The organism is Litchfieldia stipae (genome assembly GCF_014837155.1).
GTDB lineage: Bacteria > Bacillota > Bacilli > Bacillales > Bacillaceae_L > Litchfieldia.
The window spans coordinates 1-57,671 of sequence record NZ_JACYHA010000013.1; the positions used below are offsets into that span (position 1 = coordinate 1).

Here is a 57,671-nt window from a genome sequence, read left to right on the forward strand (position 1 = left end):
CATTAACTAAGGTAATAGTAGAATTTAAACGACAAAATAGAGAAAGGTGAATTTGAGCGTACTCAAATTCACCTTTCTCTTTATTTGAAGCTAGTTATGTCCCAGCCTCTTTTCTTTGTTTATAATTGATAAAGCTTTTTGTATTTGTTTTGTAGGTAGGCAATTAGATGCTCCGCATTTAATCCCTCTCCTGTTGCATCCTTTATGATTTCTAATGGCTTTTTTGATTTTCCAAAACGATGCACTCTTTCTGTCAACCACTCTTTAACTGGAAGTAGCTCACCTTTTTCCAATAACTCATCAAATTGAGGAATATCCTTTACCATTGCATCTTTTAATTGAGCTGCATAAATATAGCCTAATGCATATGACGGGAAGTATCCAAAGGCTCCACCTGCCCAGTGAACATCCTGAAGGACACCGTTCGCATCACTATCTGGCGTAATTCCGAGATATTCTTCATACTTTTGGTTCCAGATAGCTGGGAGGTCTTTCACTTCAATCTCTCCATTGAAAAGTCCTTTTTCAATTTCATAACGAATCATAATATGTAAAGGATATGTCAGTTCGTCTGCTTCAATACGAATGAGAGATGGTTTTGATTCATTAATGGAACGATAGAATTCTTCAACAGAAACATTGCTAAATGCCTCTGAAGAATAGTTCTTCAATTGGCTATAGTTATGTTGCCAAAAGGAATAGCTTCTACCAACAAAATTCTCATAGAATAATGATTGTGATTCATGAATGCCCATAGACGTGCCTGTACATAGCAACGTACCTACGAAGTCTTCAGATATGTTCTGTTCATAAAGAGCATGTCCACATTCATGGATTGTCCCGAAAACAGCTGTTCGAAAATCTTGTTCATCATATTTTGTTGTAATCCTTACATCTCCGGGATTTAGCCCTGTTGCAAATGGATGTACTGTTTCGTCAAGTCTTCCAGCATCAAAATCATATCCCAATAAGCCAATAATATCTAAACTCAATTGACGTTGTTTCTCTTTTGGGAAGAATTCAAATAAGAAGTCTGTATTTGGCTTGTGATTTGACTTTGCAATTTCTTGAACTAATGGTACGATACTCTTTCTTAATTGAGCAAAGACAGAATCAATGACTTCAACTGTTACACCTGGCTCATACATATCTAATAAAGTATTGTATTTATTCCCTTCATAACCCCAATAGTCGATAAAGCGTTTGTTAAATTCAACAAGCTTTTCTAAATAAGGTTGAAACAAGGCGAAATTATTATCAGCCTTTGCTTCCTCCCAAATCGATTCTGCTTTTGATTGCAAAATAACGTATTCCTTGTACTCCTCCTGAGGAATTTTCTTATTACGATCATACTCTTTTTTGCACTCTTCGAGAGTCTTAATCGTAACTTCTGCCAAATCCCCGTTGTTTGCTGATGGTGTAAGCTTTGAAATATATGCAGCCATTTCTTCTGAGGTTGACATCTTAAATACCTCAGTTGATAGTAAGCCTACAACCTCAGAACGCTGCTCTACCCCTTTTTTAGGTGCGCCAGTTCGTAAATCCCAATATATCAAACCAATCGCTTCGTTATAGCTAGTCATCTTTTTGACATAGTCCATGAATTGTTTTTCCGCTTTTTTTATATCTGCAATCATTTCTAAATCCCTCCTATAGTTTCATCAATACTTTTCGACATGAACATGAATTCTCCTCTATTAAAAGGAGGGCTATTTTGGCATTTTAATTTTATTGAGAAAAGTTGTACTCATTATTCTCCCTGAATGGAGGTTGGTAATACATTTACAATTTTCTCTTCAACGGTTTTGTCCATATTTTTTGTACCAAATATAGTGATAAGTCCTTGATCTTGATGTGTACGGATTAGTCTTCCGATTCCTTGTCTTAATCGTAGGATCATGTAAGGTACATCTACATCAAAAAATGGATCAGCTACAGACTTTCTTTTCGCCTGGAAAACAGGGTCATTTGGCGGAAATGGAATAGACCAAATAATCACATTTGATAGAGATGGACCTGGAATATCTAACCCTTCCCATAAATGTACTGAACAAAGAATACTTTCCTCATTGTTTTGGAAGGTTGAAACAAGCTCACTTATTTCTTTGTCTCCTTCGAAAAGGAATGTGTATTCTGTTTGTCCTTTAACAGTTTCTTTAAAGCGACCTAAATCCTCTTTTGAATTAAATAAGATTAGCCCTCTACCATCTGTTTCCTTAAGCTTATCCAATGTATATGCATATTTCTCATCAAATCCACTCTTATCATCAGACACCTTTGGAAAATAGATTTTCATTTGTTCGTCATAATCAAAAGGTGATTCAACTGAGAATGATTGATAGTCTTTAATACCAAGACTTGAGGAAATATAATCAAATGACTTATCCTCAGATAAAGTTGCAGATGAGAAAATAAAAGGGATCTCTTTTGAGAATACTTTTTCTTTCAAAATGTCTTCAACAGCTCTTGGCATAATCACAAGGGTTTCCTGATTCGTTTCCGCTTCTACCCATGTAATAACATCTGATTCCTTTAAAAGTAGACTGATTGAAAATTCCATTTGATCAATATATTCATCTACGATATTTAACTCATAGTGATCAATCGTATATAACTGACTCTCATAAACAAGACCCTCACCAATCCCACTTAACTGATAATGTAAAGCCTTAGTAGCCTTTAGTAAATCAGGCACAAAACGTACTTCTTTACGATTTGATCCTTCAACAATACTAGAATGTTCTCTTAGCAAATCAAAGAATTGTGTATTCTGTTCTAGTGTATCTTCAATTAATAATGCTAGTTCTTCACGTATATCATTTTCTAGAACTCGAGTTAATAACGTTTCTAGCATTGTTTCATTCAAACGATAAGTTAACGCCTTTTGAGCCGAGTATTCTAACAAATGTCCTTCATCAAAAACGACACAGCTTGCTTCTGGTAATAAAGGAAGCTGACCTTCTCTTTTACGCGAATCTACTGTCCAGATGTGCTCCATATAGAAGTCATGAGAGCAAATAATTAAATCTGTTGCTTTTCGGTAGTAATCTCGTGATAAGGTTTGTCCACAACGATGCCTAACTGGACAAGAAAAGCAATCTTGAAATGTATCCCACCCAACATGCTTCCACTCCTCATCTGTTAAATGAGGATAATCTTTTCTATCACCGTAATGGTAGAAGTTCTGTAATGTGGCTTGATTCCCAACAAATTCTGGTAGCTCTGCATGAATATCAAAATACGCATCTAAATCATGGACTTCAATTGCTTTATCTAATTTCTGTAAGCATAAATATTGATCTTGAGACTTTGCTAATCGAACATCGATATTTAAATCTAATGCCGCAGAAAGCTTCGCAATGTCGCCTTCTTTTTTTACTAATTGTTCTATTAATGATTCATCCGCACATGAAATAATTGCTGGTTTGCCAATATATCTTGCATAACAAATTGCATATAGGAGATACACAAATGTTTTTCCTGTTCCAACTCCAGCTTCCGCAAATACAACATCCTTGTCTTTGAAAGAACGTTCTAGTTGGAAAGCCATAAAAATTTGTTCATCTCGTAGTTCAAAGCCTTTTTCAGGTAGGATGTCATAGAATACATCCCCAATCCATTCATTAAATTTAACATAAAAATTTTCTGTCTTTGAAATTTGAAAAGGTAGTCGCTCACTTATCATTTCTACTTTCCTCCAGCCTATATAAACACTAATTCATTATTATCTGATATATTGTAAGTGTAGTCAATCTATATGATGCATTTATTGCTAGATTTACTTCAAAACAGCATAAATAAAAAAACCTGGCAAAAGCCAAGTTCTCGTTTATTTATTTAAATAAGTAAGGTACTCCTTATCTACTGATGTTGCAATGGATAATGCTTGAAGTAAATCATCCTTTGCTTGATCAATTAATGGAATTTGGCCTTCCTCAATTCCTTCATGCTGTAATGCTAGGGCTGAAGACTGAAGTGCCTTTTTTATGATATCAAAATGCTGAAGATCCATTTCACTCACTCCTGTATAATCATTCTGCTTTTAAAACATATTAGACATTTTATGTGAGTAACGGCTCTCTTATTCCTTCTAATATAAAAAAGCCACAAAGCTGTGGCTAACAAGTTATTTTGTTCTAGGCGGACGCTTTCCCCAATATTGATAGTAATCAGTACGGATAAACCCATTAAATAATTTTCTCTTTTTTGTTGCTGGCTTTCCAAAAAGCTTCTCAAAATCCGGATGTGACGTAAGCATATAAATGGACCATGTGTCAAGAGATGCAAACGCACGTCCCATAGCCTTATACATTTGTTCAACTTCTTTCTTCTCACCTAAACGCTCACCATATGGTGGGTTTCCAACAATTACTCCATACTGCTTATTTGTTGTGAAATCACTTACCTGCATTTGCTTGAATGTAATTAAGTCTGCAAAACCAGCTTCTTCTGCATTCTCTGTTGCAATATTTATCATACGATGATCAATATCAAATCCTTGTATATCCAAAGGTTGATCATAATTTGCTAAATCCTCAACCTCTTGTCTTGCTTGATCCCAATTTGATTTACCGATCCATTCCCAATTTTCCGATGCAAAATCCCGATTAAAGCCTGGTGCGATATTTTGACCAATCATTGCAGCCTCAATGGGAATCGTTCCAGAACCACAAAACGGATCAATAAATGGCTTATCAGGTGTCCAATTCGTCAACTTAATAAGTGTTGCAGCTAATGTTTCCTTTAGTGGTGCCTCACCCTGTCCAGCACGATAACCCCGTTTATGTAAGCCTACTCCACTCGTATCAATTGTCAACGTAACAATATCTTTTAGAATAGCTACTTCAATCCGACACAAAGGACCTGATTCTTCAAACCAACCTTCTTTTCGATAATGTCTTTTTAAATTTTCTACAACTGCTTTTTTAACAATACTTTGACAATCTGATACACTATATAATGTTGATTTGACCGATTTCCCAATAACCGGAAACTCAGCATTTTCGGGGATAAATTGCCCCCAATTTAATGCTTTCGTTTTTTCAAATAATTCATCAAAGGTTGTAGCCTTGAACTCTCCTATTTTTAGCTTAATACGATCTGCAGTTCTTAACCAAAGATTAGCTCTACAAATTGCTTTTTCATCAGCAACAAATGTCACCTTGCCATTTTCAACCGTACAATCATATCCTAAATCCTGAACCTCTTTTGCTACAACCGCCTCAATTCCCATCGCAGCAGTAGCAATCAGTGTAACTTGTCCCATCTTATCCACCTAACCTAAATTTATTTTCTATTTACAATAAATACTCGTGTAAGCTTATGTACTATTATATTAATAAAAGCCCTCCATTAAACTGGAGAGCTTAAATTTGTTCATGATCTATCCATCAATAACGTTCTGTAAGCCATGTTTTGTTCCATTGTACTGCAATCGGTATTGAACCTCGTACTTTGGTGGTAATCATCTATCTACAGATATAAATCTGTCCCTCTCATCGTTCATTTCCTTAGAGAAGGTGCCCCTACCATTATTTGGGTTTCTCGCTCGAGGGGTTTACCTCGTTCCACCCTTGTAATTTCTTACAAGACTACGTCACTGTGGCACTTTCAAAGTATTCAAGCCATATCCTTACAGACTTAGGCTTTTTCCCTGCCGTTAACACATGAATGTGCTACCCTAGCTTATGGTTTCGCTAGGCACGAACACTACAATCATCTCAGATTGTGCGAGCATGGACTTTCCTCTACAGTTAAACAACTGTAGCGATTACCCGAACGTTATTAATGTTAGCATGTCATATTATAGTAAAAAATCAAAGTTTAATCAAGTTCTTTCGATTGGAAATATTTAAGTTCATGCTAATCAATCAAATAGCTTACTTCCAAAGACATGTTTTTCAAGATTAGATAATCTTTTCAAAATATCAAAATTAGTTGTTCCTGTTTGTTGGACTGGTTGTTTTTTACTTGTATCTTCTAATTGCTTCCTAAGACGTTGATTCTCTTGACGTAAATCTTCTATCACCTGTTGAAATGCTTCATAGTCTTTAATAATTACATCCAGGTATTTATCAACATCTGCCTGCTTGTACCCTTTTAATCCTGACTTGAATTCTTTTTCTAAAATATCTTTAGCCGTTAATTTAATGTTATCTGATAGCATATTATTCACCTCGATACACTTTCCCCATTCTTCTTAGTCTATTTTTTCAAAGATTTCTTGTATTGTCAATTTTATCTTTATGATGAATGATTAAAAATCATGCTCACGAAATTGTTCCTCTTCTGCAATTACTTGAAGATCATAGCCATTTATGACAAATAGTTGATAGTCTGATTGCTCTAATTCTTGCTTTGCTAGTTGATAAATATATTTTGGACTTCCTTCATTTTCTTCATCATAAACGATTAACAAAGCATCACTCTTGTCGATAAAAAATCTATTTTTAAGTCGAAATTGCATAGGATTCTCGTATTTTTTGTTTGTGATACTATTCGTATAATCAGCCTGTGAAACAATAAACTCATATAATTCCTTATTTGTTTCATTCCAATTTTCTTCTTGCTCTAAGAAAGGAGTAATGACTGCTAGTTGTAGATGAGGATACTCTAGCTGTAAATCAAATACGACTTCAGCTGCCCATAGCTCTACCCCTAATTGCCCACTAATAATTACCCATTCTAAGCCTTCGTCCAACATAGATATTAACTGATTTTTTATAGCTTTTTTTATGTATGTGATTCCAGGATGTTTGATATCAAAAAGCCCAAGTTCAAATGGCTTATATCCTGTAATGGCAACGACTTTCATCTCCTAAGATCTCCTTAATACAAATTTGATGAAATCTAGCAAGAACCTTCTCCCAAGATTCCTGCTAGATGAGTGTATACATAATTAGCTCTCAAAGTAAGGCGTTGGTGTAGGAGCTATTGGAGCGCTCGGTGGTACTGGAGCTGCTGCTGGTAATAATCCTGCAGGAGGTGTAGCTCCACAATTGAAATGTTGGTTAGACACCTCATTAGCAAATGATTCAGTGTGTGGATAATAGTGTAAATGATCGTACTTATGATGGTTTACGTTTTGTGTGTGTGATGGATGAATATGTGGTACGATTGTCTTTTGGAACGTATTATTAACACAGCACTTTGTTGGATATACAATTGGTTGTAAAACATTAGGTCTAAAATGCATTTTTAATGTTCTCCTTTCGTATTTTCATCTGTCTTTCACTATCAACCTATGAAAAAAGGGAGATACATGTACTAATGCAAACACCTATTTTTTATAAAAAAGCATAAAATCCTTCTTTAACACCAGTCAGAACAAGAAAAATGATTGTTACTACTACAAAATATAATACAAAAATAGCTCTAGACAATGTTCTTCTCTCCATTTATAGCAAATTATTTCTTTACTCATAACAACTTTATATTTTACAAGGTTTTACACGATTCTACAATGTTAAATCAAGGGAAAGAGAAATTTGTTGTTTTCGACATAAAATTTGCGAAATTGCACTATTTTTGCGCTTGCCCGGGTAATAAATTGCTTATTTCCATAGTTTATTTCGTAATCGCTTAATCCTTTTTTGAAGCAACTCTTCTTTCTGGTCATCTTGACATCTCGTTAAACTTTTCTGAGTTTTGTAAATATTCACAGCCTCTTCTGTATAGTCTAATGCTTTTTGATAATCCCTAACTTGATGTTCATACAGTTTGGCAATTTCAATTGCTATATCAAAGAGTGTAAGCTTCTCACCCTCTTTAAATACTTCAAGAAAATAAGTGAGTGCAGTTTTATGTTCTTTTTTCCTCTTATATAAAAATGCCAATTGTGTTTTAGCATGTAAAGCCGTTTTTGTTTCTAACTGACTTACATGTTGATACATTGATTCTGCTGTTTGAACTTCACCTAATGAATTTAACCAACGTGCTACCTCATACTTTTCAGAAGCAGTGCTTTTTGTCGACGTATTTAATAACTTCTTAGATAGATGAATATAAAGACTAATTAATGACAAGACATCTATTTCATTATGGTGTAGAACCCCTTTTATTCCTTCTGGATCTTGACTTTGGATATAGTCAAAATAGAGCATAGGTGCTAAATACCCAGGTACATCGCCCTCTCTTTTGATTGAAAGAATATCTTTCTCAACATTAGCCAAACGCACGGATTCCAGATTATTCTTCCATAATCTCCTTGAAGCATGATATAAATCAAAATGTCCGAATTCTGGTAGCTTTGGTACATGCTCACGTACAAGTGTATGTCTAGTTTTGACTTGTGGCCAATCAAATGATTTTCCATTATAGGTAACAAGCGTTTTGTAATCAATATTCTCCAAAAAGCTTTGGTAAAGTGCTACTTCTGCACCTGGAGTGGGTAAAAAATGTTGGATAACCTCAACATGATCTTCTTTTAAAACAGCTTGTCCTAATAGGAAGATTGTGTTTCCAGTACCTCCTCCTAAACCAGTTGTTTCAGTATCAAAAAAGAATAATTGATTTACTTGAAAACCTTTACTGGACAATGGGTGTTCAAGGTCAGATTGGTTCCATGCGGCAACAATTTCTTTAAGCTCTTCAAATCGGTAGATTCCATGTTGATAGGTTAATGGATATACTACTTTTCTAACAAAACAATATGCTTCATCAAAATAATATGGCTTTGCACCTATTGACTGCCATTTTTCAAGGTGCGGAATCTCAAAGGATAAATCAACACCACGACTGATAGAAGAACTAGGAATCGTATGTTCCTCTCGAACAATATTCTTTTTATGTCGATTTAATTTATCTTTAAGACTCATGAATATAATCCCCTTTTAAACTTTTCTATAGGCCGGTTCCTTACAGATTCTTGTTTTTATAGACGCATCCTGAATACACTCCGCGTCCTGTGGGAGCCAATTAGTCCCACGGGAGTCTTGAGTGTATTCAGACTGCTAGAAATCTATACTCAACTAATTCACCTCAAAAAACAACAATCTTTGAGAAAACGGCCTTTTTAATAAATATTTGTGTATAAGATCAACAAACTCTGAGAAAAAAACTTTCTAATCAGTTAGATAGCTGATTTAAAATTGATAGACTCATATCTTTTGCATGACGAGCTTCTATTTCATTACCTATGCATGAAGGACAGCCATCCTCACATGGGCATTTCTTGATAAGAATAATCGCTGAAGCAATTACTTCATCCACTCGCTTATAGATCTCATCGGCTAATCCAATTCCCCCAGGATAGCGGTCATAGAGATAAATGGTTGGCAAGCCTGAATGAGTTGCTTTGATTTGCGGAACAACATGAACATCGTTACTATCACACATGACTAATACTGGCACTACATGCTTTAACACATTAGATATACCAACTAACAATTGTTCTAAAGTCTTCGTCTCAATTTTTAATTGATCATTAAGATCTAACCAAGTCGCACTTGTATGAAGTTCTTCTTCAGGCAAGTGAATCGGACCAGAACCAATATTTTCAAATGTACTCATTTTAATCTTCTTAAATATTGTCGGCATGGCATTGACTGTTACGTCTCCATAATGAATGGCAGATGTCACTCGGTTCACTTCTTTATCGATCTCTAACACCTTTAAATCAACAGCCAAATTGGCATCTGTAAAGTATTCAACATCTACTTGTCTTACAAATGCCTTTTTCTCCTCCCAATCTAGTAACTCTACCTGGAATTGAACTCCCTCATGAAGATAAATAGCTTCGTCATGTAACAATGTCATTGCACTAAATCGGTCCATTTCACCGATAACCTTGTGGTTTGCTGTTTCTGTTTGATCGATGATGATAACATTCTCCTGTGAAGCAGATCGTAAGCTAATATTATGAGCTGGGAACCCATCACTCATCCAATACCATTTCTCCCCTGATTGATGAAGGACACGCTCCTCAGTTAGAAATTCCAAAATTTCTTCGATTTCAAGATCTCCAAATGTATCACCATTTTTAAAAGGTAACTCATATGCGGCACATTTAATATGATCTACAAGGATGATCAGATTGTTAGGATTAATTCTTGCGGATTCAGGATTTCGATCAAAAAAGTATTCTGGATGTCCAACAATGTATTGATCAATTGGTGTGGAACTTGCAACCATTAATATTAGCGCTTCTCCGTGGCGTCTTCCCGCACGTCCAGCTTGCTGCCACGTACTTGAAACAGATCCAGGATAACCAGTCATCACACATACCTGAAGCTGACCAATATCAACTCCCAATTCAAGTGCATTTGTACTTACAACACCAAGAATATCACCATTTCGCAGACCACGTTCGATCTCTCGACGTTGCTTTGGTAAATAGCCACCACGGTATCCTCTAATCGATTTTGAGCCCAGCTCTTTTTTTACAAGCTCTTGAATATGACTTAAGATAATTTCCACTCTTACACGACTCCGTGCAAACACAATCGTTTGAATATTATTCTTCAAGAACTTCTTAGCAAATTCATTTACTTCTTTCGTTGCACTCTTTCGGATATTAAGAGATTTATTAACAATTGGTGGATTATAAAACACAAAATGCTTTCTCCCGCTTGGTGCACCATTATTATTAATTAATGTCATTTTTGTCCCAGTTAATTCTTCTGCCAATTCTTTTGGATTTGCTATTGTTGCAGATGTACAAATAAACACAGGATTACTCCCATAAAACTGACAGATTCTTTTTAATCGACGAATGACATTTGCGACATGACTTCCAAAAATGCCACGATATGTATGTAATTCATCGATGACAATAAATTTGAGATTTTCAAAAAGCGACACCCATTTTGTATGATGAGGTAAAATCGCAGAGTGTAACATATCAGGATTTGTAATGACGATATGACCCGCTTTACGAACAACTTGTCTAATATTCGGGGCTGTATCCCCATCATATGTATAGCTCTTTATATCAAGGTCCATCTCATCAATCATTTCATTTAACTCACTCTTCTGATCCTGTGCTAATGCTTTTGTGGGGAATAGGTAGAGTGCACGATTAGAAGGGTCCTCAACAATTGATTGCAAAACAGGTAAATTATAGCACAATGTTTTTCCAGATGCCGTTGGTGTAACAGCGACGATATTTTCATGTCTATTCACAGCTTGAAAGGCATCATACTGATGTGTATACAATTGTTCAATGCCTCGCTTTTTAAAAGCATCAGATATTTTCTGGTCAACTTTATCTGGCATAGGCATTGTTTTGGCTTCTCGTGGTTCTATCTCATTCCAATGAATGACATTTTCATTGGCTCTAAGTTCTTCAATCAATTCTTTTAACGACTTTTTCTTAAACATACGTTTCACCTCTATTACTCTCATTTTAGCGAATGTTTGTTTGGATATCTACAAAAAAATAAAAGAGTTGCAGATGTATTTTTTTCCTGCAACTCTCTTACTCATTTTAAAGTGGATGATATCTCTTGTATTTTCTTAGTAACTAATGGATAGAAGTATTTTTTTGCACTTGTTGTTGAATTCCCTCCGAAAAAACCCGTACCAGGACATGTTTTCACATCATAATCCTGTGCGTCGTCTAATACTCTTTCCTTCGTTCTTAAATTCCACCAATGATGATAGGTAATCGTATCAACTGATGGCGTTAAACCATACTTCATACAAAGCAATGCTGTAATATACACAATCGTTTCCTTCTGTTCATTTGTCATTACATCATGTCCAAGATCAAAATTACCAATGTTCTCAATCGCTATACCTTGTGCATTTGCTTTTGGTCCAATCGTCCCTTCAGGAGCAATGTCAAATGGCCTAGAAACAGCTATTTTTCCATCTGGAAATGTTGTTATGTTTTGTGCAATATTCTTCCAGCCCATTTCTGTTACATGGAAATTTTCCATCCCTTTTAACAACGAGAAATGGTTGTTTCCTTTAAACTGCTTATAAGATGGTGCCCATGTATGATGGTGTTGAATTAAGTTGATTTTTCTAGTGAAGTGCTTATGTAATAACCAATTTTTGAATTCTTCTCTTGTCATTAACAGATATTGCCCTTGTGTATTCATTCTATTTGGATCTGTTGCTAGGTCTGTCGCATATACAAACGTGTGACATGATAACGATAAGATAACGATTATACATATATTTACGAACATCTTTTTCATTGGTGTTAGACTCCTCTTTTAGAAATTCACCTATAGATAAAAGCCCTGTTATTTTTAGCAACAGGGCTCTTCTTTATACGAAATCTATAGGAATGCTTTTATCTTTGGGAACACCTTTATTGCTGTATTATAGAATACATCCTCATGATGTGCTTCTGGGATAATATCTTTAATAAATTGAATATATGGCTCGATAGGTGTAAGGGGCCAATCTGTACCAAATAAGAACTTCTCATAATTCCCTGTAAACGTTAGGGCATGTAATAAATGATCAAAAAATCTCGTCTCCTGTAAACTTGCAATTTTACCTGTTGCACCTACTACCAATCCAGAAAGGTCTGCATATACGTTAGAGTTTTTATAGACTACTTCAGCACCATCAAGTACCCAAGGATCACCAAAATGAGCCATCATAATCGTCATTTCTCTATGCTTTACAGCCACTTCATCTATTGCTAGTGGATGTGAATAACGCAATCTACCACGTTCAGAATACGTATCACCAGTATGAAAAACAACTGGAACCTTATTTTTCTTTGCAATTTGATAAACAGGTTCGTAAACCTCGTCATATGCAAAAAATGGATAATACCCTAAATATATTTTAATCCCGACACATTGAGGCTTTTTTACCTCTTCTTCAAGGTGATTTAGTGCTTCCAGATCAAGCATGAACGGATTGATTCCGGTACAATATACAATATTAGACGGAATCTGATCTGTTAAATCAATTCCCATTGGAGTGGGTGCAGCTGAGTCAGGAAATCCTTCACCAGCTGTTTCTGTTACTCCCATCGCAATCCCTAATACTACATTATTTTCTGCAAACTCCTTTTGAATCCCAGTTAATGAATAATCAACGTTTGAAATTGTTGTCGCTGTTTCCTGAAAGCTTCCTATCTTTGAATAATGAATATGGGCATCTATAATCTTCATTTACTGACCTCTTTAAATCTCATTCTTTGTAAATCCTTGGCTTCATCCGCACTCAACATCTTATTTGTCCCTACAATGAAAGATGGTGCTGAAAGACGTTCTGTTCCATCTGCCATTTGAATCTCTCTCCAGGTTGCAAGTGACATAACCTCTTTATTCATATAGGATTCAATTTCAGTTGCTTCACGATCACTGATATATTGAAGTAACTGATTGTCATCTGAAGTACCCATTACAATGTGTTCAGATAGATATGTCATTAGCTCTGATTTTCCTGCAATGAACTTCCTATTCTCCCCTACATTTTGCATCCATCCATGCTTAAAGCAACCTTCGGTAAACCACTTCTTATAATGAAAATAAGTACCGGAGTTTTGTTCAATTTTAGTAACAATCACGACAATAGGTATCCCAGGTAGCATACAAAAATATTGATGTAACCCAAGTCCTTTATACGTCTCATTTTCAGAAAATACAGTAGAAATCTTTAAACCCTTCCAAACTCTCCCTGTATCGTCAATTAGCACACCTTCACTGACACTTGACCGTTCTTTTGTAAATGACTTTTGATTAATTCCTAATAGAGAAGAACGAATCCCACCACTCCAAGGATTCCACCACGACTTTGGGCCTAGGGTTGGAAATGAAGTGTCTAGCCATTCTTTTCCACCAATTTCCAACGAAGTCAATGTCGGGTAAAATTCGTCTGATGCTGTCATCGTTATTTGCTCATTACTTGCAACTAGACATTCCCTACCCAATTTGATGACTTTATTTACCTTCACTAATTCTTTTGTAGGATTTAGTTGTAAATTGATTTTATGATCCTTAATACCGTTTATTTCATACTCTGCTTTTATTGTAGAAACGGGAGTTAATGTGTTTTCTATTTCTACATTAACTTCTCTTTTTTCATCATCTAGTGTTAAATGAATAGGAGTGTTCATGTTGAATGAAACTTCCCCCTGTATATAGCTTATCTTTCGGTCCATTAATTTCACTTGAGAATCATGATGGGTAAGCTGAATATCTTCATATGAAATCGAAGAATCCAATTGTTTTCTCATCGAAAATTCTCTAAAATCATCAAAGCTTTGGTATGCACCGATAGAATAATAGACTGGTTTAGTAGAGTATTCTGAGTTTGCCTGCAAGAGCCCTAGTTCATGTTCTACATAAAAATACCAAGATTCAAAATTCACTTTTGCATCTTTTGGCCATGAAATCCCTTGTGGATAGGCTTCATATCGAGAGAATAACCAATTTTCAGTGAGCTCACGACTATTCCATAATCCATATTCAGAATTGGCCTTATCTTCTACCTTTATCACGTCACCATTTACTACCATTACAGGTTTATAAAGCTCATGATAGACTGGTTGATAAATCGAAATTGGTTCAGCTGTGACTCGATCAGTGAGGTTACGGATTGTATATGATTGTTCCACTAGTCCTTCACTATATAATTTAGAAACACTTACTAATTCAAGCTGTGGAAAAGCAGTTGATTTATAGAACGCATGTAAAATAACGGCGTTGCCCTCTAGCTTGTGTTCAATCTTATAAGGCTTCCTTTTTGAAAATTCACTTGAATAAGGCTTCCCTATCTTTGGAAACATCCCCATAGTTTGTTGCGAGCCTTTGGTTAATCTACCAGGAATGATTTTATTGTCAAATTTACTTAAATATAGGTGATATAAGCCATTATAAATTTGCCAATAATCATCACATTCACCATAAAAACGAGCTCCTAAACCTTTAAATCCAAGTCCAATTTGCTTCGTAAATTGTTGTGTTTGACCATTTTCCCTTTTTACATCCACTTCAATATTTGGAGCATAAAATCCAAATTGATTCAGTCTATACGGAATAGCAATAGACGTTTTTTCTTTTGGCTCTAATGATACATTGAACACCGATTGCTTCAATTCAACTAAATCACAAGAAGGAATTGAAACATTGTACGTTGTTGTCTCATTAAAATTATTTTCTAAATCAAGATAAAATACGGCTTCTTCATTTAGATAGCACTGTGAATTAGGAACGAAAGCTGAAATTTGTGCTGGTAATTTTGGTAAAATTCCCGTTTTAAATATTGCTTTCTTCCCATTAATTAAGACATTTGTTATTACAGAAGGATGCGTACGCCAATTACTCTGCTCTTCTACTAATGTATTAATTTTGAAAGTTGCTTCAATTGAATTCTCAGTCTCTACGGTAAATGAATCCGTAAAGGAATATTCAACAATCTGATGGTCCACTCCTTCAAGTGCTATTTGAAGTGGTTTTCCAGACTTGTTTTTGACATAATAATGAATCTTATATTCTGCATCACTAACAAGCTTGAAATTTTCTACTGAAGCTGACACTATATAGTCATTAGTCTCTATCGTTCTGAGTCCACGACCTGTTCGTTCAAATTCCATCTTTAACTGATTACCGTTAGAATTCCACTTATATTCATAAAATGTGAACTCATTCTCTTTTTTCCCATCAGGAGTTACTTCGATTATTCTAGTGCTAGCGTCATACCAATTTACGATAGCAAAATACTCTTCTGCAGCTTCCGTATTCAATACGGTTGGCATGAAATTCATTAGGTGAGTAGTGTCATCCCGATCTTCCCAAAAAAACCCACACTTTTTATATAAAGGTACAGCCTTTGTATTCCCTGCCCAAGTATATAAATCAAGTCTTGGCCAATTCAGTTCAACTGTACGTTCTAAAGCCTTTAAAACTAGTAATTTCCCTATTTTCTGACCGTGATAATCTGTACGTACGTTTAATAAAGGTATATATAAAGCACCTTCGTCTTCACGATATTCACATAAGCCACAGTAGCCTACAACTTTGTCTCCATCCATCGCTAAATAGAGATTTAGATTCCCAGAATTAGCTTCTTGAACTAACACCTTTTCCTCAGTCGTCACGTGAGAATCTCCGCCCCACCCATCACGACTTAAATTCCACATTTCAGCAACACCTTTAGCTAGTCCTTCATGATATTCAACAATTTCTATTTTGCTTTTTGTTTGTTCCATCTAAATGCCTCCAATTATTTGATGACTACGTCCCGCATATCCTATCTACTAAAAAACCCTTTTTCACATTCATGTCAACCTTTCCCATATAATCTCCTCCATTTCTATTAGAAAATTATGGTTATATAACCACCTTTTAACTATAATTGAGTTCGTAGTACTAAGTAAAGATGTTCTGTGTGTAATATTTAAATTTTTCATTAAAATCAGATTAATTAAAGTAATACAATTCATTTTTCATATAAAAGTAAACTTAGCTCATACTAACATGGGTGATATGAATGTTATGTAGAACAAGTGAAGAGTTACAAGCTCTAGTTGATGAAGCAAAAAGATGTACTGTAAAAGGAAAAGTTGCTGATTATATTCCTGCATTAGGAAAAGCAAATCCTAATGATCTAGCTGTTGCTATCCACTACCCTAATGGAGAGTGCACTTCAGCAGGAGATATTGAAAAGAAATTCACACTTCAAAGTGTATCGAAAGTAATCACATTAGCCCTCGTCCTGATGGATAGAGGACCTAGCTACGTCTTTGAAAAAGTAGGTATGGAACCAACTGGTGATCCTTTCAACTCAATCGTGAAATTAGAAACGATGGCGCTTTCAAAACCATTAAATCCTATGATTAATGCAGGTGCACTTGCAGTAACACACATGATTAAAGGGGATTCTGTTAAACAACGATTAGAAAGACTGTTGGAGTTTGTAAGAGAACTTACAAATGATTCAACAGTTTTTTATTCAGAGGATGTGTCACGTTCTGAGTTTGAAACAGCGTTCTTAAATCGATCATTAAGTTATTTTTTGAAGCAAAATGGAATCATAAATGAAGATGTTGAAGAGCTAATGGATTTATACACAAAACAATGTGCCATTGAAATGAATTCTCTAGATTTAGCAAGAATCGGAGTCGTGTTTGCAATGGATGGAGTGGATCCTATAAGTGGTAAACAAATTATTCCCTCAGACATTGCTCGAATATGTAAAACATTTATGGTCACTTGTGGAATGTATAATGCTTCAGGAGAATTTGCCATCAAAATAGGGATACCAGCAAAAAGTGGAGTTTCAGGTGGAATAATGGCAGCCGTTCCTGGCAAATTTGGAATTGGCATCTTTGGCCCCGCATTAAACGAGCAAGGAAATAGCATAGCTGGTATTAAATTATTAGAGTTACTGTCAAATAATTACCAATTAAGTATGTTTTAATAATTTTCTTTTCTGTCGGACAAACTATGACAGGTGTTTATTCACCTACTAACAACATGTGAGAGGGGTTAACCTGATGAATACTCTTTTACACTTCATTACTTCAATGAGATTTAGCTTAATGTCTTTTAGATTCTCATTACGTAAAATGATTTTTAGTCTTAGTTGGTTGTTAAGAAAACCCGCTTTTGGCTTAAGTTAAAAGAGTTTATTCTTTAGCTGTTGTTAGACAGAGGTAAGCTAATCATGCTTACCTCTTTATTCAATCTTAAGAATGTCACGGATGTCTTCTTCAGTAAGACTTGATGACGATTGATTACTTGACTCAATTAGTTCACTAACCAAATCGCGTTTTTTATCCTGTAACTCATTCATTTTCTCTTCTACAGTTCCAGTAGTAATTAGTTTGATGACCTCGACAACCTTCGTTTGACCCATTCGATGTGCACGAGCAGTGGCTTGTTCTTCTACGGCAGGATTCCACCAAATATCATAAAGGATGACTGTGTCTGCTCCAGTGACATTTAAACCTGTCCCACCTGCCTTTAATGAAATCAGAAACACCTCACGCTCCCCTGCATTAAATCGATTACACAGATCAACTCTTTCCTCCGAAGGTGTTTGTCCATCTAAATAGAAAAACGGTGTCTCTTGTATAGCAAGCTCATTACCAATTAAATCTAGCATTTTCGTGAATTGAGAAAAAATCAATACCCTTCTTCCGGAATGCTTTGCTTCTTTTAATATCTTCATTAATTGCTCAAATTTAGCTGATTTTCCTTTGTAGCCTTCAACAAATAAACTAGGATGACAACAAATTTGCCTTAATCTTGTAATACCAGCTAAGATTTTAATCCGATTTTTTCTTATAGTATCCTTATCTAGATGCTTGAGCGTATCATGACGTAGCTTAGCCAAATATGCAGCATATAGCTTCTTCTGATCGGGCATTAATTCAACTGCTTCTATTCGCTCTAATTTTTGCGGTAATTCTTCTAACACGTCCTCCTTCACCCTACGAAGTAAAAACGGCCTACTTCTTCTTGCCACTGTTTTTCTTGAGAGATGACTATATTCCTTTAAGCCTTGGAATAACTCTGGGAATACCACATGAAATATTGACCATAATTCTTCGATTGAATTCTCTACTGGAGTTCCTGTAAGTGCAAATTTATGCTCTGCTTTAATACGCTTTACAGCTCTTGCTGTTTGTGTAATTGGGTTTTTGAAGGCTTGAGCTTCATCAAAAAACACGGTGTGGAAAAGTTGTTTCTCATACCATGCAACATCTTTTCTAAGTAATGGATAAGATGTAATAATAACATCGATAGCTGATACATCCTGTTGTAAATGAGATCTTTCTTGTTTATTACCATCAATTACAATTGCTTCGACTTCTGGGGCAAATTTAATCAACTCACTTAGCCAGTTATACGTTAAAGACGATGGACAAACGACAAGAATGGCTTTTTCTTTTTCACGGATTTCCTTAAGCTCTGAGACGATGAAAGAAATACTCTGTAAAGTTTTACCCAAGCCCATGTCATCGGCTAATATGCCCCCGAACCCATGTTTGGCAAGCGACTTCATCCACCTGAAGCCATGCTTTTGATAATTTCTAAGGACTGTATCCAGCCTTTGTGGGACTTTATAATCCGCCTTAGGTGGATGACTGATTTCGTCTATAAATTGTTGGAACGAGTCTTCAAATGTAAATATACGATTATCTTCTCCATCATTAAGTAACTGAAAACCTTGAACAAACGGCAAATTTAAGCCAGCCTCTAAATCATCTGACTGTACTGGAAGTGCATGTAGAAAACGATTAATTTCCTCAAACTCTTTTGTTTCTAATGAAAGTAATGCCCCTTCTTTTAAACGATAATATTTTCGTTTTTCCTCAAGTGCTTGGAGTATTTCACGAATATGCTGTTCTGGAATACCGTCCATCTCAAATTTAAATTCTAACCAATTGGTTCTCTCCTTCTGTACCTTTACTCTTATTTTCGGACTAGGATTCCCTCTAAAAACTCGATTTCGAACAGCTGTTGTTGCGTAAATTTGTACCAACTTGTGAAGCTTAGGAACTATATTGTATAAGAATTCATACTCCAACTCCTCATTGTGGATAAAATAACCACCATCTGTTGTTGAAAATAAACTCTTATTCATTAGTTCGAGAATTTCCGCTTCCTTTTCTTTATCTCTAAATAATAACGGACCATTGGTTTGCTTTTCATCCAGAGGATTAATCACGATATTTTCATATTGAAATTCTAAACCTGCAAGCAAGCGGTTTTTTACTCGATCCAAAAATAGCTTTGCTGTTAATGGTGTCTTAACCATTTGAGCAGAAATTTCCTTAGATATTTCAACAACACCCAATTTTCTTAATCCTGGTACTACTTTCTCTAGAAAAAAACCAACTTGCTCCTTTGTAATAGGAAGGTGAGTTGAACCTGCTTGGTCTAGCATTTGCTTTAGTTCGAGTAAACGTCTAAAGTCATCTGCTTCTATATGATAGAATGTATCTTCTAGTAGCACAGAATGATATGCTTGAAAAACCAATAAGTCGTTCAAGCCCAGAATCCATAATTGATAGCCATGTGTTTCTTTTTTACTAAAGGAAAAATGTAGCGGAAGAAGGTTGTTTGTAAATTGTATCTGATCAAATATTTTCCCATCGTACTCAAGCTTTATATGTTGTGCATTACTCAGTAATGGCATAAATCGCAGCCACAGACTTGGTGGAAGCAAGAGTATATTAGACGAACTTCCAGCCTCTGATTGACTGTTTATTGAGTGATCATGAGATACTTGAGCAAGTTGTTGTAAAATGACATCTGACTCTCGATCAAAACAATACAAATTAGGATTAAATATCAAGGTATCAGAAAGCACGATTTCCCTATTTTCATTTAGATTCTCTAGAAAATGGCTAATATTGTTCACAGCAGTGCCTTCAACTCTTAACTCAATTCCGATCATTTGGTTGTTTTTACTTAGAATGATTGGACTGCATTTGAACTCTATATCTAGGATCGTACGATTTTCAAAATAACGTTGCTGTACACTTTTACGAACCTGTTTGTCATCAAATAGAGTTAACCAATCATTAGTTGGTCCTTTCGTTGCTTTTAACTCAGATTTTTTTTCAATTCTATTAACAGATTCTGTTTCCTTTAACTGATGTTCATGTATTGAAAGTAATACTGCAGCGATATGCTGACAATCCTTTTGAAAGGAGCCTAACTTTGGACAGGTACAAGTTGCAATAAATCTACTACTTTCGATTTTTTCAACTTTCACATAAAAATCCTCTATACCCGACACTACTGCCTGACAATAATTAGAATCATGTTCCTCAAATGAAACTTTATTTGAACGATAAAAAGCTTCCCCTCTTTTTAAGGAAACAGAGCCGCACATTTCTTCTATCATTTTCTTGTTCACTCTTATATTCATTTTTCTGCTCCCTTTCCCTAAGGGTTTCATGGTATTAAATCTATTTAACAATTTAACATAATCATCATCTATTATAAAATAAAAAAATCTCGTCCTATTTCATACAAGGACGAGACTGTACAAGTCAATTATTTGTTTCATCTTCAACCATATGTTTGAGCATTGAAATTTTATTATCCCAAAATTGTTCGTAGAAAGATAACCACTGTTTCAGTTCAAGGAGAGCTTCTGGCTGAAGTCGGTATCTTCTTTCTCTCCCTACATTCTCAACACTAACAAGGCTTGATTCTTGTAATATTTTCAAATGTTTTGAAACAGCTGTTCGAGTCATTGGAAAGTGATTACTTATCATTGTCACAGATAATTCCTGATCAGCTAATAATTTTAGCATCTTCCGTCGATTTGGATCTGCAATCGCTTGAAAAACATCATGCTTATGAATCGCAGACATTAGCCCTCTACCACTTCACGAAGTCTTATATTAACGATTGATTCCCATCCATTATTCATCGTATCTCGAATTTCCGCATGAGTTTTTCCAGGTCCTGGTCCAGGGATGATTTCGTTAGGTTCTCCCCAACCAGCGTGGATTAGAGTAAATTCTGTCTTATCACCCAGATCCTTCAATTCAAATGAAACTACCCAACCAGCTACTCCCCAAGAAAAGGTAAGGTGTGTTGGTGGATCGAGTTCGGTTACCTTACATGGGGTTGGACCAAATGGAGATTGAATCGTAAATTCATATCCTAATTCTGGTTTAAAATCATTAGGCATAAACCATGAATTTATCCCCTCTGGTGTAGCAACAGCAGACCAAACCTTCTCAATTTTTGCATTAAATACAACATTTTTACGAATTTCTGGTGTTCCAGTGTGTTTGTTATCCACTAAATAATACCTCCGTTTTATATGTAACCAAATGGTTTCGTGTTTATTTTACGAAACCATTTGGTTTCATGTCAACCCCATTTTTAGTCACATGAAAAAACATAGTATAAAAGCAACTTATACTATGTTTTACATTTTAAAAGGTATTATAAATATTTTCACATTCTTCTGCTGTTGGTTCATAGAAACAGTGAAGCTTATATCTTCCAACAAGTGGTTGATTGTACCATTGTGCTGGACAATCCCCAGATGGTCTGAAATACCAAAGACTAAATTTTGATGGCCATAGCCTCTCACCTTTTATCACTCGACGTGCCAATTCCTTATCACTCTCTCTAGCTCGTTGATAAAAATAGCCTTTCGTCGTCGCTTCAAAAGCATGAGGCTGATAAATCATGTTCTCAATCGTACGAAGACCTTTAAAATCAGAACAATTTGCTCTAATTCTGTTGATACCGACATTTCCGACCATCAACATGCCTTGAACGCCCTCACCTTCAGCTTCAGCTCTTAGTAATCTTGCTAAAAGATCAATATCAGCTTCAGTTGCCTTAACAACTGCCATCCCAACACCCCCCATTAGTCCTATATTCTATATATTAATAAATTTAAAAAATGTGATTAATATGGCTTTTCCTCCTCTAATTTTTCTATTTTTAAACTAAATTTGCATTCCTGTCTATTTCCTGTTATGATGAGATAGAATTATTTTTGTTCGGTGTAAAGGATAGTAAGTTTTGACTTTTCGTCTTGATGATCACTTTGGGCAAGGATAGTAATACATTGTGTGAAACACACTAGGAGGCAACAAAAATGGAACAAGGTACAGTAAAATGGTTTAATGCAGAAAAAGGTTTTGGATTCATCGAGCGTGAAAATGGTGACGATGTATTCGTACATTTCTCAGCTATCCAAAGTGAAGGTTTCAAAACTTTAGACGAAGGTCAAAAAGTTACTTTCGACGTTGAGCAAGGTGCTCGTGGACCTCAAGCTTCTAACGTTCAAAAAGCTTAATTAATTACTGCCATTCAAAACAGGCTCTTTCATTAGAGCCTGTTTTTTTGTTGTTTTATACATTAAAAAAACCTACTTAATCAAAAGTAGGTCAATGGTATTCAAGAATTAATCATTCTTGGCAAGTTCTTCTTCAAAATAAAAAGTCGAAGGATGCTCATTTACAGTATAAGAGTACTTTTTCATGTTATTAATATACTGCCATTTATTAATTGTAACCAATTCATTCGTTAATTGTATCTTTACTGCTTCTCCACTATGGAACTTATTCTTGTTTTTCAAAAAATCCACCCTTTAAATTTTATCTTATACTATATATTATACCACACTCTTTGATATTATGTTTTATCAATCAATAATAGTGTATAATTAACACGAAACGGACAACATAAAGAGACAAACAATTGCACGAAAAGGAATGAAAATCATGATAACAATTACAAGTCATACAGTAGAAAAACTAATTGACCCTACAGGCATCCTAATCGGAGATCGCTTTGAATACATATTAAATATTGATGTACCAGAAGATGATGAATTGTACTCTGATCACGGATTGAAGATCAAAGCCATCTATGCTGTCAATCAGTCAGATGCACGCCTTGTGCAGTACTACATCATAGAAAAAGTGACTGAAGCAGTACAGGACTTTGAACTAGAGGAAGAAGAAGAACAAATAATCGCTGAATATTGTAAGCTTCATCTACCAATTGAAGATTAAAAAATGGAGGGTCCCCATTGATACTTACCTTATCAATCGGAGCCCTCCTTTGCATTAACTATATAGCCTTTACTCGGAGTATAATGGTTCTAATCAAATAGCCTATTGTTATCCCTGGTATGACAAACAGAATCGGTAACCATACTGGTCCTAAGAGAATCCCAAACAACTTCAGCTTAAATGAGTACATCAGTCCAATCGTCACAAAATAGGCAGCAAAAGCTAAAGGGAGAAAAATATATGGTTTCGTTTCTTCCCTCTTCTTAGAATACTTATATGCATCCCAAATCGCATACATATACAAACATGGATAGAACATCAACCACTGATAATTAGTGATCTCTATTGCACCTTGAATATCCCCAATAAAGCTTAGCAAAATCGCTGTATTAAACTTACTGAAAACATTAATGACTACTTCAAAAAAGATAAAGGCAAGCCCTTTTATGACCTGCTTATTAAGCAACTGACCAAATCCCGGAAAAGCAATACTCCATAATACAACTTCTAATGTTTTGTCTCTGTCATTATTCATTTTTAATTTCCTTTAAATATGAAATTTTTGATTCTTAAATAATCACCCATATTTAAAAAATAAATCACTATGTTTTATCCAATGAAATCACCTTCGTAACATTCTTGTACACTTATGATGATGAAAAACGAACGAATATATGTATAATAAAACGTTTTATTTTCCGAAATATCTCCTATTACCTTTTTCTAAAATTGATGAGTTTGCCTAGACCTCATTTTTGTGGCTGGAATACACTACTTATAAAACGAGATTGCCCAAAAGGAGTGAACATACATGAGCGAAAATCAAAAAAAGCAACCTTCTAAAAAGCATCAACCTATTTCAACAAATCCACTAATGAAATCCATGAATGATTTCTTTAATCAAATACCAGTGAAGCGTTTAATGGAATCGATTGATGAATTTTTCGAACAACCTTTTCCAATCCCCACTTTTGCAATTAGTATGAAAGAAACAGACCAAGCGTTGGTGATTACTGCTGATTTACCTGGAATCAAAAAAGAACAAATCAATCTAGATTATTCACCTCGTGCGATTACAATCTCTATAAAACATGAAGAAGATGTTCAAGAAAAGAATGAAAAAAATAACTACTATTTTAGGAAACAATCTTTTAATCAATCATCAAGGACAATCCCACTCCCTTTTAGTGTTGATGAACGCCAAATTAATGCTTCCTATAAAAATGGACAATTGATTATAAATATACCTCGCCCGCCTCGACGACAAATTAAAATTACAGATTAATGAAAATACCTCAATTCATACATGTCTAGCACCACAGGAGCAAGTGGTGCTTATTTGACTTATGAAACTTTCCTTACATACTTTCAATTTTTTTTAGCACCCTATTTTTAGGAGGTGTTATTATGAAAGACAAACAAGATAAACAAGACATACCTGATTTTAATCAATTAAACGACAGAATCATTGCAAATCCAAGTCCAGAACCCACACTTGTCATAAAAACCAATCTTGATCCAAAGGACCCAACAGATGAAAATCCATATTTTATTAACGGAAAATCTGATTTGAAGAAGTAGGAGTGATATGGTCATGGTATGAAAACGAGACCTCGTTTATAAGGGATTTAACTGAAGATGAGGTGTCATTTCTTAACAAGATTCTCCCAGATGAAATTAGTTATGCGATGGATGAGAGAGATTACAAACGTGTTGATGAATTAAATGAGGTTTACGAATTATTGTATTAAGGAAAGAAAGGGAAAATCATGCAAGAGAATACTTGGAGTACGAAACAATATTCAAATACAAATGTTGAAGAAGTTAAGAGATTAAATGCAAACTCAGGGATGTCTTATAACGAAGTAATGGCATTATTAGCAAAAAATTATCAAAAATCCTCAAAATACAAATAGGAAAAAGTGTCTGATCAATTCATATCAGACACTTTTTTTCATACTTATGATTTAAATGCACTAGAGAAGCCCTTGATTAACCCACTGATTTGATTTACAGCCCCCATCATTTGCCCTGCTGTATCCATCATCTTGTTATAATCATAAGTCCCCTCTTCTGTTTTGAATTGAGATAAGAAAGATTGGAAACCTGATGCCTGCTGTGGTGTCATTTGATAATTCATTGGATAGGGTGTTGGGTACTGTTGATACATTCCTTGTTGCGAATGAGGATTAAGTGGATTTATTTGTGAATATGGATATCCACCAATTGGTGGCTGATACCCATTATGTGAATATAATCCACCTTGTGGGTACTGATGTTGAAAATTGGTGTTCATGTATCTATTTTGACTATACGGAGATTGAAACTCCCTTTGATGATTTATTGGATAATAATTATTGGACTTGTTTTGGTTCATTATACTTCCCCCTACATTGTATTTACTACAGATTATGCAAAAAATGGTGGAAAGTGTGGTTTTCGTCTATTGAAACAGGAGATGATTTATGTCAAACTCTGTCGGAAGTTAAAATTTTACAAAAAATCTCTAATCATGCATTTTCATGATACGATTCTATCAAGACATGTAAAGGAGGTTTCAAAATGCTTATTCAACAGCTTCGCAACTCATTTATCTCTGTAAAGAATTATGAACCAATAGACAATAATGATTTATTAGACTTTGCAAGACAGCAATACTTAAATGGGGCTATCACCATTATAGAATACAGAAATGTCATTCGTTTCTTAGAGTGTGAAGGAGCAAGTAAACCTCATCATGTATTTGAAGATTATATTGAACAATAGTAATGAGGGAGAATGTTTCTCTCTCTTTTTTTATAATCAATTGAAAAAAGCCTGAATTCACCATTTGGGATTTCAGACTAAAAGTTGTTTATTTATTTTGATCAACAATCTGGTTTAATACATATAAAATTGATTGATAAGTGTTTTTGAATCTCTTTCGTTTTGTATAACGATAAAAACTTCCGACTGACATATTCAATATATGATCATATGTAGTCTCGATTTGTGAAGCATGAAGATATTTTGGTTTTTCTTCCTTTATCCAAATATCTGCAGTCATTTTCCACTTATCAGCAACTTCCTTCACCTGATCAGCATAAGGCTTAACATCTTCAAAAAAATCATACTCTATCGTTTCATCTTCAAGTAGTTGTTGAAAGCGTAAATAACTTTCCTCAATATAATTAACTAATTTATTCGTGTACCCTAATAAGCTACTATCTCCCATTTCTGTTCACCCCTACAATCCTATTGTAGCAGAAATAACAGTGTATTAATAATTAATAGCTTAACTTATATATGAAGGGCTGATTCTTTTGCTTCTTCTTATTTCCTCTTTCTCCACGCTCGTTTAAACGTAAATCAATCTTTCGTAATTCTCCAGCCATTCTCGCAATTTCCTCTAAATGACCCTTCATACATTCATTTACCATTTGATTTGTTTGATGATGCACCTTTTCGTTTAGTTGACTAGTTAAATTAAGAATTCCATCGATTTCATTTATCACATTAGTTTTTGTAATGAGTGAGTTCATTTTTATACCTCCCGTATTACGTTTTAAATATATATTCTCTAAGCTGCTAAAGACTCCCTTCACACCTGACAAAACTAGTTTTTATTCGGCAAAGAAAGTGGTTTTTTGTTGAGTTTAACAAATTTCGACGACAACTTTTTATATTTTATAGAATGAAATAAGAGTGATTGTCTACACTAATTTTAGGAGGTGTTAATGATGGCAAAAAATCAAAATAAAAAGAAACAACAATCTCAACGCGAGGTAGAATCAGCACCTGGAACTGGTGACAAAAAATTGAATGGTCCAAATCGTCCTTCTACTTAAGCATAATGATCAAAAGAGCTACTAAGACAGTTTTTACTGTGTCATAGCTCTTTTTCTTTTTTAGTGAAGCTGCCATTGTTTGAAAGTATGCTCTAAAGTTATTCCAAGCTGAAGTTGCTTCTGTTTATGCTCATACCAAGAAGTCATCTCTATGTTCTCTTTATTTAAGTTCAAAGAACGATTGTACCACCGGCGTTTGACATTTGATAATGGATACCAATCTTTTTGATTTTCTATATGATGCCTAATAATAGGGAACGTTGTACGCAGAAATGGAGTGTCTCTTTTTTTCGTTGGATACACATATTGTTCATAATCAAGACGAGAGCCAGTATGTTCTGTTGTTATCGCAAATTGATAAAAGGATGGATAGTATTTTGGGTGAAATAAAAGCTGTGCAAGCTTTGTACCTAATTCGATTCTCTTTGAAACTTTACGAAAATCATGAACAGAAAAACCGTATAGCTCCCCTTTTATTACTGGAAAAAGGACAGAGCTGAAATGAAACCAATCCTGTAATTTATAAATAGTAGATGTGAATACTTGTTTTTTATAAAAGGGATGTTCGATTACTGGCTTTTGAATGATATGTTGTTCATTAATGATTTGAGAAATCATCAAACGTTCTTGATCCTCCCCTGATAAAAAAATCTCCCATTCTGATTCAATAAAAGTAGATATTGCAAAAGCTTTAGATAAATGAAACAAAGACTCTCCCCTCTCCTTTGTGATTTCATATAATAAAAGCTGTGGAAAAGCATCATTGAAAATAAGCCAATTTGCACGTTCATAGGACATAAATAAACATCTTCGATAATATGCATTTAGAATTTGAGGAAACCACTTTCCTTCTAAATCTGTCATGTTCCACCCAGCATTTCTAGAGACCATGCTCGCTAAAAAGGCCCAAGGTATTTCTCTATTTCGATCAAAATACAGTAGATATGCTTTCGTTCTAGAGATGTTATCAATATTTTGTTTATCCGTTTCGGTTCTGATTTGATTAATTATTTCTTTTTCGACCGAGGAGTATGATTGCAACTTATTCCTCCTTTCGATTACCTCCTTCAAATTTCGTTTAAAGAGTCGATCACCCATCGGAATTCCTCCTTCCTACGTAATAGCTTGAGCAAAAAAGATACTTTCATGTATGTAAACGAAAGATTCGTATAATCCCCGAAAATAGAGTATGATTTACGTATCATCTAAGTAGTGCCATACATGCTGTGATAAATAATTCCACCTATTCATTGCTTATTTCTGCTATTATAGATAATAGGTTTTTAGGAGGAGTGATCCTAATGAATGTTCGATACCCGAACGGAAAACTATACAAACAAAAAGAAAACCAAAGCGTACCCTATCAAAAAAAGCATGTATACAGTAACAGAGGAATGACTTTAGAGGATGACATTAACGAAACAAACAGGTATTATCTTGAGAACAAATATGCAGTCATTCATAAAAAGCCTACACCTGTACAAATTGTTAATGTAAATTATCCAAAAAGAAGTGCTGCAGTAATAAAAGAGGCATACTTTAAACAAGCATCAACAACCGACTATAATGGAATATATAAGGGAAAGTATATTGATTTCGAAGCAAAGGAAACAAAAAACAAAACCTCCTTTCCCCTTCAAAACTTTCACGAGCATCAAATTACACATATGAGAGATGTTCTAAGTCAAAACGGTGTATGTTTCGTTTTATTACGTTTTTCTACTCTTGATGAAATCTATTTCTTAGAAGCAAAGCATTTGCTTTTCTTTTGGGATCGACAGACTTCAGGTGGCAGAAAATCAATAAAAATGGATGAAATTGATCAGTATGGACATAAAATCATTCTAGGTTATCAACCCAGGATTGACTATCTGAAAGTTATTGATAAACTATATTTTTAGAAGCTTTTGAAAGGCAGGAAAGATGATGTCTGAAAAATACCGTAGTCGCGAAGAGCGAAAAAATGCAACAAAAAAGACAAAAAAGCAAAAAAAGAATAAGCTTGCCATCCTTAAAAAAGTGTTCTTAGTACTATTAATACTTGGAATCTTTGGCATGGTTGCAGGTGCAACAACCTTTTATATTATGGCTAAGGATGCCCCGGCTCTGGATGAGGCCCTTTTGAAAGACCCTATCTCATCAAAGGTTCTTGATAAAGATGGCAATAAAATCTATGAGTTCGGTGTCGAAAAACGAACCTATGTATCGATTGACAAAATTCCTGATGATATGAAAAATGCTGTTATTGCAATCGAAGATGCTAGATTCTATGAACACCATGGTCTTGATATTATACGACTTGGGGGAGCAGTCGTTGCAAACTTCCAAGAAGGCTATGGAGCAGAAGGAGCAAGTACGATTTCTCAACAGGTAATAAAAAATTCGTTCTTGAGCCCTGAGAAAAAACTCAAGAGAAAAGTTCAAGAATTATGGCTAGCTTTCCAGCTAGAAAATAAGTACTCAAAAGATCAAATTTTAGAAATGTATTTAAATAAAATCTATTATGGTGTTGGAAATACACATGGAGTTGCTAAAGCAGCTGAAATCTATTTTGGCAAGACACTATCTGAACTAGAGCTTCATGAGGCAGCATTAATAGCTGGTATTGGTCAAAATCCTGGTATGCATAATCCATTTACAAATCCAGAAGGTGCACAAAACCGACGTAATGTTGTTTTAAATCAAATGGCTAATCATGGCTTTATTTCTAATGAAGAGGCAGCAGCAGCAAAAGAAATTCCATTGGAAGACTCTCTTGTTGACGCACAGCCTGAGGCACAACCTATCGAAGCCTTCCTAGATCAAGTGAAATTGGAAATTGCAGAGCTCGGTGATATTGACGTGTATACTGCAGGATTAACCATCTACACCTCTTTTGACCCAGAAGCCCAAAGCTATATCGATCATTTATTAAATTCAGATGAAGTCATTAATTATCCTGATGATCAACTTCAAGCTGGTATTGCACTTACTAACACAAAAACTGGTGAAATTCTTGCTTTAGGTGGAGGAAGAAAGCAGTCTGAAACGAAGCGCAGAAACTTTGCTTTGGAATCTTCTAATCAACCTGGTTCGACCATTAAGCCAATATTAGACTATGCTCCTGCAATGGAATATTTAAAATGGTCTACGTATGAACAAATTGTTGATGAACCATATACTTATTCTGGTGGAACACCAATTAACAACTATGATCGAAAACATAAAGGGCAAATGTCAGTTAGAACTGCACTAGCTGATTCTAGAAATATCCCTGCTTTAAAAGCACTTCAACAGGTTGGTTTAGAGCGCGCACGTGAATTTGCTGTTAGTCTAGGCATCCCTTTTGACGAACCTATAAATGAGGCATATGCGATTGGTGGAACAAGTAAAGGGATATCTCCTTTGCAAATGGCTGGGGCGTACGGTACATTTGGTAATGAAGGTGTCTTCATTAAGCCACATGCGGTTAAACGGGTCGTATATCCAGATGAAACTGAAGTAAAGACAGCCCCTACTCCTGACGCTGTTATGAAAGACTCTACAGCATTTATGATTACTGATGTACTGAAATCTGTATTATTACCTGGTGGTACTGGTCATGCAAACGCCAATGTCCCTGGATTAAATATCGCTGGAAAAACAGGAACTACAAATTATACCAGTGCAGACATAGAGAAATTTAATATTAAAAATGGTGGTGTTCCTGATTCATGGTTTTCGGGCTATACCCCAAATTATACAATTGCCATTTGGGCAGGCTATAGTGATAATAAAATTCCGGTCGAGCGTGAATATCAGAAAATCCCACAGCTATTGTTTAGAAACATCATCACTTACTTAACAGAAGATGAGGAAAAGCCTGATTTTGCGGTACCAAATAGCGTTGTAAAAATCGCTGTTGAAAAAGGTTCAAACCCTGCAAAGCTTGCTAGTGAATTTACGCCAAAAAATCAAATAGTACATGAATATTTCCTAAAGGGAACAGAGCCTACACAACAATCAGATAAATATCAAAAGCTCGATGCTCCATCTGATATAAAAATTAATTATGATGAAGAATCGAATCAGATCAGCTTATCTTGGAATTTTCTAGAGGATAAATTAGCTGACGTAACATTTGAAATTAGTGAATCAATTGATGAAGGAAGCTATAAGGTTGTAGGTGAAACAAAGGAATTAACCTTTACAATTAAAGATCCAATTCCAGAAGCAATCTACCGTTACCAGATTGTTGCAATAAGTAATTCAAACAAAGAAAACAAAAGTGAACCAGGAGTTCAGGAAATAGTTATCCCAGCAAAACCTGAGGATGAAATCGATATTACTCCTCCTGATCCTAATGAAGAACATGAAGATGAAGATGAACAAAATAATGGTGAGGATTCTAACGAAGATGGTATTCCTGATATTATTGTTCCACCAGTGTCACCACCAGGTGATGGTGATACAGAGCATGAAGATACTGAGGAGACAGACGCAAATAATGAATAAATAAAAAAGATGGCAGATGCCATCTTTTTTATTTATTCATTTTTCTTATTGACTGCTCCTTAAAGTAAAGCTTTACACTTTCTTCAAATAATTGAACAAGCTGAATATATGAATGATAATGATCTGGTTTTGCAAAGATGAATCCAAGTCTTTCATTTAAATTGATTGGTTTATTTTTTATCGATAATGTAACTTTTTCCAAATTCACTAAATCAGTAACTGGTTGTTCATTGGACCAACATAAAAATTGAAGATAATAACCCAATGAACGAATCATTAATGGTCTTGCATCCTTACGTTTCCTTTGCTTAAATAAATCAGTTAACTCAAGCTGATTTTCTTCCCATAACATCATTAAAATAGGCTGAAATTTATCGAAATGTTCCCAAGGCTTAATACTATCTTTTTCAAATGCTCTAATATCAAAAATAAACTGAGAATATAATAAAATATTTTTTGTATCTGTTTCATTTTCTATCGGATCTATAGGAAGTTCACACTCGTCTTCAAAAAATAAAGAATGGCGAAAGTTTGTAGGAATTGGCATGCTACTATTTTGCTTCAACACGCTCTCTTCCCTTCATTCGTTTCTTCCCTTCTCTACAAACATCTAATAATGGACATATTTCACACTGTGGATTCTGAGCTTTACAGTGATAGCGACCAAAGAAAATCATTCTATGGTGAGTAACAGACCACTCTTCCTTCGGTATTTTGCGCATAAGCGTCTTCTCCACTTCTAATACCGAATCTTTCCATTTACATAGCGCCAAGCGTTTACTTACTCTTTCAACATGAGTATCAACTGCGATTGCTGGAATATTAAAAGCGACAGACACGACTACATTTGCTGTTTTTCTACCTACTCCAGGGAGCTTTGTTAATTCGTCTCGATCAGCTGGTAATTCACCACCATATTCATCTAGCAGCAATTGACATAATTTTTGGATGTTTTTTGCTTTATTACGAAATAAGCCAATGGATCGAATATCGGTTTGTAATTCCTCAAGAGACACAGCTAGATAGTCCTCTGGAGTTTTATATTTTTGGAATAATGATTTTGTTACTTTATTTACTAAAGCATCAGTGCATTGAGCCGATAATGCTACAGCTATTACTAATTCGAATGGATTACTATGGACGAGTTCACAATGTGCATCTGGATACATCTCTCCCATTGTATCTAAACAATATCTAATTTGCGTTTTATTTAACATACATATCACCTATCAGTTTTTCAAACGTTTTTTTATGATTCTAACCAATTATAAAATGGAATCGAGCGTTTGTACTCATTTGGTTGGCCTTGTGTAGTCTTCGTTTTTTGTTGATGCTGGCGGAATTTCTGAGAATGCTGCTGTGCTTGTTCAATCGTACGAATTCCATTTTTCTTCCATTCAAATAATATCCGATCTATATAGCGAAAATTAAGCTTTCCTGACATGACGGCTTCACGTAATGCAGCTTTTATGATTGCCAGATCATGATGATCTTGATCTAGCCACATTGTTAACGACTCTATTTCAAATGGAGACAGTGGTCGGCCAAACTCTTTTTCAAATATACTATATAAATCCTCTTCATCCTTTTGATTTATCGCCTGTTCTTTTTTCATGTCATCAAATAGTAGCATTTGAATGATTTTATCCCACAATGGATTTAGCGAATAGCGCTCATAAAGGATCCCACTTTCATCAAGCTCCTCATTTATGGCAAGAAATCCTTTTTGAATAAGCTTTCGTAGTATATCAGAACAATTTGTATCAGTTAATGTCATGATTTTTGATAATTCTGCTGGCGTTGGAAAAGAATTCCCATTTTGGATATAAGTCATTACTTGTAATAATAGGACAAATTCATCCTCATTTAATCCAAGTGCTTTATATTTAACGATTAAAAGTTTAGGAATGGAAATATTCCCCTCTTGAAACCATTCAATTAATTTTTCTTTATTCATTTTATACACCTCATCATTCAGTATAACATGTTTATTCATGTAAGAATGAATGAAATAATTGGTCAATCACCCTTGTTCATAAGAAAAAGATTCCCTTAGTCGGGAACCTTTTCGCTTTTTTAGTTTATGGATATAGACGATTTAATAAACGTGGGAATGGTATTGTCTCTCTTACATGCTCAACGCCACTAATCCAGGCAACCGTTCTTTCTAGACCTAAACCAAAACCTGAATGTGGAACTGATCCATATTGACGTAATTCATTGTACCATTTATAAGCATCACTTGTTAATCCATGCTCTTCAAGACGAGCTTGTAATAATTGATGATCGTGAATACGCTCAGATCCTCCAATTATTTCACCATATCCTTCAGGAGCAATAAGATCCGCACAAAGGACAACATCATCACGGTCTGGTGCTGGTTGCATGTAGAATGGTTTTATCTTCGTTGGATAATGTGTGATGAATACTGGCTTGTCATAGCTTTCTGCAATTGCAGTTTCATGTGGTGCACCAAAATCATCGCCCCACTGGATATCATCAAATCCTTTTTCATGTAGAAACTTGATTGCATCATCATAAGAAATACGTGGGAATGGTGCAACAATTTTTTCTAACTTTGAAGTATCTCTTCCAAGTGTTTGTAACTCTAAAGAGCAATTCTTCAATACAGATTGTACAATAAATGATACATAGTCCTCTTGAACCTTAAGATTATCTTCAAATTCATAGAAAGCCATCTCTGGTTCAATCATCCAAAATTCAATAAGATGACGTCTTGTTTTTGATTTCTCTGCACGGAAAGTAGGACCAAAAGAAAATACCTTTCCTAATGCCATAGCAGCAGCTTCCATATAAAGCTGACCACTTTGTGAGAGATATGCATCTTCATCAAAGTATTTCGTCGCAAATAGTTCTGTCGTTCCTTCAGGAGCACTTCCTGTTAGAATTGGTGGATCAACCTTCGTAAATCCATTACTATTGAAAAATTCATATGTTGCACGAATAATCTCATTACGTATTTTCATTACCGCATGCTGGCGTTTAGAACGTAACCATAGATGACGATGGTCCATTAGAAATTCTGTTCCATGTTCCTTAGGTGTGATTGGATAATCTACCGATTCATGGATCACTTCAATATCTTTCACGGCAAGTTCATAGCCGAAAGGAGATCTCTCATCCTTTCGAATTGTTCCTGTTACATATAATGATGTTTCTTGTGTAATTGACTTAGCCTTTGCGAATACTTCTTCTTCAACTTCTGCCTTAACAACAACGCCTTGAATAAAGCCTGTCCCATCACGGAGCTGAAGAAAAGCGATTTTTCCACTAGAACGTTTATTTGCTAACCATGCACCAATCTTAACATCTTGGTCAACATATTTATGTACTTCTGAAATCGTTGTTTTCATGTTGTTTCCCTCCATATTACAAAAACTCAACCTACAGTATGTATAATTACAATCATTTCTTTTACAACACCATATTATACCTTTCAAATCAATAGTAAGCAAATAAAAAAAGAAAAGCCAACGATATTGATCCCTTGGCTTTTCAAGGATGATTATAGCTTACTTTGAACGAACTGATTGATTCGATCAATTGCTTTTTCTAAAGACTCTAAAGAAGTAGCATATGATAATCGAATATTATCAGGTGCACCAAATCCAGAACCTGGAATAACAGCAACCTTCACTTCATCAAGTAGACCTTTTGCAAATTCATCTACATTTTCGAAGCCTGTTTTTACAGCAGCTTCCTTCACATTAGGAAACAAATAAAATGCTCCCTGTGGTTTAATACAGGATACTCCAGGAATGGTTACCAGTTTCTCAAATATAATATTTAATCTTTCCTCAAAAGCCTGACGCATCTCCTCAACTGTTGCTTGAGATCCACTGTATGCGGCGATTGTTGCATATTGTGCAATTGAAGTTGGATTTGACGTGCTATGGCTAGCTAAATTGGTCATTGCTTTTATAATCTCTTTGTTACCTGCAGCATAACCAATTCTCCAACCAGTCATTGAATGTGACTTAGATACTCCATTAATGATGATTGTTTGCTCTTTTAATTCCGACGATATACTAGCAATTGAGATATGTTGATGTGCTCCATAAATTAACTTTTCATAAATTTCATCAGAAACGATCAAGATATCATGTCTTAAGCATACTTCACCTAGAGCAGCTAATTCTTGCTCTGTATATAACATACCTGTTGGATTACTTGGAGAATTAAGAATGAGTGCTTTAGTACGTGATGTAATTTGCTTTTCTAGATCTTCAGGTGTAATTTTAAATTCATTCTGCTCAAGACCATCCACATATACAGGTACTCCTCCAGCTAATTTTACTTGCTCAGGGTAGCTTACCCAATATGGTGTTGGAATGATGACTTCATCTTCATCATCCAATAGAACCTGAAATAACGTATACAATGCATGCTTAGCACCAGAACAAACAATTATTTCTGATGGCTGATAAGTTATTTCTTGATCGTTTTTGAATTTCTCAATTATTTCATTTTTTAACGATGCAAGTCCTCCAGTAGGAGTATACTTTGTATGTCCTTCAGTCATTGCTTTTACTGCAGCATCAATGATGTGTTGTGGAGTATTAAAATCTGGTTCTCCCGCCCCAAGACCTATTACATCGTGTCCAGCTGCTTTTAATTCCTGTGCTTTGGCAGTAATTTCTAAAGTTGACGATGGTGTCAATGCTGCCACTCTTTTTGCTAATTTCATTTTCACGTTCCCCCTACATCACGGTTTTATAATTTTCCAGTAATCTCCTGTTGAAAAAAAACTTCTATAATAAGTTATTCGATCAGTTTGATCAAGATAAATTATTTCCCAAATAGGCCGATCACTCTCGGTGGTTTCATCCCACTCGACCCCAAGCTTGATGGATCTTATTTCCTTTACATTTGTAGTAGGATTATTATCAAGCTTACTTAAAGCTTCGTCTTTATTAACTCCATCACTTTGCTTACGAATTAAGATTTGTTTCTTCGGGTCTTCTGGAACCCATACAATGGTATTTTCACCTGTTTGATCAATTCCATTGAAAACATGGTAAGCAGACGTTCCATAATATGTAGTTACTTCATTTACTGTTTGTAGCAATTCTTCTTGTTGTACTCTAGACATTGCTTTTTCTTGCTCGTCCAATTTAACATTTAAGGTCGATTTATAAATAGAAATAGCTCTCCAACTAACTAGAATAAGGAGGACGACAAAAATAACTAACAACCATTTTTTCATCATTTACACACTTCTTTATGTACGATATATTGTAAAAATCGCAGTATTTTGGGCATTTCGGTCTAATGCTAAACCAAACATTAAATCTTGATGTTTTAATGTACGGTTCAAACTGTCAACAACTTTATATAAGTCTGGAGAATGCTCTATTTTGATGGTTGACAGAACTTCTAATTTACTTTCCACAAGGGATTCCTCCTATATGTATCACAAATTTTGCTACTTATATCGTTAGTGTTTCAAGGTAACAATATAAGTACGTTCAACAAATAGTTGAAGTAATTCTTTACTCATTATAACAGGTGTTCACACCGTTACGTTAATAAATTTCGCAAAAATTTTCTCCTACCCTCACACTTTTGCCTGTCTATGACAGGTTTTTTTGCATCTAAATACTGAAAAGAAATGCTGTTAGAAAATCACAGCATTTCTACCTGAATATGTGAAGAGCTTTCTACAGAAATCGTAATAATTTCATAATCCTCATTGTTAAATTTAATCGTAATGTTACCAAATTGTTTTGTTAAATAAATATCAATCCAAGTCTCTTGAAGCCGTTCAATCACATCTTGACTTGAATGTACTCCTCTTTTTTGAAAGATAATTGCAACCTGTGGATCAATATGCTCAACAAACGGTTCAGATGTACCTCCATTGTGTGCAAAATCGGCAACTTTTAAGATATTAACAGTGGATAAATCAAGTTTTTCTAGAAGCGCATTTTCAATTTCTATATCTGCACTTGTCATATATAAAACTTGATTGTTATGAAAGGTAAACAATAGATCCATTCCGATTGATTGAGTATTTTCGTTTCCTTGGATAACATGAGTATTCAAGCCCGGTAACAATTCAACTTTTTGACCAGTTTTCCACTTTTCATGACGACCTTCAAAGGTAGTAGGATAATTTTGACTAGTTATGATTTCTCCAATCATGTAATTAGTCGATAACCACTCGGTATTTGAATTATATTCAGGGTCATTCTTTGTAACGATTAATGTATCAATTGCTTTGATATCATATAGTTTAAGATGACGTTGCAATTCTAGTTGAGTGTTGGGTCCACCTGTATTTACCAAAATGGTTTGCCCATTCCCATGTTGTATTAATAATGCTTCCCCACTAGTTAAATCTAGAAATGTCATTGCTACTTGGTCTTGCTTAAGCTTTAAATCAACTTTTTCTATATCTGTAGGAACATCATTACTAGAAAACGCCATTAAAAGAATACAGAATACACAGTTTAGAAATAAAGTGAATTTATTCAATCCAATCCTCCACCTTAATGCTTCTCTTCTATCTAATTTTAGTTTTCCCTCTACCTATTTAGGATAACCATTTATCTACATTTTTTAATAAATCGTTCAAATTATCGTCCATTACTGATACTTCAGGCAATGAACTTAAAAAACGCTTTCCATAACTTGTTGTTTTAATACGATGGTCCATGACAAATACAATTCCTTTATCATGGTTTGACCTAATTAAACGCCCAAAGCCTTGTTTAAAACGCATAATCGCTTCTGGAAGCGCTAATTCAGAAAATGGATTCCCACCACTTTCAATTATTTTTTCAGACTTTGCTTTATAAAGAGGCTCATTAGGTGGTGTAAATGGTAATCGTACAATTACAACTGTAGATAACTGATCCCCGCTAATATCAATTCCTTCCCAAAAGCTGTTCGTTCCTAATAAAATCGATTTATCAAATGCCTTAAAATTCTTTGTTAATTTCGCTTTGCTGCCTCCACTAATCCCTTGAGCAATTACAATATACTCCTCCAAACTGGAAGAGCTTTTCAAGATATTATATGTTCGTCTCAACATCTCCGTTGATGTAAATAGAACTAACATTCTCCCTTTTGTTACTTGAGCAATTTCAATGATATGTTTAGATAATGCTTCAATAAAGATATGTTCATTCTTTTTATTATTAACATCAGGTAGATCATTAGGAATCATAATCACAGCCTGTTTTTTATAATCGAATGGTGATTTAAGCCTTAAAGTTAATGGATTAAAATCCTTAAGTCCTAGATTTTCTATCATGTAATCGAAGGAATCCCACACAGTTAATGTAGCTGAAGTGAGTAAAACACTTTTTTTGGAAGCAAAGAATCGATCTGCAAGGGATTCTGCAACATTTATAGGTTGACTATAGATGGTCGTTGCATTTTTTGCACCCTTCCACTCTCCTTCTATCCAAGTCACTGTTTCTTTTTGATCCATAACCAAAAGCGAATATAAAGAATTCAAATGATGAGTTAACCTTTGTATCGCTCCTTTATAATCAGAGAAGGTTCCTAGCTGAAAAGGAGTAATCATATGCGAGTTAGAATTTATGATCTGCCATTGTTGATTGACTAGTTTATTTAATTTGTCTTTTTGCATTAAACTTATATTTAAAATATTATTTATTTCTGACCATTGTTTACTTTGCTCCAATTGAGAACGGAATTGATAGCTTGACTGACTCAATTCTTTTGTATGTGACGATTCAAGAACGTACGATCTTATCATACGAAACAGTTCATCCATCATTGCTTTTAATTCTTTTATGATTAAGTCAACATGTTTGAACGACTTTCCTTCATCACCTATTGATTTAAAAATCCTCTCACACTTAGATGCTAGTTGATTACTTTCCACTGTCCCAAGTTGACTAAGAATGGCATGTATTTGTAAATAATTTATTCTTTCCCCAAAGTGGCGACTAGCAATTTGTTCTAGATGGTGCCCTTCATCAATCACAAGATATTCATAATGAGGAATTAACTCTTGATCATGTGTAAGGTCTGATAAGAGTAGAGCATGATTTGTGATTATGATATTTGCTTTTTTGGCTCTATTACTTGCTCTTTCATAAAAGCACCATGTTTTCCAAGGATCGTCTTTAATAATAGCTGAAACAGAATCAATATTAACGGTTTCCCAAAATAGTTGTCCGCCAGAAGGCAAATTGAGTTCTTCTACATCAGCAGTCCTTGTTTCAGTTAACCACACAAGAATCTGACATTTTGTAAGGACCGTATCATAATTATTATCGAATTCATATAATGATTGCTCAAATTTCCTTAATGATAAATAATGTGATTTACCTTTGAGTAACGCAAAGGTAAAGGAAACTGGGAGAAGACGGCTAACCATTGGTAAATCCTGATCTAATAATTGCTGCTGTAACTGAATCGTATTAGTGCTTATTACCACCCGTTTTTGTTCATTTATAGAAAAAAGGATGCTCGGAAGTAAATAGGCAAGTGTTTTGCCAATTCCAGTACCACCTTCTATCAAACCATGTTGATTTGATTCTTGTATTTGATTAACAAAATCCATCATTTCAATTTGTTCTGCTCTAAAGCTGAAATCGATATGACTTAATCCGAAATTCTGTTTGTATTCATTGTAAGAAATTCTTGGGCTTTCTTTCACTTCAACCTCTAATTGTTTTCTTATGGCAATTCCTCTAAAAATATCGAAATTTATATGATCATTGTTTACCTTAGAGGATTTCCAACGAATTTGTTCTTCAATTATTATGTAAAGATCACTTTTTAATCCTTTAGTTAAAGTTAATAATTTTTGACAAGTTACAAGTGGGAGCTTTTGCAACTTCTCCAATATTTTCAAAAGCAGTTCTGCAGTCACTTCTGCATCACTATCTGCTCGATGTGGTTGAATATGACTTAGTGAAAGATTATCAGCTAAATGACTTAATTTATAGCTATCCACACTCGGCATCATGATTCTCGATAATTCAACAGTATCTAATGATGGACCTTTGAATGTTGGAAACCCATGGTTTTCTAACTCTACTTGTAGGAATGACAAATCAAATGGTACATTATGAGCGACGAAATAAGCATTTTCTAACATTGATACAATTTCAGGTGCAATGATTTCAAATGTAGGTGCATGCTTTACTATATCATTTGAAATACCTGTTAGCTGTTCAATAAAAGCTGGAATGGTTCGATTCGGATTAATAAAGCTCGAGAAACGCTCGCATATTACCCCATCCTCAATGACAACTGCAGCAAATTGGATAATCCGATCCCCTTTTTTAGGTGTATTACCAGTTGTTTCTATATCAACGACAACAAAACGATTGTTCAATGTTTTCACCACCTTACATTTCCATATCTATATCATTTCTATTATTATGTAATATCTTCAAATAAGTTAATTATTTTGTATGAATAATGGCAATTTAAAAACCCCCAAAATAATGGGGGTTATCATTATAATACAGTAGCAGCTGGTTCATTTCCAATCAATTGTTTAATTCGGTTATTTTCATCCATAATGGCAACCTTTGGTTCATGTGTCGCAACTTTTTCTTCTGAAACAAGCGCATAAGAAATGACAATAATAATATCGCCTTCTTGAACAAGTCTAGCGGCAGCACCATTTAGACAAAAAGTTCCGCTTCCTCTTGGTCCTGGAATAATGTAAGTCTCAAGTCTTGCTCCATTATTATTATTGACAATTTGAACCTTTTCATTAGCTAGCATGCCAACTGCATCTAATATATCTTCATCGATAGTTATACTACCAACATAATTTAAATTCGCTTCAGTTACACGTGCACGGTGAATCTTTGCACTCATCATCGTACGAAACAACGTTGTTTCCCCCTCTTAAAGAGCTTATAAATTTAATTATTGATATGTTTAATATCAAATGTAATATTATCAATTAGTCGAGCTTTTGTAAACTTAACAGCGACTGCAATGATGGTTTTTCCAGAAAGTACTTGTATTGGTTCTAACTCTGGATAGTTTAGGATTTCAACATAATCGATTTCCCCTGATGTATGCTTGGAAATATGTTCCGACACTGCCAATTGTAATGTACGAACATCATATTCACCTTGTTCAACTAACGATTTCGCCCGCTTTAATGCCTCATATAATTGTGGCGCTTCATTTCGCTCTTGATCTGATAAATATACATTTCTAGAGCTCTTTGCTAGTCCATCTTCCTCACGCACAATGTCAACTGGTACGAGAGTAATTGGAAAATTAAAATCCTCTATAATGCTTTCGATAATTGCCACTTGCTGTGCATCCTTCATTCCAAAATAAGCTCTATTAGGTTGTGTGATATTAAATAATTTAATAAGGACTGTTGCAACTCCATCAAAATGACCTTCTCGTTTTTGACCACAAAGTACATTCACTTTGTTTAAGACCTTAACATGAAAAGAAAAAGTATCCTTATACATTTCTTCTACTTGAGGGTAAAAAATGATATCAACACCATTATTTTTAGCTAATCGTTCATCTCTTTCAAAGTCTCGTGGATAGGAGTCAAAGTCCTCATTTGGTCCAAATTGAAGAGGATTAACGAACACACTCATAATGACAAGATCATTTTCTTTTCTTGCATGATGGACTAAAGACATATGACCTTCATGTAAATAACCCATTGTTGGTACAAAACCAATTGATTTTTTCTCCTCACGATACTTTAGTACTTCTTTTTGAAGTTCTTTTGCAGATGTGATGATTTTCATTTATTTTTTCCTCCATAAAGGGAAGTTAGCTGTTCTTCTTTCATCGTGAATGTATATTCTTCACTTGGAAAGCTTAAGCTCTTCACTTCAGATACATATTGCTTTAAGCCCCCGACAATTTCCTCATCAACCGAAGCAAACTGTTTCACGAATTTAGGAACTCTTCCAACACCATATGAGATGACATCATGATATACTAGCACCTGACCATCTGTTTGATTACCAGCACCAATACCGATCGTAGGTATAGTCAATTCATTAGTAACAACTTCTGCTAATTGTCTCGGTACACATTCAAGAACAAGAGCAATGGCTCCAGCAGCTTCGCATTTTTGAGCATCCTCTATTAATTTACGAGCGCTTTCAGCATCCTTCCCTTGTACCTTATAACCTCCGAGTACACCAACAGCTTGAGGGGTTAATCCAAGGTGTGCCACAACTGGTATTCCAGCCTCCGTTAATTGTTTAATCACTTGTATGACATCATTAGCACCTTCGACTTTTACAGCATGTGCACCTGCTTCTTGAATAATTCTAGCGGCATTTTTCAACGTATCTACCATGGAGATGTGGTATGACATAAAAGGCATATCAGTAACGATAAATGTATTTTTCGCTCCTCTCTTAACAGCCTTAGTATGGTGTACCATATCATCAACTGTTACAGGAATGGTTGAATCATAGCCTAGAACAACCATCCCAAGAGAGTCCCCAACTAAAATCATATCAACATCAGCTTCTTCTGCATGTTTTGCTGATGGATAATCATAAGCCGTTAACATTACAATCGGGTCCTTCGTTTCTTTCATTTTGCTAAAATCTGTTGATTGCTTCATAATTACTCCTCCTTTTTAAGAGGAAATGAACAACCGATGCTATTTATCAAGCATAAAAAGAGACAATCCTAAAGCACATGTATTCTTATACTTATCCCTTTGTTTTTACTAGGAACAGTAATAAGAAGTACAAAATATACTTTTGGACAGTCTCTCGGATATGAATGTAAATTCGGTTATAATTCATCCCTCTGTCCTAGTCCCTATGTTTGGATCAAGGCAGAAATCACATATTTGAACATAAAAAAACTTCATCCATTGGTGTAGTTCCTATGGATACCACCCAATTCATTTGAATTATATCAATAGTTGGTTCTTTTTTCTAGCAAAATCACTTACTTTAAATTAGATTGCTCTAATTAGGAAGTAACTCAATATCTGCGGAATAAATCAAATGAACCTCACCATCATCTGACTGTAGCCTCAATACACCCTCATCAGTAATCCCTAGTGCACGACCTTTTATTGATCCCTGCAGTGTTCTAGCTACGATTTGTTGACCAATAGTAACAGCGTAGCTTTCCCATAATAGTTTAATCACGTTAAACCCATTATCTAAATATGTATAATACAGCTTTTCAATATGGAATAACATTTGTTGTAGAAGCAGTGCTCGGTCGATCTTCTCTCCATTGATAATCGCCAAAGAAGTAGCAATCTCTTTAAGAGAATCAGGAAACTGATCGATAGACTGATTAACATTAACACCAATTCCAATAATGACCGAATTAATTCGATCTGATTCTGCTTGTAATTCAGTTAATATCCCAACTACTTTCTTTCCAGAAACCAAAATATCATTAGGCCATTTAATATCTGGTTCAATTCCTGTTACTTCTTGAATTGCTCGTACAACTCCTACTGCTGCCAATAGAGTTAATTGAGGAGCATTCATTGGTGGAATATTAGGCCGTAGAATAAGGCTCATCCAGATTCCAGTATACTTAGGCGAGTGCCATTTGCGATCCAGTCTGCCTCGTCCTTCAGTTTGCTCCTCGGTTACGACAATTGTACCTTCTGGAGCATTCTCATAGGCGTATCTATGTGCAAGCTTTTGTGTCGAAGGTAACGTATCCTCGAAATAGATTTTAGATCCTAAACTTTTCGTTTGCAATCCTAATTGAATTTCATTTGCTGATATTTTATCAGGCTTACTTATAATTTGATAGCCTAGCTTTCGAACTGCATTTACTTCATAGCCTTCTGACCGTAAATCTTCTATATGCTTCCATACAGCTGTTCTTGAACAACCTAATTTTTCGCTAATTTTTTGACCTGAAATATATTCAGACTCTGAATGAGAGAATAGCTCTAATAATTTCTTTCTTATTTCAGTTTGCAACGAAAAAACCACTCCTTTATGCTGGCCCTATCATTTTGTAGTTCATTTGTTACGATTTTCTTTTCAATTTCTGTTAGGTACATGGATACCCATGGTCCTGGTTTTTCTTTTGCCCAATTCAACAAATCATTCCCGTTTACAACCAGCTCTGCTCTAGTTTTTATTGGCAAGAAATTATACTGAACTTGGATTTTATCAAGATTTATCAGCACATCCTCACTTGTCAAAATCGACCTAACTCGCTCTACCTGAAGTGCATCGTTTAATCCTAGCTCATACAAGACCTCAATTGTCCATCCATCCTTCAACACGGCATTAAGTCCTCTAACATTTTTTATTATTTCATTCATCTGTTTGTTAGGAAGCTTCCACATTTTCAAAAAACTTTTTAGAGATTCAATCGTTAATAAAAATGAGAATAATACCCATGCTTCAGTCTTTGTCGTAATTGAATCCCAACGATACTTTGCCATTTTACTTAAAGAATCGCCTGCTCCTTCAAGGTTTGGTAAGTATTTATAAAGGTCGGTATCTAATAATAGTAAGAGCCCCTTCGCAGCATGTGAGCCTGTGATCATTTTTTCAAACTCTTTTGTTATCCGCTCTATCGAGATTTCTTTTAATAGATATCCATTTTTCATCATGGCATCTTTAGTAGATTGACCTAAAGAAAATCCCAATTGGGAAACAAAGCGAATACCACGCATCATCCTTAATGCATCTTCTGTAAATCGTTCCTGTGGGTCTCCAACTGTTTCAATCAAATTTTCATTGATAGCTTCTTGTCCATGATATGGATCGATTAATGTTCCTTTTGTATCCATTGCAATTGCATTCATTGTAAAATCTCGCCGCTTTAAATCCTCAGAAAGCGACTTAATAAAAGATACACTTTTGGGTCTTCGATAATCCTCATAGCCTTCTTCTGTTCGAAATGTAGTCACTTCATATGGAGTCCGCTCAATTAATACAATAACAGTTCCATGCTCAATTCCAACATCTAAGGTTCGAGGAAATAACTCCATCACTTCTCCAGGAAGTGCAGATGTTGCAATATCGACATCACCAATTGGCCTTTTTAAGAGAAGATCACGAACAGCCCCGCCAACAAAATAAGCTTCATGACCGTTCTTGTGAAGTGTATTTAAGATATGTAATGGTTTGATGAATGGCTCAAACATTGTAGAACCCCTTCTAGTTTAGTAATGAATAATAAAGTTCTTCATACCTTCTGACAATCTGTTCAGAATGAAATCTTTCAACCACTATTTCCTTAGCTTGCACCGACATTGCTTGATGCAAGCGTTCATTTGTTAAAAGCTCTATTCCCTTCCGCGCAATGTCATCAATATCGCCAAGTTCACAAAGATATCCATTTTCCCCATCTGAAATCACCTCTGGAATTCCCCCTACCTTTGTACCAATAGATGGTACTCCACAAGCCATCGCTTCTAGTAATACTAGACCAAAGCTTTCTTTTTCAGATAATAGCAATTTCAAATCACTGATTGAATATAATTCTTCAACACTTTCTTGCTTCCCTAAAAACAGGACACGATCTGAAATACCAAGTGATTTAACAAGCTTACAAACGACCGTTAATTCAGGTCCATCTCCAACAAGCAATAATTTAGCATTTACACTCTTTTGAATTTCATAGAAAGTATGTATAACATCTGGTACACGCTTGACTTTGCGGAAATTGGATACATGAATAATTACTTTCTCAGATGGATCTATTCCATATTGTTCCTTCAAATGTGCAACATCTTTTCGACAATACACTCTTTCATCGATAAAATTATAAACTGTTTCTATTTTCTTGGACGTTTCTATCACTTCTGCCGTTTGTTTAGCGAGCGATTCTGATACAGCTGTGACAATATCAGAAGACTCTATTCCAAAGCGTATCAAGTCTGTTAATGAAGGGTCATACCCTAACACTGTAATGTCTGTTCCATGAAGGGTTGTGACAATCTTCAAGTCATCACCGACCATTTGCTTCGCTAAAATCGCACAAATTGCATGCGGGATTGCATAATGAACATGGAGGATATCTAACTTTTCTCGTTTTGCCACTTCAGCCATTTTACTTGCTAATGCTAGATCATAAGGAGGATATTTAAATACTGAATATTGATTAACCTCAACTTCATGATAATAAATATTAGAATAGATTTTATTTAAACGAAAAGGCATACTAGATGAAATAAAATGTATTTCATGACCTTTCTCAGCTAATAACTTACCCAATTCAGTTGCTATGACTCCTGATCCTCCAACTGATGGATAACAGGTTATTCCTATCTTTAATTTCATATTCATTCCCCTAATAAATCGTGTGCGAGAAGGAGCGGTTGCTTTGTTAGGAATCCTTCAGCAAATTCAACCCCATTACCTTGGCCGAATAATCGTTCTCTACTAACTACTGTATCAATATAATTATTCACTAACGGTGTCTCTACACTATCATTTTTCTTTACAAACTGACTTTTATATGCATTTAAGCTTTCAATTTTATCATTGATTGTATCAGAAATATCTATTACAAAATCTGGCGTTTGAAATCCATTAATCATATAATAATATACTGCTTTAACATAATGTGGCTCTTGATGATCTAAGTCTTTAAATTTTCTGATTTTAGCTGAAAACACTGCTTCTTCCACAAGGCGAGCACAATTTCCATGATCAGGATGTCGGTCTTGATGATAAGGGACAAAGATGATTTTCGGCTTCAATTTCCTAATAACTGTAACAACTAATTGTAGATATTCAGGTCTTACTTCAATCCCTCTATCAGGTATTTCAAGGATTTTCCGTACTGATACCCCTAATATAGATGCCGCAATGTCTGCCTCATGTTTCCTAAGCTCAACGGTTCCGTTTGAAGATAATTCTGCGTTTGTTAAATCACAAATCCCCACAGTTTTCCCCATTTTGACATACTTTGAAATTGTTCCAGCCATTCCAATTTCAACATCATCTGGATGTGCACCAAATGCTAAAATATCAAGATTCTTTCCCATTTTCTACTCCTTGAATACGATCATGAATGATTTCTCTCCAAGAAAAGTCGCCACGCTCAAGTCCACGTATCAATATTTCTGCTGTCCCCATATTAGTTGCAAGAGGAATAGAGTAAACATCACATAAGCGAATTAAAGCAGAAACATCTGGTTCATGAGGTTGAGCTGTTAATGGGTCTCTAAAAAAGATAACCATATCCATTTCATTTTTTGCAATTCTCGCACCAATTTCTTGATCTCCACCTAGTGGTCCTGATTGAAAACGATTGATTGTTAAGCCGGTTGCTTCTGCGATTTTTTTGCCAGTAGTACCTGTTGCATATAATTCATGTTGCTCAAGAATTGCTTTGTAAGCAAGCGCAAATTGAATAATATACGGTTTTTTATTATCGTGTGCGATTAACGAAATTTTCATTAAATAATTCCCCCATGTGTTTATTTACTATTCAATAATGTTCTCAAGTCCATAAACAAGGACATCAATTTTCATAACTGTTTCTATAGAAAGCTTGACTCCTGACATAAATGATTCTCGGTTGAAGGAATCATGACGAATAGTTAGCATTTGACCCTCACCACCAAATAAAACTTCTTGATGAGCAACTAGGCCTGGTAAACGGACACTATGAATATGAATCCCGTCATATGTTGCACCTCTAGCACCAGCAATTGTTTCTTTCTCATCCGGATGCCCTTGTTTCTTAGATTCTCTTACCGTTGAAATTAATTCTGCTGTTTTTAGTCCAGTTCCTGATGGTGCATCTAATTTCTTATCATGATGTAATTCAATGATCTCAACATCTCCGAAATATTTAGCTGCCATTTGGGAAAATTTCATCATCAAGATCGCACCAACAGCAAAATTAGGAGCAATAATTGCACCAAGTTTCTTGTGTTCAGCCATTTCGGTAATTTCTTGTAAATCTTCCTTTGAAAACCCTGTTGTTCCGACAACAGGACGTACCCCATGTTCTAATGCAATTCTTGTATGTACTCTTCCAATTTCAGGAGTTGTTAAATCTACTAGTACGTCAGGTTGTGTTTCATTAAAGCACACTGAGATATCTGTATAAACCTTCACATCTATATTAGGTAAACCCTCTATTTCAGACAGCTTCATTCCATTATTTTTATGATCAACGACTGCAACAAGCTCGAAATGATCAACCTTTTCAATCATCTTAACTGCTTCAAGTCCCATTCGGCCTCTAGCTCCAGCAACAACAATTTTCACTTTTTCCATTTCTACTACAACTCCCACTATGTCTAAGTTTCTTTTCTTGTCCAACGGTCCTTATCTCTAGTATTAAACTTTTTCATAACAATGTCATGTGCTTGTTCTAAATCTATGTTTAACGAATTCGCAAGACAAATTAGTACAAACAGTAAATCTCCTGCTTCTTCTTCTATCGATTTAGCTTCTTCAGAGTCTTTCTTTGGTTTTTCACCGTAATAATGATTTACCTCTCTTGCCAATTCTCCTAGTTCTTCAGTAAGCCTTGCAATCATCGCTAATGGACTAAAATAACCTTCTTTGAATTGACCAATATATATATCAACTTCTTGTTGAAGTTCTTTCATTGTTTTATGTTCTCCCAAGATTTATCACCTCTACTTTATCTACTCCCATGTTAGCTAAAACTGCATGATTTTACAAATTATTAGCAAATTAATTAGGAAGGATTTGCCTACCAATTAAACATACTCTATAATAGGATAGCTATCAAACCATTTTTTAAAATGTCGAAATTTTAATTACTTAGGAGGTATATGATGCCGCTTGGTTTAAGGATTAAGAATATTATATTTATATTGTTAGGCTCTGCTATTTTTGCTTTTGGGCTTGTTCATTTTAATATGCAAAATAATTTAGCTGAAGGTGGATTTACCGGGATTACATTATTATTATTTTTCCGGTTTGGTTGGGATCCTTCTTATACAAACCTGATATTAAATATTCCTTTGTTTTTTATTGGGTGGAAGCTGCTTGGACGCACTGTTTTCCTTTATACCATTTTAGGCACAGTCAGTTTATCCGTGTTTTTATGGCTCTTCCAGCGCTATCAATTTTCAATTCCCCTTGATGATGATTTAGCTTTAGCAGCTTTGTTTGCAGGAGTATTTATAGGCGTGGGATTAGGTATTATCTTCAGATATGGTGGAACGACTGGTGGTGTCGATATTATTGCAAGACTAGCACAGAAGTATATCGGCTGGAGTATGGGCAAAACGATGTTTCTTTTTGATTTATTTGTCATTACACTTTCTCTAATTGTTTATCTCTCTTATCGAGAAGCTATGTATACACTTGTGGCCGTATTCGTTGGTGCAAAGGTGATTGACTTCATGCAGGAGGGTGCATACTCAGCTAAGGGTGCTACGATTATTTCAGATAAAAATGAAGAAATATCCAAACGGATTATTGAAGAGATGGAGCGAGGAGTAACAATTTTAAAGGGACAAGGTTCATATACGAAACAAGAACGCAATGTATTATATTGTGTTGTTGCCCGTAATGAACTTGTGAGATTAAAGCAAGTCATTATTTCGGTTGACCCTCACGCTTTCGTTGCTGTAAGTGATGTACATGATGTATTAGGTGAAGGCTTCACATTAGATGAAAATAAAAATCCTGTTGAGAGATGATAAAGAGGTTGCCAGTGGCAACCTCCTATTATTTATCCATTATTAATCTTCACTACGTGTCATACCTGTATAGATGAGGATAAGTCTTACTAATTCCATTACTGCAACAGCTGCTGCTGCGACATATGTTAGAGCTGCTGCATTTAATACCTTTTTAGTTTCTCTTTCTTCATCATTACGGATAACACCAGCAGATACGATTTGTTCCATTGCCCGATTGGAAGCATTGAATTCAACTGGGAGTGTTACAATTTGAAATAATACAGCTGCTGCCATCGCTATAATACCGAATAGAACCAAATTCGTATATCCAGAAATGAACCCAATAAGAATTAAAATCCAAGAGGTATTAGACCCAAAGTTCGCAACAGGTACTAATGAATGACGCAAGCGAAGAAATGCATATGCCTCTTGATCCTGAATTGCATGACCTACCTCATGTGCTGCGACCGCTGCACCAGCAACAGACTGACCATAATAATTTTCAGTGGATAATCTTACTGTCTTAGAACGTGGATCATAATGATCTGATAAAACACCAGGAGTTTCCTCAACCCCGACATTGTATAATCCGTTTTGATCAAGTATTCTTCTTGCGACCTCCGCACCTGTCATACCTGAAGAGGATCTTACTTGTGTATATTTTCTGTAAGTACTTTTAACCTTCATTTGAGCATAGATTGGTACTAAAATAATGATGGCAAAGTAGATTAAAGTTGTCATTTTTTTGATTTCCTCCATTAGGATGTTTTTATATATTGTAGTGAGGAATAGATTGATTTGTCAATCCTTAAGCTTCATCATCAAATTCTCTTTGCTTAATTTTCCGATGGTTATCACCCTTATATTTTCTCCAACCAACATAAGATAATGTAAGAATGATTGCGCTGCCTGTAGAAATCATAACCCAGATTAATGAAGGATCAGCTTCATCCTCAGACATATTATCAAATATTGTCCGTAAATCTAACTCCATTTGTTCCATCTGTTGAAGTCTAGTTGACCCTTTTAATGATTCATTTCGATAAGAATCCAAAAAACTCACATGTGAATCTAATCTTTGCACAGTTAAAGGAGAAACATCCACTTTTAAACTTGGGTGGATCATGTCATATTTTGAAAGAAATTGGTCAAGTTGATTTTGATATGTCTGCGTATCGCCTTGAACGATCGTTTCTTTCATTTGATTGAAGGTAGTCATAATCGATGACTCCATCTCTGTCCACAATGGCTGGTGTTCAGAACGAATGGCATCAATGACTAATCGAAATTGCGTCACCTTTTTCACACGATCATCTAATGAAAGCGATGTTGAAGTAACTGCCTCAAGAGCCGAATCATGGGTCACTGTTATAACTCTTAATTCGTCCATCGAGTACGAATAGCTTTCATTATTTACTTTTAAGAATTCTTCAGAGAAATAATCTAACATTCCTTTTGCTTCCTCATAACGCTCTTGTTTCACCAATTGTAGTGCTTGATCTGATATTTGATCCAATTTTCCCCAATGGTCATGTCCATTCGCATGAGAAGCAATTGGGAATCCTATTATTATAATTAATAGTACATATACGATTTTTAAACATCTCATACTTGTCCCTCCTCAAACTTCTATTAAGAATGTATGAAGAATCGGACAAGAGTAGACCATTTAAATTACTACCAGATTTTTTTTTCGAACTCTAAGGTAACTGAAGCACAAGACGTTCTTTTCTTACACATAACCAGTATGTAATAAGAATTGATAAAATAGATAGCCAAAATGTAAAATAGCCAATTTGTGGGATGTATTGGTTTAACACTGTATATTGAGGAAGCATAAAGAAAACATAGTCAATCACATCATTATGTAAGGTCCATACTGATGCGACTATTAAATGAATTGGTTTTATTCGATAATATGGTGCATAGATGAGCCCCTGAACCGCCATCCCAAAATGAGAAAATATTAGCATATAACTAGCCCAGCTTAAATATCCCATCTCAAAATAAGTGAGAATATTCATTACCACAGCCCATATTCCATATTTAAACAAAGTAACTATTGCCAAAGCCTCAATCAATGGCCAATTTGTTCGCAACAAAAATGCAAAAAGAACTAAAACAAAAAACAGACTTGCCGTTGGACTATCTGGTACAAATAATAAAAAATGTGAAGGTGTAGATTCTAATTGACTTCCATACCATATATATCCATAAATGGTTCCTGGTATATTAATAAGCAATAATAGCCACAGCATCGGTCGTTGACCAAATAAATATAGCCAATTTTTCATTGGTAAACCAACTTTCTTATACAATATAGTATTAATTCAATGTCAACATTATCACAGTATAGATAGTAAAAAAGCTGACCATTACAGTCAGCTTTTCCTACTATTTAGATGTAACCCCAGAAATAAATTCTGCTAATTTTTCTAGCTCTTCATCAGAGCCTTCAAACATACCAGGTGGCATAGATGCTTGACCATTAATAGCAATATCTTTAATTTGATCTACTTCTAAACCGTTATCAACTAACGCTTTACCAGCAGGTCCACCTTCAAGATTTTCACCATGACAAGATATACAACCTTTTTCTTGGTATAATAGATATCCTTCTGACTCTTTATCAATTTCAGCTTCTGCAACAATTGCACCTTGTTGCTCTTTTAATTCCCAGTTCGTCTGATCAACAGACTCCCATGTTAAATAAAAAGTTGCAGCTACACCTAGAAGCATCATTCCTGTTGCAACAGGTCTTTTAGAAGGACGTCGCTCTGGACCTCTGTCTAAAAACGGAGCAAGCATTAAAGCACCAAATGCTAAGCCAGGGATAACAAGTGCTCCAATAATTGTATAAGGACCTGAAGCATATGAATACTTCAACAATTGATATAAGAATAAGAAATACCAGTCAGGAAGCGGAATATATGCAGTATCTGTAGGGTCTGCAATACGCTCTAACGGAGGCTCATGTGCTACTGTTAAACATAAGAATCCAATTAGAAATACAGCTCCTACCATCCATTCCTTTAATAGAAAGTTTGGCCAAAATGCCTCTGTTTTACCTGGATATTCTGAATAATCCTTTGGAATATTCAGTTTTCTAACTGCTGGTACACGAGAATCACCAACAAATTTCATTCCTTTACCACGATGCATATTCTGTTCCCCCTCCTTTTCTAAGGACTTATAGGTTCTTTCTTTGACTTTAATTAGGACCTATTTTTATAGTGGTCCAGAAATACCTTGTTTTCGAATCATCATAAAATGCGCAGCCATTAAGCCAAATAAAGCTGCTGGTAAGAAAAATACATGAATTGCAAAGAATCTTGTTAATGTTTGAGCCCCAACGATTTCTGGATGTCCAGATAGTAATGTTTTAATATGAGGTCCAAGGATTGGAACAGCTTCAACAATTTGAAGTGTTACCTTAGTTGCAAATAATGCCTTCATATCCCAAGGTAATAAATAACCAGTTAAACCAAGTGCTAGCATAACAAAGAAAATAAGCACACCAACAACCCAGTTTAATTCACGTGGTTTCTTATAAGCACCTTGGAAGAAAACACGCAATGTATGTAAGAACATCATAACAATTACTAAACTAGCTCCCCAGTGATGCATCCCACGTACGATTTGGCCAAATGCAACCTCATTTTGGAGATAATAAACTGATTCCCAAGCATTTTTAATATCTGGTACATAATACATTGTTAAAAACATACCAGAGAGAATTTGAATAACGGTTACAAAAAACGTCAAGCCTCCAAAACAATATACGAAAGCTGAGAAATGATGAGCAGGATTAACATGCTCTGGTACTTCGTGATCAGCAATATCTCGCCACAAAGGCGTAATATCTAAGCGCTCATCAACCCAGTCATAAATCTTATTTAACATTTATTACGCCCCTCCTTGTGGTTTCGCCTGACCTAAATATAAATATCCATCTTTTACTTCAGTAACAAATCTGTCTAATGGATTAATAGGTGGTGTTCCTTTTACATTTGTCCCGTCTTTTTCATAAAGACCGTAATGACAAGGACAGAAGAAACGATTTTCATTTGATGGATCTGTGTTCCAGTCCACTGTACAACCTAAGTGTTTACAAACAGGAGATAAGGCAACAATCTTATCACCATCTTTATAGACCCAGGCTGATCTTGGTTCTTCTGATTCATACCATGCGTCTACTTGATCAATTTTGAAATCAATACGTGTAGGTTCTTCTGTAATATCATCTACACTTGCGACCTGCACCATATCTTGCTCCTGTTTTGGTTTCAAAACTGGATCAATCGCAAAACGAACCATTGGCATTAGCATTCCTGCAGCCATAAACCCCCCAACGCCAGTAAGAGTATAATTTAGGAACTGACGTCTTGATACCCGATGCTTTTTCTCGCTCATATTTTTCCCCCCTCTATCAAAATCTAAGTCCATCCGGACATAAAATTAACACAATTATACTAGGACATTCTCATGATATATCAATATTATGATGAGGTCAATATTATCATTCTCTTATATTTGGGCATATATGCTATTTTTCTGATTAAATACAGTTTAACCAAATTTTCAAGTTTCATTTCTACTATTAATAACTTGCAAATATTATTTTCGAAAAACTATCCACGCCATTTGTCCATGAATATAGTGATTAACCCTTTTATTTGATCTTGTAGGATCGATTGTCTAAGTTGATGATCAAGATGCTCTAACGGTAGAGATGGAAATGAAATTAGAGATCCTTTTAATTCTGATTCGAACGACTTCCATTCTTGAGCAGTAGTTATCAAAAACACATGTCTAAATCCATTTAACGAGGCATCCTGTGACCATGTATTCAGCCTAGTCAATGCGGCTTCAGTTCCTTCAGAGTCTGTGTATGTAAAAGCTGGTGATAACACGACTCTCCCTTTAAATTGTCGTTCGATTTCTTGAGTGATGACCGTTGCGAATTCCCCAGCTTCAACAGTTTGTTTAAGGTGGTTTCCCCATGTAACAGGTATAAGAGGAAGTATTAAAGTGTCTACGTATTCTTTTGATTGTAGATACAGGTCAATATCCTTGGTTGTCCATTTCAAATGTGTTCATCCCTTCTTCATAATCTATCTCTACGATACCATATTACTTATCAAAACAGAATTTTTTACACAATAAAAAACTGACAAACGAATGAATCATTTGTCAGCTAAGAATTTACTTATTTACTTTAATAAAGGCTATGATACTAATGGCAATTTGAACTAGTTAATCTTTTGAGTTGTTCGGTTAGTCTTTGAAACTCACTTGGATCTTGCCTATCAAGTGCTTCATCAATTTCTCTTAATAACTTCTCTTTTTGATACGAGTGGATTGATTCTTCTAGAAATTTTTCTGCCAGCAGCGTATCTTTCTCATTTACTTGCAAATGCTTTGGCATAAATGGATTTTCTTCGAGAACAGCCACATACTGCGGAGTATGAAATGAAGACCTAAAATTCAATTGAATATAAATTTCTTCATCTCTATTTAACCTAATATCATGAAATGATTTTTCAGCATCTGTGGTCATCACATTTTCCTTATAAAATCGAAATGGAACATCATCTACACAATGTGTTGACATAATGATACCTCTTGGACAGTACTGAGCTTGCTCTACAAAATGCACATTTTTCATTAGTTGGTCGTGACTCATTAAATAATTTAAAATCCAGACACATTCTCTTCTCTTTAATTGGTAGTTATTAAGAAACCAGCGAATAAAGTCTTTCTTCTCGTTGACAGATACAGGGGTAGTCATCGCATGCTTCCCTCCTCTGCAAATGTGTTTATAGTTTTTGTAAGCACTTAATTAATTCGACAAAACCAATTCAAACTCCTGCAAATCAATTAAATATCCTGTTACTCCAAGTCTAATATGAGTTCTTCAATTTCATAATTTGTTGGATCCATTGCAAGTAAGGATTTAAAAATGGATTTTGCCTCTTCCCTATGCCCATCCTCTAATAGAAAATAACCGTATTCCTCTAAAAATTCTTTTGACTCTTTAAAAGAAGTATATGCAAGACGGTAATGGTTTAATGCATCTGAATATTCTTCAAGTTTATTTTTTGCATGTGCAAGATCCCATTCAAACTGTGGGTCATATTCTCCATAATTCATAACCTCTTGCAAACATTCAACCACATCTTCGTATCTCTGTTCTTGTATAAAAAATTTAGTAATAGTGATAATTGCTTCAATATAACCTGGATCAATTGCAATAGCCTCTCGTAAGTGCTTTTCAATTGCTACAAGGTCTCCTCTTTTAATCGCTAATTTTCCTGCATAGAAATGTAATTCTTTATTTAGATTATCAATTTTCAAGCCTTCAATAACTGTATCATAGCTTTCATTAAGCATTTCTTCTTTTTCATACGCTCTAGCCAAATGCAAATACAAGGATGAATATTCTGGATCTAATTCCTTTAATCTAGAAAAAATCTCTATAGCTGTTATATGATAGCCTGCCTGTAGAGAAGTAAAGCCATAATTAAATAAAATATTGATGTCTTCACCCTTATTAATGGCCTTTTCAAAATAGGGTAGGGCCTCCTCGAATTCACCAATCGTGCTCATTGCTTCTGCCATTCTAGCATTAATATTAACTCCTGCAACCATCTCATCTTCTTTAAGCACTGCTTCGTAATAAGGAATACTTCTTTTATATTCCGCTTGGCTTGAATATAATTCACCAAGAGCAAAATCAATGATTGACTCCTTAGGTAATTTTCGCTTAGCAGATAATAGCTTTTGTTCACTTACTTCATGTAGTCCTTGCATTTGATATAAATCTGCTTGGAGAATCAAGGCTTCAACATATACAGGATCCTGCTCTGATATCTCTTCAAGATAAGAAATAGCCTCTTCTTCTTCATCAAGATCAATAAGAATTTCAGCCATTAATACTAATAATTCGCCTTCATCTGGATACAGAAATAAAAGCTCCTCTAGGGTTTCTTTCGCTTCATGAACTAAGCCCCACTTCAGATATGATTCGGCTAGTTCATACTTCTCATCAACAGAAAATTGACCTTTTATTTCATTTATATATTGTAGGCCTTTCTCCGTGTCGCCATTTTCTACTAATTGAATAGCATCCGCTAATTTACTCATCTTTGGTTAACTCCTTTTATCTACTGGATACAAAATGACCAGGCAGTATAACCTTACACTCACTGCCAAAACCAGGATAGAAGAAGACTTCAGCTCCAACCTTCAAAAACTTCCCTTTATGCATTGTTAGAGTAGGTGTGTGAAGATTATAATCAAACATTGGCTTTCCTTCTACCGAATAACTCATCTCTTCCATCTGATATAAATTGTAATCCAGCATTCCTCT

62 protein-coding genes and 1 other RNA gene (1 of these 63 running past the window's edge) are annotated in these 57,671 nt (G+C 35.1%); 11 read left to right on the forward strand and 52 right to left on the reverse strand.

Annotated features, from left to right (window positions below):
- Window positions 1-119: 119 nt before the first annotated feature.
- The 13 genes from F7888_RS14670 to F7888_RS14730 form a co-directional block, all read right to left on the reverse strand.
- A complete protein-coding gene (locus F7888_RS14670) occupies window positions 120-1,637 on the reverse strand; it encodes a carboxypeptidase M32 (protein ID WP_191780675.1) in 1,518 nt (505 codons plus the stop codon).
- Window positions 1,638-1,750: 113 nt separating this feature from the next.
- Window positions 1,751-3,685, reverse strand: a complete 1,935-nt coding sequence (locus tag F7888_RS14675) for an ATP-dependent DNA helicase (protein ID WP_191780677.1) — start codon at window positions 3,683-3,685, stop codon at window positions 1,751-1,753.
- Between the two features lie 144 nt (window positions 3,686-3,829).
- Complete coding sequence (locus tag F7888_RS14680) at window positions 3,830-4,012, reverse strand: hypothetical protein (RefSeq protein ID WP_191780679.1); 183 nt, start codon at window positions 4,010-4,012, stop codon at window positions 3,830-3,832.
- Window positions 4,013-4,126: 114 nt separating this feature from the next.
- Window positions 4,127-5,266, reverse strand: coding sequence for a THUMP domain-containing class I SAM-dependent RNA methyltransferase (locus F7888_RS14685; RefSeq protein ID WP_191780681.1), 1,140 nt, complete (start codon window positions 5,264-5,266; stop codon window positions 4,127-4,129).
- A gap of 133 nt (window positions 5,267-5,399) precedes the next feature.
- Window positions 5,400-5,782, reverse strand: an RNA gene (gene rnpB / locus F7888_RS14690) — RNase P RNA component class B.
- 84 nt (window positions 5,783-5,866) lie between these two features.
- A complete protein-coding gene (gene gpsB, locus F7888_RS14695; protein WP_191780683.1) occupies window positions 5,867-6,166 on the reverse strand; it encodes a cell division regulator GpsB in 300 nt (99 codons plus the stop codon).
- A 90-nt stretch (window positions 6,167-6,256) separates the two neighbouring features.
- The gene (locus F7888_RS14700; RefSeq protein ID WP_191780685.1) at window positions 6,257-6,814 is read right to left on the reverse strand and encodes an SLOG family protein; all 558 of its coding nucleotides are present in this window, start codon (window positions 6,812-6,814) and stop codon (window positions 6,257-6,259) included.
- Window positions 6,815-6,898: 84 nt separating this feature from the next.
- Window positions 6,899-7,195, reverse strand: coding sequence for a spore coat protein (locus tag F7888_RS14705; RefSeq protein WP_191780687.1), 297 nt, complete (start codon window positions 7,193-7,195; stop codon window positions 6,899-6,901).
- Between the two features lie 358 nt (window positions 7,196-7,553).
- The gene (locus F7888_RS14710; RefSeq protein ID WP_191780689.1) at window positions 7,554-8,816 is read right to left on the reverse strand and encodes a ribonuclease H-like domain-containing protein; all 1,263 of its coding nucleotides are present in this window, start codon (window positions 8,814-8,816) and stop codon (window positions 7,554-7,556) included.
- Window positions 8,817-9,066: 250 nt separating this feature from the next.
- Complete coding sequence (locus F7888_RS14715) at window positions 9,067-11,319, reverse strand: DEAD/DEAH box helicase (protein ID WP_191780691.1); 2,253 nt, start codon at window positions 11,317-11,319, stop codon at window positions 9,067-9,069.
- A gap of 101 nt (window positions 11,320-11,420) precedes the next feature.
- Window positions 11,421-12,143 (reverse strand): peptidoglycan recognition protein family protein, encoded by a 723-nt coding sequence (locus F7888_RS14720; RefSeq protein WP_225228818.1) that lies wholly within the window; start codon window positions 12,141-12,143, stop codon window positions 11,421-11,423.
- Window positions 12,144-12,227: 84 nt separating this feature from the next.
- The gene (locus F7888_RS14725) at window positions 12,228-13,079 is read right to left on the reverse strand and encodes an amidohydrolase family protein (protein WP_191780693.1); all 852 of its coding nucleotides are present in this window, start codon (window positions 13,077-13,079) and stop codon (window positions 12,228-12,230) included.
- A complete protein-coding gene (locus F7888_RS14730; RefSeq protein ID WP_191780695.1) occupies window positions 13,076-16,120 on the reverse strand; it encodes a GNAT family N-acetyltransferase in 3,045 nt (1,014 codons plus the stop codon). The genes F7888_RS14725 and F7888_RS14730 overlap by 4 nt, the downstream gene beginning before the upstream one ends.
- A gap of 281 nt (window positions 16,121-16,401) precedes the next feature.
- Between F7888_RS14730 and glsA the strand changes: the two genes are divergently transcribed.
- Window positions 16,402-17,331 carry a glutaminase A gene (glsA, locus tag F7888_RS14735; RefSeq protein ID WP_191780697.1) on the forward strand — a complete coding sequence of 310 codons (930 nt, stop codon included), beginning with the start codon at window positions 16,402-16,404 and terminating at the stop codon, window positions 17,329-17,331.
- Window positions 17,332-17,589: 258 nt separating this feature from the next.
- Here the strand turns inward: glsA and F7888_RS14740 are convergent, their stop codons facing one another.
- The 4 genes from F7888_RS14740 to F7888_RS14755 form a co-directional block, all read right to left on the reverse strand.
- Window positions 17,590-20,796 (reverse strand): DEAD/DEAH box helicase, encoded by a 3,207-nt coding sequence (locus tag F7888_RS14740; RefSeq protein WP_191780699.1) that lies wholly within the window; start codon window positions 20,794-20,796, stop codon window positions 17,590-17,592.
- Between the two features lie 124 nt (window positions 20,797-20,920).
- Window positions 20,921-21,247 carry an ArsR/SmtB family transcription factor gene (locus F7888_RS14745; protein WP_191780701.1) on the reverse strand — a complete coding sequence of 109 codons (327 nt, stop codon included), beginning with the start codon at window positions 21,245-21,247 and terminating at the stop codon, window positions 20,921-20,923.
- Window positions 21,247-21,684: an SRPBCC family protein gene (locus F7888_RS14750; RefSeq protein ID WP_191780703.1), complete on the reverse strand. Its 438-nt coding sequence runs from the start codon at window positions 21,682-21,684 to the stop codon at window positions 21,247-21,249. Before F7888_RS14750 ends, F7888_RS14745 begins: the two co-directional genes overlap by 1 nt.
- A gap of 136 nt (window positions 21,685-21,820) precedes the next feature.
- Window positions 21,821-22,249 (reverse strand): cell wall hydrolase, encoded by a 429-nt coding sequence (locus F7888_RS14755; protein WP_191780705.1) that lies wholly within the window; start codon window positions 22,247-22,249, stop codon window positions 21,821-21,823.
- A gap of 248 nt (window positions 22,250-22,497) precedes the next feature.
- On the opposite strand from F7888_RS14755, the gene F7888_RS14760 reads away from it, so the two are divergent.
- Window positions 22,498-22,698 carry a cold-shock protein gene (locus F7888_RS14760; protein WP_191780707.1) on the forward strand — a complete coding sequence of 67 codons (201 nt, stop codon included), beginning with the start codon at window positions 22,498-22,500 and terminating at the stop codon, window positions 22,696-22,698.
- A 108-nt stretch (window positions 22,699-22,806) separates the two neighbouring features.
- Here the strand turns inward: F7888_RS14760 and F7888_RS14765 are convergent, their stop codons facing one another.
- Window positions 22,807-22,980: a hypothetical protein gene (locus tag F7888_RS14765; RefSeq protein WP_191780709.1), complete on the reverse strand. Its 174-nt coding sequence runs from the start codon at window positions 22,978-22,980 to the stop codon at window positions 22,807-22,809.
- A 145-nt stretch (window positions 22,981-23,125) separates the two neighbouring features.
- Between F7888_RS14765 and F7888_RS14770 the strand changes: the two genes are divergently transcribed.
- Entirely contained in the window at window positions 23,126-23,419 is a 294-nt protein-coding gene (locus F7888_RS14770; protein WP_225228819.1) for a DUF6509 family protein, read from the forward strand.
- Window positions 23,420-23,477: 58 nt separating this feature from the next.
- On the opposite strand, the gene F7888_RS14775 is transcribed toward F7888_RS14770, so the two are convergent.
- Window positions 23,478-23,954, reverse strand: coding sequence for a hypothetical protein (locus tag F7888_RS14775; protein ID WP_191780711.1), 477 nt, complete (start codon window positions 23,952-23,954; stop codon window positions 23,478-23,480).
- 276 nt (window positions 23,955-24,230) lie between these two features.
- Here F7888_RS14775 and F7888_RS14780 point away from each other — a divergent pair, with 276 nt between their 5' ends.
- The 4 genes from F7888_RS14780 (at window position 24,231) to F7888_RS14795 (ending at window position 25,335) form a co-directional block, all read left to right on the forward strand.
- Window positions 24,231-24,704 (forward strand): Hsp20/alpha crystallin family protein, encoded by a 474-nt coding sequence (locus F7888_RS14780; protein ID WP_191780713.1) that lies wholly within the window; start codon window positions 24,231-24,233, stop codon window positions 24,702-24,704.
- Between the two features lie 122 nt (window positions 24,705-24,826).
- Window positions 24,827-25,000, forward strand: a complete 174-nt coding sequence (locus F7888_RS14785) for a hypothetical protein (RefSeq protein WP_191780715.1) — start codon at window positions 24,827-24,829, stop codon at window positions 24,998-25,000.
- A 2-nt stretch (window positions 25,001-25,002) separates the two neighbouring features.
- The gene (locus F7888_RS14790) at window positions 25,003-25,170 is read left to right on the forward strand and encodes a hypothetical protein (protein WP_191780717.1); all 168 of its coding nucleotides are present in this window, start codon (window positions 25,003-25,005) and stop codon (window positions 25,168-25,170) included.
- Window positions 25,171-25,188: 18 nt separating this feature from the next.
- Window positions 25,189-25,335, forward strand: coding sequence for a hypothetical protein (locus F7888_RS14795; RefSeq protein ID WP_191780719.1), 147 nt, complete (start codon window positions 25,189-25,191; stop codon window positions 25,333-25,335).
- Between the two features lie 44 nt (window positions 25,336-25,379).
- Here F7888_RS14795 and F7888_RS14800 read toward each other — a convergent pair whose 3' ends face one another.
- Window positions 25,380-25,796 (reverse strand): YppG family protein, encoded by a 417-nt coding sequence (locus tag F7888_RS14800; protein ID WP_191780721.1) that lies wholly within the window; start codon window positions 25,794-25,796, stop codon window positions 25,380-25,382.
- Window positions 25,797-25,981: 185 nt separating this feature from the next.
- On the opposite strand from F7888_RS14800, the gene yppF reads away from it, so the two are divergent.
- Window positions 25,982-26,185 carry a YppF family protein gene (gene yppF, locus F7888_RS14805; protein ID WP_191780723.1) on the forward strand — a complete coding sequence of 68 codons (204 nt, stop codon included), beginning with the start codon at window positions 25,982-25,984 and terminating at the stop codon, window positions 26,183-26,185.
- Between the two features lie 88 nt (window positions 26,186-26,273).
- On the opposite strand, the gene F7888_RS14810 is transcribed toward yppF, so the two are convergent.
- The 3 genes from F7888_RS14810 to F7888_RS14820 form a co-directional block, all read right to left on the reverse strand.
- Window positions 26,274-26,633, reverse strand: a complete 360-nt coding sequence (locus F7888_RS14810) for a YppE family protein (protein ID WP_191780725.1) — start codon at window positions 26,631-26,633, stop codon at window positions 26,274-26,276.
- Window positions 26,634-26,685: 52 nt separating this feature from the next.
- Window positions 26,686-26,940, reverse strand: a complete 255-nt coding sequence (locus tag F7888_RS14815) for a hypothetical protein (protein ID WP_191780727.1) — start codon at window positions 26,938-26,940, stop codon at window positions 26,686-26,688.
- A gap of 366 nt (window positions 26,941-27,306) precedes the next feature.
- The gene (locus F7888_RS14820) at window positions 27,307-28,344 is read right to left on the reverse strand and encodes a DUF2515 family protein (RefSeq protein WP_191780729.1); all 1,038 of its coding nucleotides are present in this window, start codon (window positions 28,342-28,344) and stop codon (window positions 27,307-27,309) included.
- A 203-nt stretch (window positions 28,345-28,547) separates the two neighbouring features.
- Between F7888_RS14820 and recU the strand changes: the two genes are divergently transcribed.
- Window positions 28,548-29,147: a Holliday junction resolvase RecU gene (recU, locus tag F7888_RS14825; RefSeq protein WP_191780731.1), complete on the forward strand. Its 600-nt coding sequence runs from the start codon at window positions 28,548-28,550 to the stop codon at window positions 29,145-29,147.
- A gap of 25 nt (window positions 29,148-29,172) precedes the next feature.
- Complete coding sequence (locus F7888_RS14830) at window positions 29,173-31,719, forward strand: penicillin-binding protein 1A (RefSeq protein WP_225228820.1); 2,547 nt, start codon at window positions 29,173-29,175, stop codon at window positions 31,717-31,719.
- A 28-nt stretch (window positions 31,720-31,747) separates the two neighbouring features.
- Here the strand turns inward: F7888_RS14830 and F7888_RS14835 are convergent, their stop codons facing one another.
- The 19 genes from F7888_RS14835 to F7888_RS14925 all read right to left on the reverse strand — a co-directional run bounded on the left by F7888_RS14835 (window position 31,748) and on the right by F7888_RS14925 (window position 49,252).
- Window positions 31,748-32,284 carry a YpoC family protein gene (locus F7888_RS14835; RefSeq protein ID WP_191780733.1) on the reverse strand — a complete coding sequence of 179 codons (537 nt, stop codon included), beginning with the start codon at window positions 32,282-32,284 and terminating at the stop codon, window positions 31,748-31,750.
- Window positions 32,271-32,936, reverse strand: a complete 666-nt coding sequence (nth, locus tag F7888_RS14840; protein ID WP_191780735.1) for an endonuclease III — start codon at window positions 32,934-32,936, stop codon at window positions 32,271-32,273. Before nth ends, F7888_RS14835 begins: the two co-directional genes overlap by 14 nt.
- A 32-nt stretch (window positions 32,937-32,968) precedes the next feature.
- Window positions 32,969-33,676, reverse strand: coding sequence for a DnaD domain-containing protein (locus F7888_RS14845; protein WP_191780737.1), 708 nt, complete (start codon window positions 33,674-33,676; stop codon window positions 32,969-32,971).
- A gap of 124 nt (window positions 33,677-33,800) precedes the next feature.
- The gene (asnS, locus tag F7888_RS14850; protein WP_191780739.1) at window positions 33,801-35,093 is read right to left on the reverse strand and encodes an asparagine--tRNA ligase; all 1,293 of its coding nucleotides are present in this window, start codon (window positions 35,091-35,093) and stop codon (window positions 33,801-33,803) included.
- A 152-nt stretch (window positions 35,094-35,245) separates the two neighbouring features.
- On the reverse strand, window positions 35,246-36,427 hold the full coding sequence (locus F7888_RS14855; protein ID WP_191780741.1) for a pyridoxal phosphate-dependent aminotransferase: 1,182 nt from the start codon (window positions 36,425-36,427) through the stop codon (window positions 35,246-35,248).
- 18 nt (window positions 36,428-36,445) lie between these two features.
- A complete protein-coding gene (locus F7888_RS14860) occupies window positions 36,446-36,949 on the reverse strand; it encodes a cell wall elongation regulator TseB-like domain-containing protein (RefSeq protein ID WP_191780743.1) in 504 nt (167 codons plus the stop codon).
- A 12-nt stretch (window positions 36,950-36,961) separates the two neighbouring features.
- A complete protein-coding gene (locus F7888_RS14865; protein WP_191780745.1) occupies window positions 36,962-37,132 on the reverse strand; it encodes a YpmA family protein in 171 nt (56 codons plus the stop codon).
- 233 nt (window positions 37,133-37,365) lie between these two features.
- The gene (locus F7888_RS14870; RefSeq protein WP_191780746.1) at window positions 37,366-38,217 is read right to left on the reverse strand and encodes a ComEC/Rec2 family competence protein; all 852 of its coding nucleotides are present in this window, start codon (window positions 38,215-38,217) and stop codon (window positions 37,366-37,368) included.
- Between the two features lie 58 nt (window positions 38,218-38,275).
- Window positions 38,276-41,062 (reverse strand): ATP-dependent DNA helicase DinG, encoded by a 2,787-nt coding sequence (gene dinG, locus F7888_RS14875; protein ID WP_191780748.1) that lies wholly within the window; start codon window positions 41,060-41,062, stop codon window positions 38,276-38,278.
- A 125-nt stretch (window positions 41,063-41,187) separates the two neighbouring features.
- Window positions 41,188-41,571 (reverse strand): aspartate 1-decarboxylase, encoded by a 384-nt coding sequence (gene panD / locus F7888_RS14880; RefSeq protein ID WP_191780750.1) that lies wholly within the window; start codon window positions 41,569-41,571, stop codon window positions 41,188-41,190.
- A gap of 32 nt (window positions 41,572-41,603) precedes the next feature.
- Window positions 41,604-42,464, reverse strand: a complete 861-nt coding sequence (panC, locus tag F7888_RS14885; RefSeq protein ID WP_191780752.1) for a pantoate--beta-alanine ligase — start codon at window positions 42,462-42,464, stop codon at window positions 41,604-41,606.
- Window positions 42,461-43,300 carry a 3-methyl-2-oxobutanoate hydroxymethyltransferase gene (gene panB, locus F7888_RS14890; protein WP_191780754.1) on the reverse strand — a complete coding sequence of 280 codons (840 nt, stop codon included), beginning with the start codon at window positions 43,298-43,300 and terminating at the stop codon, window positions 42,461-42,463. The genes panC and panB overlap by 4 nt, the downstream gene beginning before the upstream one ends.
- 355 nt (window positions 43,301-43,655) lie before the next feature.
- A complete protein-coding gene (locus tag F7888_RS14895; protein WP_191780755.1) occupies window positions 43,656-44,642 on the reverse strand; it encodes a biotin--[acetyl-CoA-carboxylase] ligase in 987 nt (328 codons plus the stop codon).
- Complete coding sequence (locus tag F7888_RS14900; RefSeq protein ID WP_191780758.1) at window positions 44,627-45,823, reverse strand: CCA tRNA nucleotidyltransferase; 1,197 nt, start codon at window positions 45,821-45,823, stop codon at window positions 44,627-44,629. Before F7888_RS14900 ends, F7888_RS14895 begins: the two co-directional genes overlap by 16 nt.
- Before the next feature lie 13 nt (window positions 45,824-45,836).
- Entirely contained in the window at window positions 45,837-46,961 is a 1,125-nt protein-coding gene (gene bshA / locus F7888_RS14905; RefSeq protein ID WP_191780760.1) for an N-acetyl-alpha-D-glucosaminyl L-malate synthase BshA, read from the reverse strand.
- A 2-nt stretch (window positions 46,962-46,963) separates the two neighbouring features.
- On the reverse strand, window positions 46,964-47,671 hold the full coding sequence (bshB1, locus tag F7888_RS14910) for a bacillithiol biosynthesis deacetylase BshB1 (RefSeq protein ID WP_191780762.1): 708 nt from the start codon (window positions 47,669-47,671) through the stop codon (window positions 46,964-46,966).
- Window positions 47,655-48,086, reverse strand: coding sequence for a methylglyoxal synthase (gene mgsA / locus F7888_RS14915; protein ID WP_191780764.1), 432 nt, complete (start codon window positions 48,084-48,086; stop codon window positions 47,655-47,657). Before mgsA ends, bshB1 begins: the two co-directional genes overlap by 17 nt.
- A 27-nt stretch (window positions 48,087-48,113) precedes the next feature.
- Window positions 48,114-48,914 carry a 4-hydroxy-tetrahydrodipicolinate reductase gene (dapB, locus tag F7888_RS14920; protein WP_191780766.1) on the reverse strand — a complete coding sequence of 267 codons (801 nt, stop codon included), beginning with the start codon at window positions 48,912-48,914 and terminating at the stop codon, window positions 48,114-48,116.
- A 23-nt stretch (window positions 48,915-48,937) separates the two neighbouring features.
- A complete protein-coding gene (locus tag F7888_RS14925; RefSeq protein WP_191780912.1) occupies window positions 48,938-49,252 on the reverse strand; it encodes a nucleotide pyrophosphohydrolase in 315 nt (104 codons plus the stop codon).
- Between the two features lie 192 nt (window positions 49,253-49,444).
- On the opposite strand from F7888_RS14925, the gene F7888_RS14930 reads away from it, so the two are divergent.
- Entirely contained in the window at window positions 49,445-50,317 is an 873-nt protein-coding gene (locus tag F7888_RS14930; RefSeq protein WP_191780768.1) for a YitT family protein, read from the forward strand.
- A gap of 42 nt (window positions 50,318-50,359) precedes the next feature.
- Here F7888_RS14930 and F7888_RS14935 read toward each other — a convergent pair whose 3' ends face one another.
- The 10 genes from F7888_RS14935 to F7888_RS14980 form a co-directional block, all read right to left on the reverse strand.
- A complete protein-coding gene (locus F7888_RS14935; protein WP_191780770.1) occupies window positions 50,360-51,040 on the reverse strand; it encodes a zinc metallopeptidase in 681 nt (226 codons plus the stop codon).
- A 67-nt stretch (window positions 51,041-51,107) separates the two neighbouring features.
- Window positions 51,108-51,908, reverse strand: coding sequence for a sporulation protein YpjB (gene ypjB, locus F7888_RS14940; protein ID WP_191780772.1), 801 nt, complete (start codon window positions 51,906-51,908; stop codon window positions 51,108-51,110).
- Between the two features lie 91 nt (window positions 51,909-51,999).
- Window positions 52,000-52,593 (reverse strand): lipoprotein heptaprenylglyceryl N-acetyltransferase LhaT, encoded by a 594-nt coding sequence (lhaT, locus tag F7888_RS14945; RefSeq protein ID WP_191780774.1) that lies wholly within the window; start codon window positions 52,591-52,593, stop codon window positions 52,000-52,002.
- Between the two features lie 100 nt (window positions 52,594-52,693).
- Window positions 52,694-53,461 carry a menaquinol-cytochrome c reductase cytochrome b/c subunit gene (locus tag F7888_RS14950; RefSeq protein WP_191780776.1) on the reverse strand — a complete coding sequence of 256 codons (768 nt, stop codon included), beginning with the start codon at window positions 53,459-53,461 and terminating at the stop codon, window positions 52,694-52,696.
- 66 nt (window positions 53,462-53,527) lie between these two features.
- Window positions 53,528-54,202 carry a menaquinol-cytochrome c reductase cytochrome b subunit gene (gene qcrB / locus F7888_RS14955; RefSeq protein ID WP_090852862.1) on the reverse strand — a complete coding sequence of 225 codons (675 nt, stop codon included), beginning with the start codon at window positions 54,200-54,202 and terminating at the stop codon, window positions 53,528-53,530.
- Window positions 54,203-54,205: 3 nt separating this feature from the next.
- The gene (locus F7888_RS14960) at window positions 54,206-54,712 is read right to left on the reverse strand and encodes a QcrA and Rieske domain-containing protein (protein WP_191780778.1); all 507 of its coding nucleotides are present in this window, start codon (window positions 54,710-54,712) and stop codon (window positions 54,206-54,208) included.
- A 218-nt stretch (window positions 54,713-54,930) separates the two neighbouring features.
- The gene (locus F7888_RS14965; RefSeq protein ID WP_191780781.1) at window positions 54,931-55,389 is read right to left on the reverse strand and encodes a YpiF family protein; all 459 of its coding nucleotides are present in this window, start codon (window positions 55,387-55,389) and stop codon (window positions 54,931-54,933) included.
- Between the two features lie 146 nt (window positions 55,390-55,535).
- Entirely contained in the window at window positions 55,536-56,090 is a 555-nt protein-coding gene (locus F7888_RS14970; RefSeq protein ID WP_191780782.1) for a ReoY family proteolytic degradation factor, read from the reverse strand.
- Between the two features lie 101 nt (window positions 56,091-56,191).
- A complete protein-coding gene (locus F7888_RS14975) occupies window positions 56,192-57,445 on the reverse strand; it encodes a tetratricopeptide repeat protein (protein ID WP_191780784.1) in 1,254 nt (417 codons plus the stop codon).
- A gap of 16 nt (window positions 57,446-57,461) precedes the next feature.
- Window positions 57,462-57,671, reverse strand: partial view of a hypothetical protein gene (locus F7888_RS14980; protein WP_191780786.1) — the 3' portion only. Its footprint extends 702 nt past the window's final position; 210 of the gene's 912 nt are visible here — the last part of the coding sequence; the start codon falls outside the window, past its right edge; it ends in the stop codon at window positions 57,462-57,464.

What these genes read in the sequence shown, in the direction of transcription:
- F7888_RS14670 (WP_191780675.1), bottom strand. Translation starts at nt 1,637, where the DNA reads ATGATTGCAGATATAAAAAAAGCGGAAAAACAATTCATGGACTATGTC.
- F7888_RS14675 (WP_191780677.1), bottom strand. Translation starts at nt 3,685, where the DNA reads ATGATAAGTGAGCGACTACCTTTTCAAATTTCAAAGACAGAAAATTTT.
- F7888_RS14680 (WP_191780679.1), bottom strand. Translation starts at nt 4,012, where the DNA reads ATGGATCTTCAGCATTTTGATATCATAAAAAAGGCACTTCAGTCTTCA.
- F7888_RS14685 (WP_191780681.1), bottom strand. Translation starts at nt 5,266, where the DNA reads ATGGGACAAGTTACACTGATTGCTACTGCTGCGATGGGAATTGAGGCG.
- gpsB (WP_191780683.1), bottom strand. Translation starts at nt 6,166, where the DNA reads ATGCTATCAGATAACATTAAATTAACGGCTAAAGATATTTTAGAAAAA.
- F7888_RS14700 (WP_191780685.1), bottom strand. Translation starts at nt 6,814, where the DNA reads ATGAAAGTCGTTGCCATTACAGGATATAAGCCATTTGAACTTGGGCTT.
- F7888_RS14705 (WP_191780687.1), bottom strand. Translation starts at nt 7,195, where the DNA reads ATGCATTTTAGACCTAATGTTTTACAACCAATTGTATATCCAACAAAG.
- F7888_RS14710 (WP_191780689.1), bottom strand. Translation starts at nt 8,816, where the DNA reads ATGAGTCTTAAAGATAAATTAAATCGACATAAAAAGAATATTGTTCGA.
- F7888_RS14715 (WP_191780691.1), bottom strand. Translation starts at nt 11,319, where the DNA reads ATGTTTAAGAAAAAGTCGTTAAAAGAATTGATTGAAGAACTTAGAGCC.
- F7888_RS14720 (WP_225228818.1), bottom strand. Translation starts at nt 12,143, where the DNA reads ATGAAAAAGATGTTCGTAAATATATGTATAATCGTTATCTTATCGTTA.
- F7888_RS14725 (WP_191780693.1), bottom strand. Translation starts at nt 13,079, where the DNA reads ATGAAGATTATAGATGCCCATATTCATTATTCAAAGATAGGAAGCTTT.
- F7888_RS14730 (WP_191780695.1), bottom strand. Translation starts at nt 16,120, where the DNA reads ATGGAACAAACAAAAAGCAAAATAGAAATTGTTGAATATCATGAAGGA.
- glsA (WP_191780697.1), top strand. Translation starts at nt 16,402, where the DNA reads ATGTTATGTAGAACAAGTGAAGAGTTACAAGCTCTAGTTGATGAAGCA.
- F7888_RS14740 (WP_191780699.1), bottom strand. Translation starts at nt 20,796, where the DNA reads ATGAATATAAGAGTGAACAAGAAAATGATAGAAGAAATGTGCGGCTCT.
- F7888_RS14745 (WP_191780701.1), bottom strand. Translation starts at nt 21,247, where the DNA reads ATGTCTGCGATTCATAAGCATGATGTTTTTCAAGCGATTGCAGATCCA.
- F7888_RS14755 (WP_191780705.1), bottom strand. Translation starts at nt 22,249, where the DNA reads ATGGCAGTTGTTAAGGCAACTGAAGCTGATATTGATCTTTTAGCAAGA.
- F7888_RS14760 (WP_191780707.1), top strand. Translation starts at nt 22,498, where the DNA reads ATGGAACAAGGTACAGTAAAATGGTTTAATGCAGAAAAAGGTTTTGGA.
- F7888_RS14770 (WP_225228819.1), top strand. Translation starts at nt 23,126, where the DNA reads ATGATAACAATTACAAGTCATACAGTAGAAAAACTAATTGACCCTACA.
- F7888_RS14775 (WP_191780711.1), bottom strand. Translation starts at nt 23,954, where the DNA reads ATGAATAATGACAGAGACAAAACATTAGAAGTTGTATTATGGAGTATT.
- F7888_RS14780 (WP_191780713.1), top strand. Translation starts at nt 24,231, where the DNA reads ATGAGCGAAAATCAAAAAAAGCAACCTTCTAAAAAGCATCAACCTATT.
- F7888_RS14785 (WP_191780715.1), top strand. Translation starts at nt 24,827, where the DNA reads ATGAAAGACAAACAAGATAAACAAGACATACCTGATTTTAATCAATTA.
- F7888_RS14795 (WP_191780719.1), top strand. Translation starts at nt 25,189, where the DNA reads ATGCAAGAGAATACTTGGAGTACGAAACAATATTCAAATACAAATGTT.
- F7888_RS14800 (WP_191780721.1), bottom strand. Translation starts at nt 25,796, where the DNA reads ATGAACCAAAACAAGTCCAATAATTATTATCCAATAAATCATCAAAGG.
- yppF (WP_191780723.1), top strand. Translation starts at nt 25,982, where the DNA reads ATGCTTATTCAACAGCTTCGCAACTCATTTATCTCTGTAAAGAATTAT.
- F7888_RS14810 (WP_191780725.1), bottom strand. Translation starts at nt 26,633, where the DNA reads ATGGGAGATAGTAGCTTATTAGGGTACACGAATAAATTAGTTAATTAT.
- F7888_RS14815 (WP_191780727.1), bottom strand. Translation starts at nt 26,940, where the DNA reads ATGAACTCACTCATTACAAAAACTAATGTGATAAATGAAATCGATGGA.
- F7888_RS14820 (WP_191780729.1), bottom strand. Translation starts at nt 28,344, where the DNA reads ATGGGTGATCGACTCTTTAAACGAAATTTGAAGGAGGTAATCGAAAGG.
- recU (WP_191780731.1), top strand. Translation starts at nt 28,548, where the DNA reads ATGAATGTTCGATACCCGAACGGAAAACTATACAAACAAAAAGAAAAC.
- F7888_RS14830 (WP_225228820.1), top strand. Translation starts at nt 29,173, where the DNA reads ATGTCTGAAAAATACCGTAGTCGCGAAGAGCGAAAAAATGCAACAAAA.
- nth (WP_191780735.1), bottom strand. Translation starts at nt 32,936, where the DNA reads ATGTTAAATAAAACGCAAATTAGATATTGTTTAGATACAATGGGAGAG.
- F7888_RS14845 (WP_191780737.1), bottom strand. Translation starts at nt 33,676, where the DNA reads ATGAATAAAGAAAAATTAATTGAATGGTTTCAAGAGGGGAATATTTCC.
- asnS (WP_191780739.1), bottom strand. Translation starts at nt 35,093, where the DNA reads ATGAAAACAACGATTTCAGAAGTACATAAATATGTTGACCAAGATGTT.
- F7888_RS14855 (WP_191780741.1), bottom strand. Translation starts at nt 36,427, where the DNA reads ATGAAATTAGCAAAAAGAGTGGCAGCATTGACACCATCGTCAACTTTA.
- F7888_RS14860 (WP_191780743.1), bottom strand. Translation starts at nt 36,949, where the DNA reads ATGATGAAAAAATGGTTGTTAGTTATTTTTGTCGTCCTCCTTATTCTA.
- panC (WP_191780752.1), bottom strand. Translation starts at nt 42,464, where the DNA reads ATGAAAATCATCACATCTGCAAAAGAACTTCAAAAAGAAGTACTAAAG.
- panB (WP_191780754.1), bottom strand. Translation starts at nt 43,300, where the DNA reads ATGAAGCAATCAACAGATTTTAGCAAAATGAAAGAAACGAAGGACCCG.
- F7888_RS14900 (WP_191780758.1), bottom strand. Translation starts at nt 45,823, where the DNA reads ATGTTTGAGCCATTCATCAAACCATTACATATCTTAAATACACTTCAC.
- bshA (WP_191780760.1), bottom strand. Translation starts at nt 46,961, where the DNA reads ATGAAATTAAAGATAGGAATAACCTGTTATCCATCAGTTGGAGGATCA.
- bshB1 (WP_191780762.1), bottom strand. Translation starts at nt 47,671, where the DNA reads ATGGGAAAGAATCTTGATATTTTAGCATTTGGTGCACATCCAGATGAT.
- mgsA (WP_191780764.1), bottom strand. Translation starts at nt 48,086, where the DNA reads ATGAAAATTTCGTTAATCGCACACGATAATAAAAAACCGTATATTATT.
- dapB (WP_191780766.1), bottom strand. Translation starts at nt 48,914, where the DNA reads ATGGAAAAAGTGAAAATTGTTGTTGCTGGAGCTAGAGGCCGAATGGGA.
- F7888_RS14925 (WP_191780912.1), bottom strand. Translation starts at nt 49,252, where the DNA reads ATGAAAGAACTTCAACAAGAAGTTGATATATATATTGGTCAATTCAAA.
- F7888_RS14930 (WP_191780768.1), top strand. Translation starts at nt 49,445, where the DNA reads ATGCCGCTTGGTTTAAGGATTAAGAATATTATATTTATATTGTTAGGC.
- F7888_RS14935 (WP_191780770.1), bottom strand. Translation starts at nt 51,040, where the DNA reads ATGACAACTTTAATCTACTTTGCCATCATTATTTTAGTACCAATCTAT.
- ypjB (WP_191780772.1), bottom strand. Translation starts at nt 51,908, where the DNA reads ATGAGATGTTTAAAAATCGTATATGTACTATTAATTATAATAATAGGA.
- lhaT (WP_191780774.1), bottom strand. Translation starts at nt 52,593, where the DNA reads ATGAAAAATTGGCTATATTTATTTGGTCAACGACCGATGCTGTGGCTA.
- F7888_RS14950 (WP_191780776.1), bottom strand. Translation starts at nt 53,461, where the DNA reads ATGCATCGTGGTAAAGGAATGAAATTTGTTGGTGATTCTCGTGTACCA.
- qcrB (WP_090852862.1), bottom strand. Translation starts at nt 54,202, where the DNA reads ATGTTAAATAAGATTTATGACTGGGTTGATGAGCGCTTAGATATTACG.
- F7888_RS14960 (WP_191780778.1), bottom strand. Translation starts at nt 54,712, where the DNA reads ATGAGCGAGAAAAAGCATCGGGTATCAAGACGTCAGTTCCTAAATTAT.
- F7888_RS14970 (WP_191780782.1), bottom strand. Translation starts at nt 56,090, where the DNA reads ATGACTACCCCTGTATCTGTCAACGAGAAGAAAGACTTTATTCGCTGG.
- F7888_RS14975 (WP_191780784.1), bottom strand. Translation starts at nt 57,445, where the DNA reads ATGAGTAAATTAGCGGATGCTATTCAATTAGTAGAAAATGGCGACACG.